Source organism: Cupriavidus sp. P-10, assembly GCF_003402535.2.
Lineage (GTDB): Bacteria > Pseudomonadota > Gammaproteobacteria > Burkholderiales > Burkholderiaceae > Cupriavidus.
On record NZ_AP025173.1, the window covers coordinates 227,027 to 284,697 of the forward strand.

The 57,671-nt window shown below is 60.5% G+C and carries 51 protein-coding genes and 2 pseudogenes (2 of these 53 running past the window's edge); 22 read left to right on the forward strand and 31 right to left on the reverse strand.

Features of this window, described 5'->3' with window-relative positions; genetic code table 11:
* The 3 genes in view from CTP10_RS38625 to CTP10_RS38635 are tightly spaced (at most 27 nt apart) and all read right to left on the reverse strand, a layout consistent with a single transcriptional unit that may run on beyond the window.
* Positions 1-1,344 carry the 5' portion of a xanthine dehydrogenase family protein molybdopterin-binding subunit gene (locus CTP10_RS38625; protein WP_058697588.1) on the reverse strand. 1,137 nt of this gene lie to the left of the window's left edge, so the window shows 1,344 of its 2,481 coding nt (coding positions 1-1,344); it begins with the start codon at positions 1,342-1,344; the stop codon falls past the left edge of the window.
* Complete coding sequence (locus tag CTP10_RS38630; protein ID WP_058697587.1) at positions 1,341-1,838, reverse strand: (2Fe-2S)-binding protein; 498 nt, start codon at positions 1,836-1,838, stop codon at positions 1,341-1,343. The genes CTP10_RS38625 and CTP10_RS38630 overlap by 4 nt, the downstream gene beginning before the upstream one ends.
* Positions 1,839-1,865: 27 nt before the next feature.
* Complete coding sequence (locus tag CTP10_RS38635; protein ID WP_058697586.1) at positions 1,866-2,738, reverse strand: FAD binding domain-containing protein; 873 nt, start codon at positions 2,736-2,738, stop codon at positions 1,866-1,868.
* Between the two features lie 776 nt (positions 2,739-3,514).
* Here CTP10_RS38635 and CTP10_RS38640 point away from each other — a divergent pair.
* Positions 3,515-4,711, forward strand: a complete 1,197-nt coding sequence (locus tag CTP10_RS38640) for a porin (protein WP_058697585.1) — start codon at positions 3,515-3,517, stop codon at positions 4,709-4,711.
* Positions 4,712-4,727: 16 nt separating this feature from the next.
* Here the strand turns inward: CTP10_RS38640 and CTP10_RS38645 are convergent.
* Together CTP10_RS38645 and CTP10_RS38650 are read right to left on the reverse strand one after the other, a co-directional pair.
* Positions 4,728-4,823 (reverse strand): annotated as a pseudogene (locus tag CTP10_RS38645) (IS5/IS1182 family transposase); the annotation flags it as partial.
* A 359-nt stretch (positions 4,824-5,182) separates the two neighbouring features.
* A pseudogene (locus CTP10_RS38650) lies at positions 5,183-5,511 on the reverse strand (adenylate/guanylate cyclase domain-containing protein); the annotation flags it as partial.
* A gap of 86 nt (positions 5,512-5,597) precedes the next feature.
* Here CTP10_RS38650 and CTP10_RS38655 point away from each other — a divergent pair.
* Positions 5,598-6,689 carry an IS630 family transposase gene (locus CTP10_RS38655; RefSeq protein ID WP_058697583.1) on the forward strand — a complete coding sequence of 364 codons (1,092 nt, stop codon included), beginning with the start codon at positions 5,598-5,600 and terminating at the stop codon, positions 6,687-6,689.
* A 264-nt stretch (positions 6,690-6,953) separates the two neighbouring features.
* Here CTP10_RS38655 and CTP10_RS38660 read toward each other — a convergent pair whose 3' ends face one another.
* A complete protein-coding gene (locus CTP10_RS38660; RefSeq protein ID WP_058697582.1) occupies positions 6,954-7,853 on the reverse strand; it encodes a LysR family transcriptional regulator in 900 nt (299 codons plus the stop codon).
* A gap of 96 nt (positions 7,854-7,949) precedes the next feature.
* Here CTP10_RS38660 and glaH point away from each other — a divergent pair, with 96 nt between their 5' ends.
* Both glaH and CTP10_RS38670 read left to right on the forward strand, forming a co-directional pair.
* The gene (glaH, locus tag CTP10_RS38665; RefSeq protein WP_058697581.1) at positions 7,950-8,882 is read left to right on the forward strand and encodes a glutarate dioxygenase GlaH; all 933 of its coding nucleotides are present in this window, start codon (positions 7,950-7,952) and stop codon (positions 8,880-8,882) included.
* Between the two features lie 85 nt (positions 8,883-8,967).
* Complete coding sequence (locus CTP10_RS38670) at positions 8,968-10,203, forward strand: alpha-hydroxy acid oxidase (protein WP_058697580.1); 1,236 nt, start codon at positions 8,968-8,970, stop codon at positions 10,201-10,203.
* 97 nt (positions 10,204-10,300) lie between these two features.
* Here CTP10_RS38670 and CTP10_RS38675 read toward each other — a convergent pair whose 3' ends face one another.
* The 4 genes from CTP10_RS38675 to CTP10_RS38690 all read right to left on the reverse strand — a co-directional run bounded on the left by CTP10_RS38675 (position 10,301) and on the right by CTP10_RS38690 (position 15,792).
* Entirely contained in the window at positions 10,301-11,746 is a 1,446-nt protein-coding gene (locus CTP10_RS38675; RefSeq protein ID WP_058697579.1) for an aldehyde dehydrogenase family protein, read from the reverse strand.
* A gap of 9 nt (positions 11,747-11,755) precedes the next feature.
* Positions 11,756-12,910, reverse strand: coding sequence for an iron-containing alcohol dehydrogenase (locus CTP10_RS38680; RefSeq protein WP_116318645.1), 1,155 nt, complete (start codon positions 12,908-12,910; stop codon positions 11,756-11,758).
* 260 nt (positions 12,911-13,170) lie between these two features.
* The gene (locus CTP10_RS38685; protein ID WP_081050244.1) at positions 13,171-14,823 is read right to left on the reverse strand and encodes a flavin-containing monooxygenase; all 1,653 of its coding nucleotides are present in this window, start codon (positions 14,821-14,823) and stop codon (positions 13,171-13,173) included.
* Positions 14,824-14,877: 54 nt separating this feature from the next.
* On the reverse strand, positions 14,878-15,792 hold the full coding sequence (locus tag CTP10_RS38690; protein WP_058697577.1) for an alpha/beta hydrolase: 915 nt from the start codon (positions 15,790-15,792) through the stop codon (positions 14,878-14,880).
* 741 nt (positions 15,793-16,533) lie between these two features.
* Here CTP10_RS38690 and CTP10_RS38695 point away from each other — a divergent pair.
* A complete protein-coding gene (locus CTP10_RS38695; protein WP_058697576.1) occupies positions 16,534-18,495 on the forward strand; it encodes a sigma-54-dependent Fis family transcriptional regulator in 1,962 nt (653 codons plus the stop codon).
* A 568-nt stretch (positions 18,496-19,063) separates the two neighbouring features.
* Here the strand turns inward: CTP10_RS38695 and CTP10_RS38700 are convergent.
* The 6 genes from CTP10_RS38700 to CTP10_RS38725 form a co-directional block, all read right to left on the reverse strand.
* A complete protein-coding gene (locus CTP10_RS38700; RefSeq protein ID WP_058697575.1) occupies positions 19,064-19,750 on the reverse strand; it encodes a gamma-glutamylcyclotransferase in 687 nt (228 codons plus the stop codon).
* Positions 19,751-19,821: 71 nt separating this feature from the next.
* Entirely contained in the window at positions 19,822-20,049 is a 228-nt protein-coding gene (locus tag CTP10_RS38705) for a hypothetical protein (RefSeq protein ID WP_143010701.1), read from the reverse strand.
* 77 nt (positions 20,050-20,126) lie between these two features.
* Positions 20,127-21,224, reverse strand: coding sequence for an alkene reductase (locus CTP10_RS38710; RefSeq protein ID WP_058697574.1), 1,098 nt, complete (start codon positions 21,222-21,224; stop codon positions 20,127-20,129).
* A 596-nt stretch (positions 21,225-21,820) separates the two neighbouring features.
* Complete coding sequence (locus CTP10_RS38715) at positions 21,821-22,765, reverse strand: TIGR03571 family LLM class oxidoreductase (protein WP_058697573.1); 945 nt, start codon at positions 22,763-22,765, stop codon at positions 21,821-21,823.
* Positions 22,766-22,912: 147 nt separating this feature from the next.
* Complete coding sequence (locus CTP10_RS38720; RefSeq protein WP_081050243.1) at positions 22,913-23,845, reverse strand: nuclear transport factor 2 family protein; 933 nt, start codon at positions 23,843-23,845, stop codon at positions 22,913-22,915.
* A 12-nt stretch (positions 23,846-23,857) separates the two neighbouring features.
* On the reverse strand, positions 23,858-24,835 hold the full coding sequence (locus CTP10_RS38725) for an LLM class oxidoreductase (RefSeq protein ID WP_058697571.1): 978 nt from the start codon (positions 24,833-24,835) through the stop codon (positions 23,858-23,860).
* A 200-nt stretch (positions 24,836-25,035) separates the two neighbouring features.
* On the opposite strand from CTP10_RS38725, the gene CTP10_RS38730 reads away from it, so the two are divergent.
* The 4 genes from CTP10_RS38730 (at position 25,036) to CTP10_RS38745 (ending at position 29,408) form a co-directional block, all read left to right on the forward strand.
* Positions 25,036-25,965 (forward strand): LysR family transcriptional regulator, encoded by a 930-nt coding sequence (locus tag CTP10_RS38730; RefSeq protein WP_058697570.1) that lies wholly within the window; start codon positions 25,036-25,038, stop codon positions 25,963-25,965.
* A 153-nt stretch (positions 25,966-26,118) separates the two neighbouring features.
* Positions 26,119-27,141 carry an LLM class oxidoreductase gene (locus tag CTP10_RS38735; RefSeq protein WP_058697569.1) on the forward strand — a complete coding sequence of 341 codons (1,023 nt, stop codon included), beginning with the start codon at positions 26,119-26,121 and terminating at the stop codon, positions 27,139-27,141.
* A gap of 50 nt (positions 27,142-27,191) precedes the next feature.
* Positions 27,192-28,325 carry an alkene reductase gene (locus CTP10_RS38740; protein ID WP_058697568.1) on the forward strand — a complete coding sequence of 378 codons (1,134 nt, stop codon included), beginning with the start codon at positions 27,192-27,194 and terminating at the stop codon, positions 28,323-28,325.
* Between the two features lie 96 nt (positions 28,326-28,421).
* Positions 28,422-29,408 carry an LLM class flavin-dependent oxidoreductase gene (locus CTP10_RS38745; protein WP_058697567.1) on the forward strand — a complete coding sequence of 329 codons (987 nt, stop codon included), beginning with the start codon at positions 28,422-28,424 and terminating at the stop codon, positions 29,406-29,408.
* 367 nt (positions 29,409-29,775) lie between these two features.
* Here the strand turns inward: CTP10_RS38745 and CTP10_RS38750 are convergent, their stop codons facing one another.
* Together CTP10_RS38750 and CTP10_RS38755 are read right to left on the reverse strand one after the other, a co-directional pair.
* Positions 29,776-30,282, reverse strand: coding sequence for an ankyrin repeat domain-containing protein (locus CTP10_RS38750; RefSeq protein WP_058697674.1), 507 nt, complete (start codon positions 30,280-30,282; stop codon positions 29,776-29,778).
* A 74-nt stretch (positions 30,283-30,356) separates the two neighbouring features.
* The gene (locus CTP10_RS38755; protein ID WP_058697566.1) at positions 30,357-31,805 is read right to left on the reverse strand and encodes a catalase; all 1,449 of its coding nucleotides are present in this window, start codon (positions 31,803-31,805) and stop codon (positions 30,357-30,359) included.
* A 799-nt stretch (positions 31,806-32,604) separates the two neighbouring features.
* Between CTP10_RS38755 and CTP10_RS38760 the strand changes: the two genes are divergently transcribed.
* Positions 32,605-33,678, forward strand: a complete 1,074-nt coding sequence (locus CTP10_RS38760) for a zinc-binding dehydrogenase (protein ID WP_058697565.1) — start codon at positions 32,605-32,607, stop codon at positions 33,676-33,678.
* Positions 33,679-33,770: 92 nt separating this feature from the next.
* Here CTP10_RS38760 and CTP10_RS38765 read toward each other — a convergent pair whose 3' ends face one another.
* From CTP10_RS38765 to CTP10_RS38790, 6 genes are all read right to left on the reverse strand, one after another.
* Positions 33,771-34,148: a cupin domain-containing protein gene (locus tag CTP10_RS38765; RefSeq protein WP_058697564.1), complete on the reverse strand. Its 378-nt coding sequence runs from the start codon at positions 34,146-34,148 to the stop codon at positions 33,771-33,773.
* A 44-nt stretch (positions 34,149-34,192) separates the two neighbouring features.
* Positions 34,193-35,320 carry an alkene reductase gene (locus CTP10_RS38770; RefSeq protein ID WP_058697563.1) on the reverse strand — a complete coding sequence of 376 codons (1,128 nt, stop codon included), beginning with the start codon at positions 35,318-35,320 and terminating at the stop codon, positions 34,193-34,195.
* Between the two features lie 385 nt (positions 35,321-35,705).
* A complete protein-coding gene (locus tag CTP10_RS38775) occupies positions 35,706-37,160 on the reverse strand; it encodes an MFS transporter (RefSeq protein WP_070940824.1) in 1,455 nt (484 codons plus the stop codon).
* Positions 37,161-37,314: 154 nt separating this feature from the next.
* Positions 37,315-38,109 carry a class II aldolase/adducin family protein gene (locus CTP10_RS38780; protein WP_256333795.1) on the reverse strand — a complete coding sequence of 265 codons (795 nt, stop codon included), beginning with the start codon at positions 38,107-38,109 and terminating at the stop codon, positions 37,315-37,317.
* 411 nt (positions 38,110-38,520) lie between these two features.
* Positions 38,521-39,444: a LysR family transcriptional regulator gene (locus tag CTP10_RS38785; protein ID WP_058697561.1), complete on the reverse strand. Its 924-nt coding sequence runs from the start codon at positions 39,442-39,444 to the stop codon at positions 38,521-38,523.
* Positions 39,445-39,471: 27 nt separating this feature from the next.
* Positions 39,472-40,053, reverse strand: a complete 582-nt coding sequence (locus CTP10_RS38790; RefSeq protein WP_058697560.1) for a TetR/AcrR family transcriptional regulator — start codon at positions 40,051-40,053, stop codon at positions 39,472-39,474.
* Positions 40,054-40,498: 445 nt separating this feature from the next.
* Here CTP10_RS38790 and CTP10_RS38795 point away from each other — a divergent pair, with 445 nt between their 5' ends.
* On the forward strand, positions 40,499-41,266 hold the full coding sequence (locus tag CTP10_RS38795) for an AzlC family ABC transporter permease (RefSeq protein ID WP_058697559.1): 768 nt from the start codon (positions 40,499-40,501) through the stop codon (positions 41,264-41,266).
* Entirely contained in the window at positions 41,263-41,559 is a 297-nt protein-coding gene (locus CTP10_RS38800) for an AzlD family protein (RefSeq protein ID WP_256333794.1), read from the forward strand. The genes CTP10_RS38795 and CTP10_RS38800 overlap by 4 nt, the downstream gene beginning before the upstream one ends.
* Before the next feature lie 27 nt (positions 41,560-41,586).
* Here CTP10_RS38800 and CTP10_RS38805 read toward each other — a convergent pair whose 3' ends face one another.
* From CTP10_RS38805 to CTP10_RS38830, 6 genes are all read right to left on the reverse strand, one after another.
* The gene (locus CTP10_RS38805) at positions 41,587-42,858 is read right to left on the reverse strand and encodes an NAD(P)/FAD-dependent oxidoreductase (RefSeq protein ID WP_058697558.1); all 1,272 of its coding nucleotides are present in this window, start codon (positions 42,856-42,858) and stop codon (positions 41,587-41,589) included.
* 28 nt (positions 42,859-42,886) lie between these two features.
* Entirely contained in the window at positions 42,887-43,591 is a 705-nt protein-coding gene (locus tag CTP10_RS38810) for an ABC transporter ATP-binding protein (protein ID WP_058697557.1), read from the reverse strand.
* Positions 43,592-43,600: 9 nt separating this feature from the next.
* Positions 43,601-44,353, reverse strand: coding sequence for an ABC transporter ATP-binding protein (locus tag CTP10_RS38815; protein WP_058697556.1), 753 nt, complete (start codon positions 44,351-44,353; stop codon positions 43,601-43,603).
* Positions 44,343-45,281 (reverse strand): branched-chain amino acid ABC transporter permease, encoded by a 939-nt coding sequence (locus CTP10_RS38820; RefSeq protein WP_241754817.1) that lies wholly within the window; start codon positions 45,279-45,281, stop codon positions 44,343-44,345. The genes CTP10_RS38815 and CTP10_RS38820 overlap by 11 nt, the downstream gene beginning before the upstream one ends.
* Before the next feature lie 62 nt (positions 45,282-45,343).
* Positions 45,344-46,225, reverse strand: coding sequence for a branched-chain amino acid ABC transporter permease (locus CTP10_RS38825; protein WP_058697554.1), 882 nt, complete (start codon positions 46,223-46,225; stop codon positions 45,344-45,346).
* A 156-nt stretch (positions 46,226-46,381) separates the two neighbouring features.
* Positions 46,382-47,587 carry an ABC transporter substrate-binding protein gene (locus CTP10_RS38830; protein WP_058697553.1) on the reverse strand — a complete coding sequence of 402 codons (1,206 nt, stop codon included), beginning with the start codon at positions 47,585-47,587 and terminating at the stop codon, positions 46,382-46,384.
* Positions 47,588-48,009: 422 nt separating this feature from the next.
* On the opposite strand from CTP10_RS38830, the gene CTP10_RS38835 reads away from it, so the two are divergent.
* The 5 genes from CTP10_RS38835 to CTP10_RS38855 all read left to right on the forward strand — a co-directional run bounded on the left by CTP10_RS38835 (position 48,010) and on the right by CTP10_RS38855 (position 52,530).
* The gene (locus CTP10_RS38835) at positions 48,010-48,489 is read left to right on the forward strand and encodes a VOC family protein (protein ID WP_058697552.1); all 480 of its coding nucleotides are present in this window, start codon (positions 48,010-48,012) and stop codon (positions 48,487-48,489) included.
* Positions 48,486-49,709 (forward strand): FAD binding domain-containing protein, encoded by a 1,224-nt coding sequence (locus CTP10_RS38840; protein ID WP_058697551.1) that lies wholly within the window; start codon positions 48,486-48,488, stop codon positions 49,707-49,709. The genes CTP10_RS38835 and CTP10_RS38840 overlap by 4 nt, the downstream gene beginning before the upstream one ends.
* A gap of 36 nt (positions 49,710-49,745) precedes the next feature.
* Positions 49,746-50,105, forward strand: coding sequence for a DUF485 domain-containing protein (locus tag CTP10_RS38845; RefSeq protein ID WP_058697550.1), 360 nt, complete (start codon positions 49,746-49,748; stop codon positions 50,103-50,105).
* The gene (locus tag CTP10_RS38850) at positions 50,102-51,745 is read left to right on the forward strand and encodes a cation acetate symporter (RefSeq protein WP_058697549.1); all 1,644 of its coding nucleotides are present in this window, start codon (positions 50,102-50,104) and stop codon (positions 51,743-51,745) included. Before CTP10_RS38845 ends, CTP10_RS38850 begins: the two co-directional genes overlap by 4 nt.
* A 110-nt stretch (positions 51,746-51,855) precedes the next feature.
* Complete coding sequence (locus tag CTP10_RS38855) at positions 51,856-52,530, forward strand: TetR/AcrR family transcriptional regulator (protein ID WP_081050226.1); 675 nt, start codon at positions 51,856-51,858, stop codon at positions 52,528-52,530.
* Between the two features lie 118 nt (positions 52,531-52,648).
* On the opposite strand, the gene CTP10_RS38860 is transcribed toward CTP10_RS38855, so the two are convergent.
* Positions 52,649-53,107 (reverse strand): Lrp/AsnC family transcriptional regulator, encoded by a 459-nt coding sequence (locus CTP10_RS38860; protein WP_058697548.1) that lies wholly within the window; start codon positions 53,105-53,107, stop codon positions 52,649-52,651.
* Between the two features lie 337 nt (positions 53,108-53,444).
* On the opposite strand from CTP10_RS38860, the gene CTP10_RS38865 reads away from it, so the two are divergent.
* From CTP10_RS38865 to CTP10_RS38885, 5 genes are all read left to right on the forward strand, one after another.
* Positions 53,445-54,467, forward strand: a complete 1,023-nt coding sequence (locus tag CTP10_RS38865; protein ID WP_058697547.1) for an aldo/keto reductase — start codon at positions 53,445-53,447, stop codon at positions 54,465-54,467.
* 298 nt (positions 54,468-54,765) lie between these two features.
* Positions 54,766-56,124, forward strand: coding sequence for an MFS transporter (locus CTP10_RS38870; RefSeq protein ID WP_081050225.1), 1,359 nt, complete (start codon positions 54,766-54,768; stop codon positions 56,122-56,124).
* Complete coding sequence (locus CTP10_RS38875; protein WP_058697545.1) at positions 56,121-56,753, forward strand: DUF4286 family protein; 633 nt, start codon at positions 56,121-56,123, stop codon at positions 56,751-56,753. The genes CTP10_RS38870 and CTP10_RS38875 overlap by 4 nt, the downstream gene beginning before the upstream one ends.
* Entirely contained in the window at positions 56,753-57,196 is a 444-nt protein-coding gene (locus CTP10_RS38880; protein ID WP_058697544.1) for a type II 3-dehydroquinate dehydratase, read from the forward strand. The genes CTP10_RS38875 and CTP10_RS38880 overlap by 1 nt, the downstream gene beginning before the upstream one ends.
* Positions 57,189-57,671, forward strand: the 5' portion of a protein-coding gene (locus CTP10_RS38885) for an SDR family NAD(P)-dependent oxidoreductase (RefSeq protein WP_058697543.1). 234 nt of this gene lie beyond the right edge of the window; 483 of the gene's 717 nt are visible here — the first part of the coding sequence; it begins with the start codon at positions 57,189-57,191; its stop codon lies beyond the right edge, outside the window. The genes CTP10_RS38880 and CTP10_RS38885 overlap by 8 nt, the downstream gene beginning before the upstream one ends.

Sequence of the window (57,671 nt, forward strand, 5' to 3'; positions counted from 1 at the left end):
GTCGAACATCCTGAGCATCTCTTGCATGACCGCCTGGTAGTTGCCGCTGTCATACACATTGCCCGTGGGAATCACGAAGGGAAATTCCTCCGGGCGGATCAGGTTGCGCCGGCGGATCTCGACCGGGTCCAGATTTAGCTCTCGCGCGGCAGCATCCACCATCCGCTCTATCACGAAGTTGGATACTTCCGAACCAAAGCCACGATACGCGCCCTGCTGGCACTTGTTGGTCAGCACTGCGATGATTCTCGCCTGCACACTATTGATACGATAGGGCCCAACGATCTGAGAGAATGCATTGCCGTGTGTCCCATACCCATACTGCAGGTAAGCGCCATAATCATCCATGACTTCATAGCGAAGGGACAGGATAGTGCCATCGCGTTTGACCGCAAGCTCGGCTTCGTAGACACGGTCGGAGCCGTGTCCGTCAGCGTTGGTCATATTGTCGAGGCGGTCCTCGATGAACTTTACCGGCTGACCTGCAATGCGTGCCAGCCCCGCCGTCAGAACAATAACCTTGTGCAGGAACAGCTTCGAGCCGAAGCTGCCACCGGCAAGCGTCGGCACGATATTGAGCTGCGTCGAAGGGACGCCGAGAGAAGCTGCGCAGAGCCACCCGACATAGGTATACATCGACGTGTTGCAGTGGACCGTAAACTTCCCGGTGCCGGGATCGTACTCCGCAACCGCGCCGACAGTCTCCAGTGGCTGCGGCCCCGACCGGTTCCACCGCAGGCGACGCTTGATAACTAGATCGGAGCGAGCGAAGTCGTCGTCAACGGGACCGAACGCAAAGGTACGGTCCATCGCGACATTACTGTCACCCAGGTCCGGGTGGAGAACGGCTTCACCCTTGGCATGCAACGCCGCCTCGAAATCTGCAACGACCGGCAGCTCCTCGAAATCCACATCAATCAGTTCGAGTGCATCCTCCGCGATGTACCGGTCCACCGCAACGACAGCGGCAACCGCTTCGCCGACATGGCGCACCCGGTCGATGGCGATCGCGTGCTGAACGACAGGCGGGCTCGAGAATGTCACCGTCGGTCCAGTCGTTTCCGCAAACTCCTTGCCGGTGACGACGGCGATCACCCCGGGCAACTCGCGCGCACGACTGACGTCGATCGATTTGATACGGGCGTGAGCGAACGGGCTTCGCAGCAACGCAACATGAGCCATGTTCGGCAGCACGATATCGTCGACGTACTTACCGCGACCAGTGAGCAGTCGCGGATCCTCGACTCGCTTCATGCTCTTGCCGATCCAGCGCAAATTCTGACGAGGCGCTTCCGATTGCCGCGACGCCGGGATTTTTACGTCCGGGATATATCGCTCGGTCATGGCTGCACTCCTTGTTGTTGGCGCATGGTTTCGGCTGCCGACATGATGGCATCGACGATCGTCTGATAACCCGTGCATCGGCAGAGGTTGCCCGAGATGGCTTCTGCGACTTCTTCACGCGTGGGATTGGGATTGACACTCAGCAGCTCCTTGGCGGTCATGAGCATCCCCGGCGTGCAAAAGCCACATTGCAGGCCGTGCTTTTCCCAGAACGCCTGTTGCAACGGATGCAACTTCTCGATCGTGCCGAGGCTTTCGACTGTTTCTACAGCCGCCCCTTGCACCTGTACGGCGAACGTCAGGCACGAGCGTACCGTCTTGCCATCAAGCATGACGTTACAGGCGCCGCAGACCCCATGCTCACAGGCGACGTGTGTTCCGGTCAGATGGCATTCATTACGAAGAAAATCGGAAAGCAGCATACGGGTCGGTATGCTCCGCTCATAAGTTTTGCCGTTAACGTTGACGGCAACATCGATCTTGTGGACTGTCATGGCTTCAACTCCAGTGGTGCGTTGCAGTCAGGCATGCCCTTGGGCGCGCTCCGCCGCCCTGGCGAGCGCTCGGGCGGTCAGCGTACGAATCAGGTCGTGGCGGTACTGCCTGTCCGCATGGATGTCTTCGATAAGGTCGAACCCTTCACTAGCAAGCGCAGCGACGCGGTCGAACAACTCCGTTGACGGCGACTGGCCTGTCAGAGCTTGCTCGACCGCAGGCAGACGCCGCGCCCGGTCTGACACACCCGCGTAGGCGACCGACGCTTCCTCGATACGTCCACCGCGAATATCGAGCAGCGCGGCGACTAAAGTCATGGCGAAGTCGCCCTGGCGCGCCGACACTTCCTCAAACGCGTAACCGCGGCGGCTCGCCGGCACCGGGATTTGCACCTCGACCAATATTTCATTCGGTTCAAGTGCCGTGGCATAGATGCCCTGGAAAAAGTCCTCGGCCGCAATGCGGCGTTCGCCGCCAATGCCTCGAACCACCATAGTGGCCCCTACAGAGAGCATGACTGCCGGCATCTCCGAAGCCGGATCGGCGTGGCACAGATTTCCACAAAGGGTGCCGCGGTTCCGAACGGTTCCGTGCGCGACGTAGTGATAGGCTTCGCTCATCAAAGGACAGCATTCCTGGACTAGCGCTGAATCCTTCAGATCGGCGTGCCGCATTAACGCGCCGATACGGAGGATATCGCCGTCGCGACGGTGATAATCCAGTTCGCTCACGCCATTGATGTCAATCAGCACATCGGGCCGGGCCATCCGAAAGTTCATCATCGGCACAAGGCTTTGCCCGCCAGCAATTACCTTGGCGTCCGGGCCGGACTGTGCCAGCAGCCGCAGGGCGTCATCCAGCGTGCCGGGCCGGCGGTATTCAAAGGATGTGGGTTTCATATGTATTTCCAGGTCGTCGACTAGAGGCCAGTTGCAGATGTGGCCCGACGAATACATGAGGTTCCTGCTCTCGCGCCGATGACAGACGGTCACCGTTGCTGCTGCGACGCATGAGCCAACTGAAGGGGCGACCTAGGGACGCCTGACGAAATTAGAGGTGGAAGCGAGCGGCATCGAGGACGGAATGCCGTTCCACGGATGCAAAGGGCGGATGGGCAACATGTTGTCTCCTTTTGTCTTTATCGTTCGATAATTCTTGGTCGAAGCGCACACATTGTCAAGTGATAAATTACGAGAAGAAAGAAAGACAATATTTGATGCAGCTAGGTCCATGCTGGGGCGTGAAGTAAATCGGTTTCCGCCTTCCTGACAGCCCCCTCGCTCTTGCTGCGCTTCCCTAGCAGAGACATCCCTCTTCCATAATTCGAAGCGTGGGACATTTCTGTCTCCCAACCGGACACTTATGTCCGCCGGCTGTCTTCTGGGATTTGCTTAGGCTCACTTCAGAGCTGAGTTCGACAGCATTAATTACGGGATTACCCTCGAAAATTGCACCTAATCCTCCTTGGCACAGAACTTGATCATGCATCACCGCAATCGCAGCGCCGAACACACCAGCTGCGCATTGCTTGCGGCATGGCTCGCACCCCAAAGCCTGGCTCTGGGCGGCTGTGCAACAGAAATATTTACGCCCCTTCGACAAGGTCATCGCGACCGAACCGAACACATCAAAGAACTGGCGTCGCTCTGTCGCACGCCAACACAGGAGACGAAGTATGAGTCGTTGCGCAAAGCATTCTGCCGCCACGGTGTCAGCCCTGCTGGCCCTGGGCGCCACATTCAACGCCAACGCGCAATCTACTGTCACGCTGTATGGCGTGGCAGATATCAACGTCGAGTTTGCCAACCACGTCGGCAGCGTACCGTCGGCATCCAATCAATTCACTTCCGGCACCGGGGATAATGTCTACCGCATGAACTCTGGCGGCGTCGCCGGGTCGCGATGGGGCCTGCGAGGTGTTGAAGCACTGTCTGGTAGCTTGAACTCAGTCTTCGTGCTCGAAAGTGGCTTTGCCATCGATACTGGAGTCGGTGAACAAAGTGGACGGCTTTTCGGACGGCAGGCATACGTCGGACTGCAGGACCAACGCTATGGCCAGCTATCTTTTGGCCGGCAGTACACCTCTGCCTTTGATGCGCTGGCAAACTTCTCACCAATGGCATTTGCTACGCAGTATGATCCGGTTGTTGCACTCACCGGCCCAAACTTCCGGGAAGACAATTTGCTCAAGTATTCCGGCACATTCGGTCCGGTTACGGCGGTTGCGCATTGGTCCTTTGGTTCGGGCGTTGCCTTGCCACAAGTCGTAGCGCCCGGTGTCGCACTAGGCGGCAATGGCGAAGCGCCTGGGCACTTTCGGCGTGATACGGCGTATGGCGCCGGGCTGAACTATTTCGCCGGGCCGCTTGGCCTGGCGATCAGCTACGATCAGCTCAATCCGTCGATGGGTATCACTGGCGGCTCCATTAGCAGCGGTTCCTTCAAGAAAGCAGCTACTGCCGTCAGCTATAGCTTTGGCGCGGCGAAACTCATGGGGGGTTATCGCTGGGGACAAAACAAGGCACCCAATGGGGACACGCTTCAGCGCGACGATCTATACTGGATCGGTGGAACCTTTCAAGTCACACCCGCATTGAGCATTGCGCTCTCATACAACTACCAGAATCTGAAGAGACTCCTGGACAGCACGTCTTCACCGAATCCTTGGCAAGTAGGCTTTCTTTCCAGCTACTCGCTTTCCAAACGGACTGACCTCTATCTCACCAGCGCATTCTCGAAACATGCCGGGCTAATGCTTGACTCGGCCGCGACAGTGTTCGCAAACAGCCTCGCGCTCGGCAACAGCTACGCGCTTGCCACAGGGAAGGACAACATGTTCGGTGCTGCCGTGGGAGTCCGTCACACCTTCTGAGAGCCAGTTTGAAAGTTCAAGGATGGGCGGCTCTGCGCAGTAGAAGTCCGCCCATTGCAATATAGACCATGGCCTCGAATACGCCGGGACGCCGCTCATAGTCCCTGACCAGTGCATGTAGCGCAATGCGATGTTCCGTAAGCAGGGAACTGCCAGCGACCTCCTGCGCCAGGCCGTGCTTGAACGAATACTCTATCTCGGGAAAGGGGGGCAGGTCGTAGATGAACTCGCCCTCCAGGCAGGAGGGCGAGTTCATCTTCCGGCTGCCCGACAACCTGCCGGATCAGGCTCAGAGGGAACCGCTTGCCGATCACCGCAAGCGTCTGCAACAGTGCCCTCTCCGCGATGGAAAGCCGGTCGATGCGGGCGGCAAGCACCCCTTCTTTGTCGGAATATGCAAGCTGGGGAGCGTCTCCTCGATCTGGTAACTTTCGGGCACGCCCACCAGCGCGTTCTCCTCGGGACCAGAGTCCCGAACAGTGCGAGGATCCCGTCGCCCAGGGACTTGGCGACGTAGCCTTCGTAGTGATGCACGGTCTCCATCATGAGGCCACCACGGTCAATGAGATGGCGTGCTTCTTCGGGATCCAAGTCGTGGATCAACGCCGTCGATCCGGCCATGTCGGCAAATAGTGCCGTGATCGTTTTGCATTCGCCCGCGCGCTCCCCCTCGCTTCCAGCGTTGCCTGTTCGGGCAAGGTGCGCTCGGCCAGGTGGGGTGGCGTGTAATGAACCGGGGCAAACTCCGCAAGTGGAGTTGCACTTGGAGGCGCGCCACACTCACTGCAATACTTGGTTATTGGGCTCGACTCTAGTGTCCTGTCCCGTAAATAACTGGCATTAGTCTTGCATACCGTTTCGGCATTCTGGGAACGGAGATATCGAGATGATTACGGGCAGACCGAAGGCCGAATTGGTGTTGAGCGAAGACGAACGCGCGCAGTTGCAGGCGTTCGCGCGCAGCCGGTCGTTGCCTGCTGCGTTGAGCAATCGGGCGCGCATCATCCTCTGCAGCGCCGACGGTGAGCTCAATAGCGCGATCGCCGAGCGGCTGAAGATGGGCAACGCCACGGTCGGCAAATGGCGTGCGCGCTTCATTGCACGCCGAATCGCCTGTCTGTATGACGACGTTCGCCCGGGGGCCCCTCGCACGGTCGACGACGAACGGGTGGCGCAATTGATTCAGACCACCCTGCATACGAAGCCGGCCACTGGCTCGACACACTGGAGCGTGCGTGCTGTCGCGGCCGAGACCGGCATCTCCAAGAGCAGCGTGCAGCGCTACTTCCAACTCTTCGGGCTGCAACCTCATCGTACCGAAGGCTTCAAGCTGTCTACCGACCCGTTCTTTGTCGAGAAGCTGCGCGACGTGGTGGGCTTGTACCTGAGCCCACGTGACAACGCGCTGGTGCTGTGCGTGGATGAGAAAAGCCAGTGCCAGGCACTGGAGCGCACGCAGCCGATGCTGCCCATGGGATTCGGCTACGTCGAGGGCGTCACGCACGACTACAAACGTCATGGCACCACCACGCTGTTTGCGGCGCTGAACATCCTGAATGGAGCCGTGCTGGCGCGATGCAAACCGCGCCATCGCCATCAGGAGTTCCTGTCGTTCCTCCGAGAGATCGACCAGGCCGTGCCCGCCGAGCTGGACATTCACTGCATCGCCGATAACTACGCTACGCACAGCCACCCGAAGATCAAGACCTGGCTGGCAGCGCGTCCGCGTTGGCACATGCATTTCATCCCGACCTACAGTTCCTGGCTCAATCAGGTCGAACGTTTCTTCTCCCTCATTACCGATAAGGCTATCCGCCGCGGCTCGTTCACTAGCGTCAAGCAGTTGGTCCAACGCATCGATCATTTCGTGACCGCTTACAACGCGGACTGCCAGCCGTTTCGCTGGACTGCCACTGCCGACTCGATTCTCGAAAAGTTGCACCGACTTTGCTCACGTATTAGTGGGACAGGACACTAGTTGCCACAGCGTGGACAGACGCATGTCAGCTTGGCGCGGCACTCTTGAATTTTGCCGCAATTGGATTCTCGAACCGACATTTTGTGAAGCACATATCACTCTCCACCACTTCGGCCCGCCTTATAGGCCACTAGACGCCCAATTGATTCCGGTTTCAATCAGTGCTTGGGTGCCCGATCTGCTGCGGCCCGCTGACCTGCTCAAAGAACCGCCCCGCCCTGCGAGAGACAAGCCGAAAAAGCCCGTCACTTGAATACGGCAACGCTATGGCCGAGTTTCACAAGACAATGACTCCTCAACAAAGGCGCGAACTGCAGGGGAAAGCTCTCGCTTCCGGCTAGCGATTGCCAAATCAACAGCATACTCAAAGTCCTGGATGGCTCTGTAACAAACCTCCGGCTGTAGAAAATTCCGCATGGACTCGGGTACGACAGCCACGCCGTACCCAGCCGAAGCCAGGCTAATCGCAGAGATGAAATCCTGAACGCGATAGTCGAGAATCGCCGAAAATCCTCCGGCGGATCCCAACGCCGACAGTACCTCTCCGAAGCCCTCCTCCTCGTCGAACTGCGGCGAAACAAAGGACTGATCTTTCAGGTCACTGGCAACCAATCTTGGCTTCCTCGCCAGCGGATGGCTCTCCGCCATGGCAACGACCACACGTTCACTCTGTATGAGCGTTGCCGTCAAGCCCGCCGGATACTGGCGCCGCAGCCGCACAATGCCGACATCAATCTCGCCGCTATCCAGCGCTTCAAACTGCCGTGGCGTATCCATGGCCACGACCTCAACGCGCACATTTCCATGGGAAACGCGGAAATGGCGCATTAATCGCGTCAGCACACCGCTGCTCACGCCAGAAGCTACATATGCGATTCGGACAATGCCCGCAAGGCCTCGTGCCGCCAGCCGGCCGACCTGATCGGCTCGTTCCAGATGTCGCAACGCCCCCACGGCTTCCGCATGGAACAGACGCCCCGCATCCGTGAGCGTCACCGGTTGCCGTTTGTTCCGATTCAGCAGGCGAACTCCCATGTCCTGCTCCAACCGCTGAATCTGCGCACTCAGGGCGGATTGCGCCACATCGAGGCGATCTGCCGCCTTGGCGAAGTGCAGCTCCTCGACCACGGCAGTGAAGTATCGCAATTGCCGGGCATCGATCATTTGATCTCCATCTCCGAATAAAGATTATGTTCGGGCCGCTGGATGCCGACCAGGAAGCAGGCTGAAATGGAGTCCCGAACTTAGAAGGAGACCCCAATGAACGCACCGCTCGCAGACGCGATTCTCTCCACCCCCGAGCAACCCCTCTTCCATCTGTTGCCCCACGCCGATCACCATCGCCTCATGCATGTCACGGCCGACGAGGCCGCACTTTCCGGCTTTCTTGACGACGCCCGACATGTCGATGTCCAGAATCTCGAGTACGTCCCGTTCATGCGCTACCACCTCGCCAACCTGCTGGTCCAGCGCCTTGGCAACGGCTTCGCGCAAACCTTGATTGACTTGGTCAAGAACCGCCGCCACGGTGGATTCACGATGGGTCTCCAGGGCCTTTCGGATGACTCTGCAGACTTCGTCCGGCTCGGTACGGCCGTGTGCCATATCCTCGGCCCCAGCAATCACGATGCAATGTCCGGGACATACTACGCCCGCTTCATCGTGAAACACACGGACGACAGCGACTCCTACCTGCGCCAGGCCTATCGCCTGTTCACGATGCACACTGACGGGACGTTTGTCAGTGAGGCGACAGACTGGCTGCTGATGATGAAATTTTCCGAAGAAAATGCCATCGGTGGGGAATCGCGTTTCTTGCATCTTGATGATTGGGACGAGATCGAGCAATTCGTCAATCACAAACTTGGGACCAGGCCCTTCCAGTACAAGGCGCCAGGCTCCAAGAATGTCTCCGATAGAGTCGAGCGCCCCATTTTCTTCCAGAGCCAGTTCGGACTGTCGATGTCGTTCATTGATCAGTTCGTCCAGCCCGCCGACCGCGACGAAGCGGCCTTTCTCCATGCGTTGTCGGCCTCCATGGAGGCGTCCGCCGGCACGAAGGAAGTCTCCCTTCCGGTCGGCGACCTCGTCGTGCTGAACAACTATTTCTACCTCCACGGTCGGGCGCCTTTCAAGAAGAATGAGTCGCTGTTCCGTGAACTGATGCGACAACGCGGCACCCTCGCATCATGAGATGGGCTGGCGCTGTTAATCCCGTATTGCGATCGTGTCGATGCGGATGCCGCGCCACTCGAACGAGCAGAATGCAGGAAGACAAATGAAACTCCACGAAGGCACAAGAATTCCGGAGGGGCTGCCTGCCACGCAGCGCCATCTCGCCGCCTATGCGGCGAAGAAACATCTCCCTCCCAAGCTGCAGAAGATCCTTTCCCTGGCCGACTTCGAAGCCGCCGCGCGCAGCCATCTGCCACGGCCGTTGTTCGGCTACATTTCCGGCGCCGCCGAGGACGGCATATCCCTCAATGCCAATCGAAACGCATTCGAGCAGCTTAGATTTCTCCCCAAGGTCTTGATCGACGTATCCCATCGATCGCAAGACACCGCCATATTTGGCAAGACCTACGCATCTCCATTCGGCATTGCACCGGTGGGCATCAGCGCCATCTCGGCATATCGGGGCGACATCGCGCTGGCGCAGGCGGCGCAGGAGGAGAACATTCCGGCGATCATGAGTGGCTCGTCCCTGATTCCGATGGAAGCCGTCCATGCCGCTGCCCCCGGCACATGGTTTCAGGCCTATCTTCCCGGTGATACCTCGCGCATCGACGCGTTGATAGACAGAGTCGGCGCAGCAGGCTTCTCGACGCTCGTCATTACCGTCGACATCCCGGTATGGGCGAACCGCGAGAACAACGTACGGACGGGGTTCTCGTTGCCGTTGCGCCCCTCCCTCCGACTCGCAATGGACGGACTGGCCCACCCCCGCTGGCTCGCTGGAACCTTCTTGCGAACCCTCATCGCTCATGGCATGCCCCATTTCGAGAACTCCTTCGCGACCCGCGGCGCGCCCATGCTCTCGGCTTCGGCAATACGTGACACGACTGGCCGGGACCACCTGTCCTGGGCGGACATTGCGCGGATCCGCCAGCGCTGGACCGGAAACCTGGTCATCAAAGGCATTCTTCATGCTGACGATGCCAGGCACGCCGTTTCGCTTGGTGCGGATGGCATCATCGTCTCGAACCACGGTGGACGCCAACTGGATGGCGCAGTCGAACCCCTGCACGTACTGCCGCATATCTGCGATGCGGTCGGAGACCAGACGGTCGTGATGATGGACAGTGGCATCCGGCGAGGTGGCGATGTCCTCAAGGCGCTGGCGCTGGGCGCTCGCTTCGTCTTCCTGGGTCGACCATTCATGTATGCAGCGGTTGTCGGTGGCATACATGGTGTAAGACATGCTATCAGCCTGCTCAGGGAGGAAGTCGATAGGAACATGGCTATGCTCGGCACGCCAACGATTGCGCAGGTTCATCGCGACGTGCTTGCCTGAGCCTAACATGGGGTCGCGCAGACCGCGTGGCCCTTCGTACGCTACTCGATGCGTAGTGAGGCGGCCGGCTTGAACCGCCGACCGCCCCGCGCCACCATCACGACAGCGTGTAGGCCGTCTTGACCGCAGTGTAGAACTCGCGCGCATAAGTACCCTGCTCGCGTGCCCCGTAGCTGGATCCTTTGCGACCCCCGAAAGGCGAGTGGTAGTCGACCCCGGCAGTCGGAACGTTGACCATCACCATTCCTGCGACCGAGCGCCGTTTGAAGTCAGTCGCATACTTCAGGGAGTTTGTGCAGATGCCGGACGACAGCCCAAAGTCGGTGTCATTGGCCACGGCCAAAGCTTCCTCATAGTCTTTGACTCGAATCACCGTCGCAACAGGGCCAAAGATTTCCTCGCGATTGACACGCATATCATTGCGTGTCTCCGTGATCAGTGCCGGAGAAAGATAGAAGCCTGGGGTGTCGCGCTCAAGACGTTCGCCACCAGAAACCAGGCGCCCGCCCTCCGAAACTCCCAGGTCGATGTATTGGCAGTCCTGTTCAAGCTGATCCTGCGACGCCACCGGCCCGATATCGGTCCCGTCTTTCAACGCATGGCCGATGCGAAGTTCGGACATGCGCCTTGTCATCGCCGCCACGAAGGCATCGTGGATACCCTCCTGCACCACGAGGCGGCTGGACCCTGTGCAGCGCTGCCCGGTCGAGTAGAACGACCCCTGAATGGCGACGGAGACCGCAACGTCCAGGTTGGCATCATCGAGAATCACCAGCGGGTTCTTGCCGCCCATTTCCATTTGCACCTTTGCGCCACGCTGAACACACGTGACTCCGAGGTGCCGGCCCGTATCGACCGAGCCCGTGAAGCTGACGGCCCTGACCTTTCGCGAAGCTGCGATGGCCTGACCAACACTGGAACCAGGTCCCATGACCAGATTGAAAACGCCCGCGGGCAGTTTTCCTGCGCGGACGATAATTTCCGCCAACGCCCAGGCGCTTCCGGGCACCAGATCGGCGGGCTTGAATACGACGGTGTTGCCGTAGGCCAGCGCGGGAGCAATTTTCCAGGCCGGAATAGCAAGCGGGAAGTTCCAGGGTGTAATGATCCCCACAACGCCCTCGGGTTCGCGCGTCACTTCGACGTCGACACACGGGCGAATGACCGGCAGTTTTTCTCCGCTGACGCGCAACGCTTCGCCTGCAAAGAACTTGAAGATGCGACCAGCACGCACTGCTTCGGCAACGCCTTCGCCACGGGTCTTTCCCTCCTCGCGCGACAATAGTTCCCCCAACGCTTCGCACCGAGCCAGGAGCTCCGTGCCAACTCGATCGAGCGCATCGGCTCTTTGCTCTGCCGTCCACCTTTCCCAAACGCCTCGGACGTCAAAGGCGGCGTCAATGGCTTGCTCGGCTTGCTTGGCGTCGGCGCGGGTGTAGGCACCAATTACGTCGTCGGTATCAGAGGGGTTGATGTTCTGGCCGGTTCTCGGGCCTTCGACCCACTCGCCGCCGATGTAGTTTCTGTGAATGGATGTCGTCATATCAGTGATTCAGTAGGCTGCCTCGTACAGGGCCAGCGCCTGGTCGTATTCGATCTCGCGGGGATTGTGGACCAGTAGGCGCCGAATATTCATCACGTCCCGGGCCAGCATCGGGATGTCCTCCCCCCTTACCTTCACCTCGCGCAGGCTGTGCGCATACGGCATGTCGGAGACCAGTTTGCAGATGGCGTCGACAAAGTTTCTCGCAGCGTAGGTGTCGGTGGTCGATTCGAGTTCCGGCAGCAATGCGCGTCCCATCCGCGCGTAGATGGCGCTTGCCGATTCGAGATTGAATCGCAGCACATGGGGCAGCATTAGCGAGTTGGAGAGCCCGTGCGGCACGTGGTAGTGAACCCCGAGCGGATAAGCTAGTGCATGGACGGCACCGACGGAGGAATTGGCGAAGGCCATGCCGGCAAAAAGGGAGCCGAGCAACATTTGTTCCCGAACATCGAGGTTCTTGCCGTCGTGGATCGCCAGCGGAAGATTGCGGTAGAGCATCTTCAACGCCTCTATCGCCAGCGCATCCGACAACGGGTTCTTCTTCAGATGCGTGGTGAGGGTCTCGATGGCATGAACCATGGCATCCACGCCGGTCATGGCCGTCACCGCCGGTGGCAAGCCGACGGTCAATTCGCAATCGAGCAGCGCGAGATCCGGCAGGAGCAGCCCTGCGACAATCGGCTTCTTCTCATGCGTGGGTGTAGTCACCACGGAAATCGGCGTAACTTCGGAACCAGTGCCCGCCGTGGTCGGGATCTGGATCAGCGGCAGCCGGGGCCCGCGCGCCAGACCCACACCGTAGATCTCGTCCATCGCCTGAGGGGTACGGGCGAGCAAGGCCACCAGCTTGGCCGTATCGAGCGAACTGCCCCCACCGAAGCCGATCACGCCATCGGCGCCGGCCTGCCTCGCGCTGTCGGCGGCATTAATGATGGTGGCCTCTGGCGGATCGGCCAGCACATCAGCGTATACCGTGACCTCCACTGACGCGTCTCGTAGTGCCTCGATAGCCGATGTCGTCAGACCGGCCTTATGTAGTCCGCCGTCCGTGACCAGGAAGGCGTGCCGCATTCCGTGTTCGCGGGCCAATGTGCCAAGATGACGGATTGCGCCGCGCTGACACGTAATCTTTGGGGTGGTGTGGAAATCAAATTGACTCATGTTTGGGTTTCTCCTCGGCATCTCAGTGGACCCTCAACGGCTTCGGTAAGCCAACATGCGCCCGCCATGTTCTGCGTCAAGCGCCGCATGCGAAGGCGGCATTCCGACTGGCGCAATGCATGGTGAGATGCGACCGCAGGGTGATGTGCCACGTGAATGCGGTGCCGTCTGATCAAGACCAGACAGCACCGCCCGCGGGGCAAAGCGGATTGACCTGGCGCTGCTCACGCCAGGCAGACTTGCCGACTTACCTGGCCGGCTCAGCTCGACAGCACAAAGCCTTCATAGCCGTTCCGGGCGTTCTCTTCGCACTTCTCCAGATACAAAGGCAGGCCACCCGGGTAGTTGAGCATCTCGCGCTTCTTGCCAGGAATGTTGGCGCCCATGTACCACGAGTCGGTCTGGACGAACAGCGACTTGGATGCCACGTCATTCACGTGCTCGGCCCAGGATTCGTCGGCTTCCGTCGTCGACTCGATGCGCTGGTATCCGTTGTCCCGCAGGTGCTCGAGACACTGAATGACCACATCGCCCTGTATTTCGGCAGCGGTCGGCCCGTTCAGGAAGCCTGTGGGAGCATGGGGGCCATACACGAAAAGCAGGTTCGGGAAACCAGCGGTTGCCAGGCCCAGGTTAGCGCGAATGCCGTCTTTCCAGCGATCATTGAGCGTCGAACCATCGGTGCCGCGAATATCGATGCTCAGGATGCCGCCGGTGACCGCATCGAAGCCGGTGCCGAGGACAAGAATATCGAGCTCGTGCTCCGCCCCGTCGTTCATGACCACCGCCGTCGGTGTGACGTGGTGGATGGGGTTCTCGCGAATGTCCACCAGTGTGACGTTAGTCTGGTTGAAGACCTCGTAGTAGCCGTTTTCCAGGCACGGCCGCTTGGTGCCAAATGGATAGGGTGCGGTGTCGGGAGCCATCTTACTGGCGATTTCCGGGTCGTTGATGCGCGCACGCGTCTTGTCCCGCCAGAAGGCGTACGCCGTGTCGTTGGCCTCCTTGTTTGACAGCACGTCGTTGAACGTCGCCAACCATGGGTGGAATCCCGCTTTCGCCCAGACCGCCTCATAGGTTGCCTGACGCTCCTCCGGCGACACTTCCATGGCGCCTACAGGCAGGAAGTCCATATCGAATCCGGCGAATGTCCGTCGACGCAAGGCATATCGTTCGGGATAGGCTTCCTTCATCCTCGCTTGCATCTCGGAATTGGTTTGGCGAGGCCCCATCGGCAATGCCATGTTCATGGTGCGCTGGAAGACGGTCAGGTGGGATGCTGTCTTGGCCGCCTCCTGAATAACCTGCACCGCACTAGCACCGGTACCGATGACACCCACGCGCTTGCCCTTGAAGTCCAGCCCCTCCTGCGGCCAGACGCCGGTATGCGGCTTCGGACCGGAAAAGGACTCCAGACCATCGATCTTCGGAATATACGGCTTCGCGGCAAAGCCCGTGCACAGGATCACATAGCGGCCCTGGAACTGCTCGCCGCCGGTCGTCTCCAGCGTCCACTGCTTCTTTGCCTCATCAAAGTTTGCAGATGCCACGCGCGCGTTGAATTGCATGTCCTTGCGCACATGCCATTTGGAATCGACATAGTGGAAGTACTCGCGCAGCTCTTCCCAACCCGGGAAGAGTTCCTTCCAGGTCCAGTCCTTCCACAGGGTCTCATCGGAAAATTCGTAGATCGGGACCTGAGTGTCCACCCGGGCGCCCGGGTAGCAGTTCCAGTACCAGATCCCACCGATGTCCGGCGCGGCTTCAAGCAGGCGCACCTTGAAGCCGCGCTTGCGAAGGTTGTAGAGCTGGTAGACGCCCGAGAAGCCTGCGCCCACGATCAGGACGTCATAGTGGTCGCCCGCTGCATGACTGGCGGAAGGAGTCGTTGCTGAGGAAATAGCGCTGTTCATGATGAAATCTTCGTATAAGGCGATTGTCGAAAGTTCGTGGTTGGCGTTATCCATTCATGCCAATCCGATGCGGGGGCGCACCCACTGCGCCATCCTCTGGATGACGTCATCCGCTTCGGGCGCCACGCCGGCCAGGAACTGGAAGACGTGCTGCATATCGTCGTAGCAATCGAACTTCACCTCGACACCGGCCTGCTTTGCCTTCTCGACGATGCGAATGCTGTCATCGAGCAGCGTCTCCGCATTACCCACCGTCAGGTAGATCGGGGGATATCCGCTGTAGTCGGTGTAGAGCGGGTTCGCCAACGGGTCGTAGCGGTCTCCCTCCGGACCGATGAACAGCGGCCCCAGAAACTCCGTGGTGTCCTTCGACACAAAGGCATCCCGATGTGCGTTGGTCTCGTAGGTTTTCCCGGAGATATCCCAGCCCGCCCACGGCGAAATCGGCATGGTGGCCGCCGGCAGCGGAAGATCGCGCGCACGTGCTGACGCAATGGTTGTCAACGCAAGTGCGCCGCCTGCCGAATCCCCCACCAATGCAATATGCCGGGGCTTCAGGCCCTGATCCTTCAGGAGCCATTCATAAGCTGTCGTCATGTCATTGACCGGACCCGGGTGCGGATTCTCCGGAGCCCGGCCATAGTCGACAATCAGCGCCCGGCAGCCTACGGCCTTGGCAATGTGGGCGAACATCTTCCTGTGCGTGTACATCGATCCGACGACATAGCCACCTCCGTGCGAGCAGAGCAGTGCGCGGTCCGGATCGCACCCTTTGGGAATGGCCCACATTGCCGGCACGCCTGCGGCATTGACTTCGATGTAGTCGACACCACCAGGTTCGGCGGTGACATCGCCCCAATGGGAGAACAGTTGTCGCACTTCTTCCAGCGACATGTCGGGCTTCTCGCTCATTGTCTTGACCCAACCTGCATACAAGGTCTTGAGCGCTTCAGATTCAACGCTAGCCATACGTCTCCTTTCAGTCTTGTGAGTAGTAGTCAGTTCCCTTTGCATCGGGTCGGCGCGTCGCGAACCGCCGCCCCCAGATGCATTGGTGTTACCTGTAGATGCGACATCACGGGCAAACCTCATAGATCAAGTTCTGTGCCACCCGGTTTTGGCACAGAAAGCAAGGGTTTTCCCTGTGAAAATGCGCTGATTTCAAGTGGACGTGCCGCATCTGTCCGAGGCCGGTCGGACAAAAATGTCTCGCGAGTCTTGGGACAGGACACGCCGGCTTTGGAGCGAGTGGACTTGCTAGCGGCATGGCTGGCGCACGACCGCAGGTTGCAGGCCTCATCGCAGTGGATCGTGTGGACGCCCGCCTGGAAACGAGAAGTCGATGGGTGCCGATTTCGTGCTGGATCCGACGAAACGCAATGTGGTGCGCGACGTCATGGAGCCGAAGCAAGGCGCTGGCCCGGTCGTCGTGCCCGGGCGGCTAGGAGCGCATGTGCCGAATGCGCAATGTCGTTTTCAGCCAGCGCATCTGGCTTCCTTGCCTCGTCACGCACAAGTACTCGCTGGACGATGTGGTGGTGCACACGAGTTTGCCCGCAGCTTCACCCGGCTGCGACAAAGCCTGGCGAATCGTCCCCCTTTCTTCCCAAACGGAGTTGTGTAATGATCTAAAGATAAAGAAAAGGCTGCCTGGAAAGGCCCGGTAACTGGTCTCGCACTTCAGACTGTGCAGCCAGAAGGAGACAAGCGGTGACTTCAAACCAAAGCCCCTACTTCGGCTTCGACAAAGATGCCCGTGGCGTGCGAAGCCTGTGGGAACGCTTCAATGCAGGGCTGATCGATATCAGCGACCGGCGGCCGCCCTACCAGCAGTTTCTGCTCAACGAATGGCAACGCTGCACCACGCTCGGCGTCGACGTTGCGTTAACGGTAGCCCAGCGACTCAACGAGGAAGAGTTCCGGCAGCGTCTCCAGTCGGGCCAGCGCCTGCTGAACGCCTCTGTGCCAGTCATCCAGGATGTAGGGCATTTTCTCGATGAGATTCCCGGCCTGATCATCCTTACTGAAGCCACGGGATGTGTCCTGCATATCACGGGCGCTCCCAGGATCCGCGAACAGGCTGCCACTCGCTCGGGCATTGTGGAGGGCTCCAAATGGAACGAGGCTTCCGCAGGCACGAACGGAATGGGCACCGCGCTTGCCACGGGGCAGCCAGTCCATGTCTTTGCCACGGAACATTTTTGCGAAGGCTGGCATTCGTGGTCGTGCGCCGCGGCGCCGATATTCGACATTGACGGGCGCACCGTCCTTGGTGTCGTTGACTTCACTATTGAAGAATCCGCCTTCCGCGACCAGGCATTGGCATTGACTGTGTCGATGGCCAACTCGATTCAAGCGCGCATGGTCATGTACAGGGAACTGGAGCGTAGCCGGCTGATCTCAGCGTTCGGCGAAACGGCGCGCCGCTACCCTCACGACGAAATGTTAGCGCTGGATCACGTCGGACGCGTGGTTGCTCACTCGCCAACCGATCGCTGCAGCAAGATCGTCGCAGCCTGGGGGGCGGGATCGCTGCAGGTCACGCCGGTCAGGCAAACGATCGACGTTTCTTCGCCTGAATCCGGCGAGAGAATTGGCGCGATTATCCTGCTGGCCAGCGAGCCGCAAATCCGCTTGCCTACTTCCGAACGCGCGCCCTTTCCGCAAAGCGATGCGGATCCCGTCAGGCGGTTCGGCCAGTTCCTGACCCGCGACCCGGAAACCCGGCGCATGCTGGACGAACTCCAGCGCGTGGCAACGACGGACGTCAATGTGCTGATCATTGGCGAAACCGGCACCGGCAAGGAATTGCTGGCGAGACATCTGCACGCGTGCAGTCACCGCTCCAATGAGCCCTATCTGCCAGTCAATTGCGGCGCCATCAGCGCGGAGTTGATGGAAAGTACGTTTTTTGGCTACGTGAGAGGCGCGTTTTCCGGCGCCGATCCACGCGGCCGCGCCGGATACTTCGAATCAGCGAGGGGTGGCACCCTGTTTCTTGATGAGGTCGGCGAACTGCCGCTGGCAATGCAGGCCGGCCTGCTTCGGGTATTGGAAGATGGCTCGTACCAACGGGTCGGTTCGTGCGAATCGCAGCGCGCACAGTGTCGGATCATCGCGGCTACCCACCGGAATCTGGAGCAGTTGGTCGCCGAGGGACAATTCCGCCAGGACCTCTACTTTCGCCTGAAGATCGTGCAGAAGACCGTCAAGCCACTGAGGGCGCGCCCTTGCGATATCCCCCCTTTGATCGAACAGTTTGTCGGCGCCATGCGCGAGAAGCACAGGATCGCTGCCGTCGACATCACGCCAGAAGCCCGCGCGGCACTCGAACGCTACACTTGGCCAGGCAACGCCCGCGAGGTGCGCAATGTCATCGAGGCGGCGCTGCTGTGTTCTGAAGGGCCCATCGATATTTCCTGCCTGCCGCCTGAAGTCACGCAACCACCTCAGCAAACCGAGAGGCTAGAAGCCGGCCCGAAACCGCCACCAACGGACAACCTGTCTTCCATGCAGGATTATGAGCGTCAACTGATCATCGGGATGCTGCGCAAGTACCGGAAGGCCAACTACGCTGCCAAGGCGCTCGGCATCGCACGTTCCACGCTCTACCGAAAATTCGCCGAGCTCAATATCGATCCGGGTCAGTACACGTCGGGCCAGGACGATTAATTCGTACTGCATGCGTCCATATCACCCCAAGGTCAGGCTTGCAGACCGTTGAGACGCATCTTCCTTTCCCCTCGCCAAGCCAACTCGCGCGGCACATCTTCGCGTGATTGCGGCGTGCACCCCTTTCCCTTAAAGCTGTTCGGCTCTCTCACGCAGGCTCGCCTGTCACGGAAGACATTCGAAGGACAGCGGGGTCTCATCGATCGGTCGGATTTGTCCGGCGCATCTCGCCCGGACAGGGTGCAAGCCTGCTTCAACACAGCAATTAGACCCAATTTCCCCGGGAATACCTGCAAGCACCGTCTCAAGCGACGACGGCACGGAACTTGATCATGAATGCCGGCAATCAAGGCGCTGGTGCATCACCACCATGGATTGCACAGGGCTCGATCTGAAACACCAGCCTCACGTTCGGATCCGCTGACCACCATGTCAAGCCGCTTGCAACCCGGGAGGCGTCCACATACGCACTTCCGTAATGCGTGCGTATGACAAACTGGCTTAATCGGCAGACTATCGCACGGATGTCCTCTGGCTTGCCAAGCCAATGCCGGTGACCATGCCCTGGTTAGCTTTTCGGTGAAGAGGAACCGCCCGAAGTCCGGTGTACACGAACCGCCTCGGCAAGACTTTTAACGTAGTCGTCGGAAATGTCGTGCTCAACTAGGGATTCGTCGAGCTGCAGCAAATAGTCGCGATTGCTTCCAAGATGCCCATTTGCGGTCGCAATCATCGGAGCGGTTGTCGCGATCGACGAATCATCCTCGTACAAGGCGTGCGCCGTATCGGCGACAAACGTGATAGCGCTCACGGTCTTGCCATCGGCCAGCTTGACCTCCCCCCACGTCGGCTGATAAACACCGCCCACCATTTCTCGCACCCACACCATCATGAGTTCGTGAACCAATTCATCCTCTCTCAGCCTGAACGCCACACCAACCGACTCTCCGGCCAGCTCGAGCCCCAGCATGCGACCAGGGTGCGTGCTGGTTCCGCGTGCCGTGACGAGGCGAATGCAGAAGCTACGGTGCCAGCCATGCAGCGTCGCCCGTTGCTTCTCGGCAAAGTGGAATAGTGGATTCCAGATCAGCGAGCCGTATGCGAACACCCAGACCGGTTCCTCAGGTTGCGGACGTCGCGCCAGGGTTTCGCGCATTGAGGTTTCGATGCGCTCCCGGGACCAGCGGAATTGCTCCGGCAGATCCTGAAACGATTCCAGGTAAGCACCTGTGCTAATCAGCTCTCTTGTCAGCATGATTGGATTCCTGCCCAAGTCTGCACTGAATCACGCCATTCAATGCAGACGAAGGAGGCAAGTATTAACCGTTACGCCACTCGATTGCGCTCGTGTTCGCCTGTTCTCTTTGGCGGCTCCGAAGGCCCTGTTCGGTCCATTCCGGCAATCATTGTCGTTGAATTCATGGATGGCAGACTGCCGACGGCGGCCACTTCAATGCGCTCTAAAACCACAACACTAAAATTGGCAATTGCGAGTGCGCCAACTACAGCGAGAACAGCGGTCTTTGAAAATTTCTTCAGGTTGCTAAAATTCATGATCATTAATCTCGATTGCTCCCGGTACCAGGTCGATGAGGTGTTCCTCCTTTCCTGTTGAACGGAGGATCATTGCATCAGGCAGCATGCGCCGGGTAGTCGGTGTAGCCTTTGGCGGAACCGCCATACCAGTCTTCCGGGCTGGATTGTGCAAGCGGAATGTCGTGCTTCAGTCGCGACACCAGGTCCGGGTTGGCGATGAACGCACGGCCGAATGCAACCAGGTCTGTCGTGCCTTCGCTCACCAGTTGCTTTGCCTTTTCCGGACTGATACCGCCGTTGACAATCAGCGAGCCGGAGTACGCTGGCCGCACGATCTCGAGGATATTGGGCAAGTCTGGACGGTCGAACCAGCCATTGGTATCCGCGATGTGAACGTAAGCCACGCCAAGATCCTGAAGCATGGCTGCGACATATTGGTACGTGCCCACTGGATCGAGGTCACGCACATTGTTGTATGCCGCGAATGGGGAGATTCTCACCCCGATCCGATCTATCGGCATCACTCGCGAAACCTGCTCGATAATCTCGCGCAAGAAGCGGGCACGATTTTCGACGGAGCCTCCGTATTCGTCGTCCCGTTGGTTGGTCGTTGCGGACAAGAACTGATGTGGCAGATAGCCGTTGGCCGCATGGACTTCGACACCATCGAAGCCGGCAGTGCGCGCATTGGCGGCAGCATACCGATATTCCTGAATGGCGGCCTTCACCTCCTGCGTACTCATTGCGCGCGATGGGGTGGCATGGATCCTGGTGTATACGCCGTTCTGCAGTTTTCCCCAGACATGAAGCTGGTGCAGGTCATCGTTGACAGCCGAGGGAGAAACCGGCGCATTCCCGTTCAGGATCGCGAAAGAGCTCGCTCGACCGGTGTGCCAAAGTTGCGCTACGATGCGCCCGCCCGCCAGATGCAGGCTTTCCACGATGCGCCGCCACGCTTCGGTCTGCTCCGGGCTGTACAGGCCAGGCGATCCCTCGAAGGACTGGGAGTTGCGGGTCACATTGATCGCTTCGGAGATCAACAGCCCTGCACCGGCGCGCTGAACGTAGTACTGCTCCATCAATGCGGAAGGGACATCGTTTGCATCCGCTCTGGAGCGGGTCAGCGGCGCCATCACGACACGGTTGGCGAGCGGGATCGCGCCGAGTTGGTAGGAATCAAATAGGTTTGGCATGTGCGCTTTCTCCTGAAAAGACACGGGGTGTTCGGCGCGAAAGGAATACCCTGTTCGCTGCCTGAAAACGAAACGCCTCGATAAAGGCGAGCGTGGTGCAACGGGTAGCCATACTCGGCTGGCTTCCGCTCCTTATGCCGCCTTGCCTGGGCCGGACGACATCTCGGTGCGTCGGTTGATGGTGCGGTAGTCAGCTATTCAATGCTGCCCACCAACCCCGCTGTTGAATGACTGCAGTGTCAGGGATCTGATGTTGGTGATATAGAGGGATGGTGTCCCGGAATACGGGACAATGGATCCCTAATCGGCAGCTGGTTTGCGTTCCGGAACTATGACCCTTCCACACCGTTTAGCGCGCACCAGGTTCCACTTGGCAGGCGCGTCCAAGCATTCGTGTTTGAACTTGGTGGGGTGTTTAGACCTGATCGAGGCGCCGCTGTGAATCGTTGCCGATACGCTGAAGCGAAGAGCGAAACCGCAAGGCTGCCTGACGAAAGGCACGCACATGACCGACTGGGGAATCCTCATCGGCAATCGAGTGATGAGGATCGCCTGGTGTGAAGAAGGCCTGGTAAAGTCGGACCGGCAGAAACAATTCACTGGCGCAAAGCCGGAAGAACAGCCATACCAAGTTCTTCCACAACGCCCAAAAGAGGCCGCGGACCGGGGGCGAGATGCAGCATGGCGTGGGCGACACCATTGGCCTCCAGTCGCTTCAGATAATCGATCAATGCCCAGCGGCCAGTTCGCAGGCCCAGTTCGATAGGTACTGCCTCGGTCGAAGGGTCGTCGACCAGGTCCAGGTGTATGGACTGAACGAACGGCTTTGGCATACCAGGGGACCGTTCTCGTAGCGCGGATTGCCAGAGGCCAATGCGCCCCTGCTGGCGAACTTCCTCTCTGTGGTACGTGGCCCATGCGTCTGCATGGGCTGCGATCCATTGCAAGGTTTGCCGGGCTGAACCCACCGCCATCATCGGCACGCGAGCAGCCGGCGGCACAGCAAGATCGTAGCCATCGGTGGCGCTCAGCAAGGCGGCACGATCGGCCTGCGAAGGCGACAGCGCCGCCCTGACGATCGCCCATCGCGTCCGGAACGCTTCTGCCCTTTGTTCAGGGTCGAGGCCAAACGCCGCAAATTCGGCCTCCCTGTCACCGGAGCCTAAGCCCAGGATAAAGCGGCCCTGCGACAGCCGGTCCAGCGACAGGGCGGACTTCGCCAGGTGGATCGGGTGTCGCAGTGGAAGCACCGCTGCGGCCGTACCGAGTGCAATCGAACGGGTTACCCCGGCAAGGAATGACAACCACACGAACGGGTCATCCAGCGCCGCGGCTTCCATGGTGGATCCTTGCGGGATCATCAGAGGTACGTCGCGGGCCCAAAGCGCAGCGAACTGGAGGGCGTCGGCGCGTGCGGCCAGGCGCAGCTCAGACTCGATGTCGGCCATCTCACCGGGCTTGCGCCCGAGCGGGGTCATCAAGCCTACGGTCAATTGCCCGGCGGCAAGGGTGCGCTCATAAGCGTGATTGAGTAGGTCCATGGCTCGTTCCCGATCGTGACGTGGCTTTCGGTGCCCCCGATTTTGGCGCTACGCTCGACAACCGGAGACTCGGTGAAGCATAGGTGTGATTCGCGCACCTGGACAATATCTGTACGCGAGGCGCTCCCGCCGTTGCACGTGTCCAAATCAGACGCTGAACCAGCCCGGCACGTATGCCATCTGGCCAATCCGCCATGTCTCGCCATCGTCCTTGATCAGCTGTATGCGATAGTGCGCGCCGTAGAGCGGTTTGTTCTCCGGCGTTGTCGTCCGCCCGGGCATAACGCGTCCCAACAGGAGCGCCGCGCTGCTCCCGTCGGACTGGATCTCGACCTGCAGCGGCTCACCATAATGCTGCATCCACGGCCACGGCAGGCGGAACGCCTTGAGCGTTGCCATCAACTCGCGGCGCCCTTTCAGATGTCCCATGGGCGTCAGTTCAGCCTCGGCATCCTCGCTGAAGCATTGACCGAACAACACGAAATCGGCTTGATCCAGGGCCCAGGCATAGCGGAACCAAGCCTCGGCGGCCGCCTCCTCGTTGCTGGTGGCCAATTCCGACACCGGGATTCGATGCCACGGTGCATCCAGCTCGCTGACGACGACGGCAGGCGGATCGCCGGGCTGCCATGCCCTGTCGGTCGGCGGCAGCTGCCAGCCCGTCAGCCTGGCCGACTCGCCATGGACCCAATGGAGCTGGATCCTGATTTCGCGTATGCGCGCACGGCTTCCCTGGCTCTCGAAAGACAGGATCACCACGCCGCCGAACGCTACCGCTTCAGCGTTGCCGGCAGATTGCCGCGCCTCGCCATGAAAATAGGCGCTGACCATGCTCTCGCTCCCATATGCCCGAGGAACACGATTGGTCGCGGCGATATGCACGGCCTCCAGGCCTGGGAAGTCGCTGGCCAGCGCCCCAAGGACATCATGGGCTCCCCGGAAATGGCCACGGTGGCTGCTGAACAGCTCGACTGCATCGGCCAGCAGATCTTCCGCAGGCATCGACGGTCTTCCGGCCCACGTATCGCAGAAGGCAGCAAGCAGATCCAGAAGTTGATGACGTGTAACAGTGGACGACATTGATTTCTCCATTCAGTCGGCCCGGAAGTGGGGCAGGACAAATTCCGCCAGTTCCTCCAGCACCTCTGCCGCGGGCCGGCGCAAGGGCTTGAGGTTAAGCGCGACGTGGCTGACGCCCTGAGCCTGCTGCCTTCGCCACAGGGCGATCAAAGCGTTGCGGCCGGCGCGGATGCCGTTGCCGACGTACTGCAACGGGGCGTTGGGGTTCTCGGACAGGTCGAAGAACGCGGCATAGCCGTATGGCCGCAGCCACCCCTCCTCATGGCTGGCCCGCCAGCTTTCCAATAGCTGCGGCATCCGGTCGAGGTCGCTCAGGTGCCAGATCCAGCCATCGCTGTGCCTGGCGATCCAGCCGAGATCCTGGCGGGCCCGGCCGATCACCAGCATGGGCATGCGCCCACCCACCGGCTTCGGAATCAGATCGATCTCGCCGCGGAAGGTGCCGTAGTAGCTAGTGGCCGCGCGCGGAAAGGACTGCTCCGTAACCGTCTTGATCAGACCGAAGGCTTCGCGGAAGCGGTCCCCGCGGCTCTCGTAGTCCGCCCCGAACGCCGGATATTCGATGGCGCGGTCACCAGTTGAAAGCCCCAGCAGCAAGCGGCCTTGCAGCAGCTGATCAGCGGATGCGGCTTGTTTGGCGACGATGAGCGGGTCGCGCAGCGTCAGGATGATGCCGGCTGTGCCCAGCGCGATCTTTTTGGTGTGAGCAGCGAGAAAGCCCAGATACACCATCGGGTCCAGCATCTGCCCGGTATCCCCGAAGTTGGGGTCGTAGAAGGGAACATCGCGCATCCATAGCGCAGAAAATCCCGCCTCGTCAGCCATCGTGGCCAGGCGCTGATGGTCTTGCAGAGTGGGGAACGGCGACGATGGATAGCCCTCCAGGGGCATGATGAAGCCAAACGTCAGCCGGCCAGGCTGGAAGACCCGGCGGTATCCGGGGTGGGCCTGCAATTCCGCAGGCACTGGACCGATTGAAGGGTTATTCATAGTGATGACTCCGCTAAACGGCGAGCGGCACGCTCCGAGGTCTGCGTTGACCCAATGCCTTGGTAGCAACTCGGCCCGCCGCATTAGCCCGCATTGCTCTGCCTTGTGGACAGGTAGCAAGGATAAGGCGATGATTGGGGATTTGGATTCCCGTGTCAGGGAACGCTGATGCCCCGCTGTGGGTGTGAGGACACAACACCATGGAGCCCAACCGATTCGGCGACATCGCCGCGTTCGTGGCGGCAGTAAAGGCTGGCAGCTTTACCGCCGCCGCCGATTCGCTCAGCCTCACCCGTTCAGCCATTGGCAAGAGCATCGTGCGCCTGGAGGGGCGACTGGGCGTGCGCCTGCTCAACCGCACCACGCGCAAGCTGAGCCTGACTGACGAGGGCCTGGTGGTATATGAACGCTGGCGCCAGATCCTGGAAGACCTCGAGGAGGTGGATGCCACCATGGCACTGCGCCGCGGCAGGCCAACCGGCACCCTCAAGCTGACGGCACCCTTGTCCTTCGGACAGCGCCACATCCTGCCGGTCCTTGATGCCTACCTGAAGCAGTGGCCCGAGCTGCGTGCGGATATCTCGTTCACCGACCGCTTCGTGGACCTCATCGAAGAAGGCTTCGACATTGCCATCCGTATCGGCATCCCGAAGGATGACTCGCAGATCCTCACTCGCACGATTGCCGAGCAGCAGTTCCTCACGTGCGCCTCACCGGAGTATCTAGCCCGGCGTGGGGTGCCACAAGTTCCGCAGGACCTGGCCGGTCACGACACCATTGTCTTCCAGAGCGCGGAGCGGCCACGTCCGTGGCGCTTTGACACGCCTGAAGGCCACTATCTGTTTGATGGCCCGGGACGCCTGAGCATCGACAGTTCGGAGGCGATGCGCGAAGCGGCGCTGGCTGGCTTCGGCCTGGTCTGCCTGCCGTCCTATCTCACGGGCGCCGACGTTCGCGCGGGCACGCTGGTGGAAGTGCTTGGCGCGTATCGCACAACGCCTGACCCCATCCGGGTCGTTTATCCCAGCAAGCGCCACCTGTCGCCGCGCATCCGGGCGTTCATCGACCTGCTGGTGGCACGGTGGGAAGCTGGTGTGCCATGGGAGCCTGGTACACAGGCCAATACCTGACTCGCGCCACTTTGCTGAACAGCGGGCTGCAGGAGAGTGTTGGGGGGTGGGATTGGGGCCCATGAGGACCGAGTGCCGGTCTCGCAAAGCGGTTTATCTCCACACGGGATTCAATGAGACTTACGACATCCCAATCCCCAGTGGTCCTCTGCCATGACTGTCCCAGCCTCTGCCACCCCAAAGGCGTTGCCTGCCGAGCTGCCGAGCCCGCACCCGGCCCTGCAACAGCATCCGGGCTTCCAGCGCCTGTTCCAGCCAGGTGCCCTGACCATCGGGCTGATCCTCCCGCTCGAAACCCATCCGGGACGGCCCGCGCCGACCATGCGCGGCCACGTGCAGATGGCCCAGCGCGCCGAGCAGCTGGGTTTCGGCGCACTTTGGATGCGCGACGTACCCTTCTTCGATCCGAATTACGGCGATGTGGCACAGATTTTCGAGCCAATGGTCTACATCTCGTACCTGGCTGCTGCGACCGAACGAATTGCCCTGGGTACCACTGGCATCGTGCTTCCAACGCGCGAGCCGATGAACCTGGCCAAGCAGGCGACGTCGCTGGACCAACTCAGTGGTGGCAGGCTGGTGCTCGGGCTGTCCTCAGGCGACCGCTATAGCGATTACCCGATGTTCGGCATCGACTACGAGAGCCGCGGCGAGCGCTATCGCGACGCCTATGGCGTCTTCCGGACGCTGTCTGAAGAAAGCTTTCCGAGCTTTCAGTCTGCACGCTTCGGAGGATCGCCTGGCGCCCTCGACCTGGTTCCCAAGGCGCCGTTCGGGCGAGTTCCCGCCATCGCCGTGGGCCAGGCACAGCAAAGCATGGAATGGCTGGCGCATAACCTGGACGGATTCCTGGGAGGAGCGCCCGCTCCGTACGGGCTGGCACAGCTCGGCGAAGAGTGGCGCAAGCACGTGCACGCTGCGGCGGGTGAGCAAGCCTTCAAGCCTTTGGGGCTGGGAGGCTACCTCGACCTGGCCGAAGACCCGGATGTGCCGTTCCAGCGCTTCCCTGGCGGTTTCCGCGCCGGACGCAACGGGCTGCGTGACTATCTGGAACTGGCTCAGGCAGCCGGCATTTCCCACGTTGCCCTCAATCCGAAGGTCAGCCGCCAGCCCTATGGCGAGATCCTGGACGAACTGGCGGAGTACGTGTTGCCACACTTCCCTTCGCATCCGTGAACCGGCAGCACGCACGCCAATACTCGCACCTGCTACCCGGAGCCCTTGCCATGACATCCCTCTTCGATCCTTATGACCTTGCCGGCCTGCAGTTGCCAAATCGCGTCGTCATGGCGCCGATGACACGCGCCCGGGCAGTCGACACCGTCCCGCCGACGGATATGGCCACGTATTACGCCCAGCGTGCCAGCGCCGGCCTGATCATCACCGAAAGCGCCCAGGTCTCGGCTCAGGGCCGCGGCTACCTGTACACGCCAGGGATCCACACGCCCCAGCAAATCGCAGGATGGCAGCGCACCACCGACGCAGTGCATCGCGCCGGCGGCCGGATCTTCATCCAGCTCTGGCATGTCGGGCGGGTCTCGCATGTTTCGCTACAAGCGGACGGCAATGCACCGGTCTCTTCGGTGGCGGTAACGGCAGCCGATACCCAGGTACTCGCCTACGACACCAACGGTCAGCCGGCCCAGGTGCAGGTCAGCGCGCCGGCGGCCCTGGACCTGGCCGGCATCCGCGGCGTGATCGAGGACTTTCGCAACGCCGCACGCAACGCCATGGCCGCTGGCTTTGACGGCGTCGAAATCCATGCGGGTAACGGGTTCCTGTTCGAGCAGTTCATCAATGCCGGCCTGAACACCCGCACCGACCAATATGGGGGCGCGTCCATCGACAACCGGCTGCGCCTCCTGCTGGAGACCGTCGATGCGGTCGCCGGTGAGATTGGCAATGCGCGCGTGGGCGTGCGCGTGTCGCCGCAGGCCCGGCTTAACGACCTGCATGCGTTCGAAGAAGAGGAAGCGACCTGGCTCGCTTTGGCCGAGGCATTGTCCCGCCGCAGCCTGGCTTACATGCACGCGAGTCACCTCGAATCGCCCGCATTCCAGCAGGCTTTCCGCAAGGCCTACCAGGGCACGCTAATGCTGGCAGGCGGTTTCAATTCGGAAAGCGCCCGAGAGGCCCTGGACGCAGGGCAGGCCGATGTGATTGTGTTCGGCCGGCCGTTTATCTCGAATCCGGACCTGGTGGAGCGCTTGCGCAACGATTGGCCATTGGCGGAAGCCGGGCGTGAGGCCTTCTATGGTGGCGGCGCCCGTGGGTACATCGACTACCCGGCTTACGATCCGGCCAGAGCACCGGCAAACGAGCCGACCCATGAAAGACAGGCCAGCCACCGCCAGGCATGACAGGCGGACAAGGCATAGCGCCGCCTCAGACTTGCTCACCAAAACCAGGGGCGTGGGCCGCTGCCCTGCCCCTTGCAACCTCTCAATGGAGTTCCTATGACCGCCCTGTCCGTCCTGGATCTGGTAATGATCGGACAAGACAAGAGTCTTGCCGAGGCCGTGGATGAGTCGCGCCAGCTGGCCCGGCATGTCGAGCAGCATGGCTTCCGTCGCTACTGGGTCGCGGAGCATCACAATATGCCAGGCATTGGCTCGGCCGCCACCTCGCTGATCATCAGCGATATCGCCTCGGCCACGTCGTCCATCCGTGTCGGGTCCGGTGGCGTCATGCTGCCCAACCATGCACCGCTGGTTGTCGCCGAGCAGTTCGGCACCCTGGAAGCGCTATATCCAGGTCGAATCGATCTTGGCCTCGGACGCGCGCCAGGCAGCGGCGGCCCGACGGTTCAGGCGTTGCGACGCGGCGCCAGGGAACGCGACTTTGCGCAGGATGTCGTCGAGTTGATGGACTATCTGGCCGACAACGGCAAGCAGCCGGTGCGCGCGGTTCCGGAACGGCATGACGTACCGCTCTGGATTCTCGGCTCCAGCATGTACGGTGCCGATCTTGCGGCAAAGCTCGGCCTGCCCTATGCATTTGCTTCGCACTTCGCGCCGCGTTACCTGCACCAGGCGATCACCCACTACCGCAACAACTTCCGGCCCTCGCAGCAACTCGCCACGCCGTACGTCATGGTCGGCGTGAATATATTCGCGGCTGAGACAAACGAGGAAGCGGAGTACCTGGCGAGTTCGCACCAACAATGGATGCTGAACCTGCACATGGGGCGCCTTGGCCTGTTGCCCAAGCCCGTGGAGGACTACGTGCGGCGCTTGCCCGATCACGAGCGCGAAGTCCTGGACCAGGTCATGGCCTGCACCGTGGCCGGCGACAAGCCGACCGTCGGCGCGTGGATTGAGAAGATCGTTGACCAGACCGGTGCCGACGAGCTGATGATCGACTGCCGCATCTACGACCCGCAGGCGCGGATGCGCTCGCACCAGTATGCCGCGGAGTCCATGGGCGACCTCCTCAGCCGCTAGTCCATGGGCGACCTCCTCAGCCGCGTAGGACCTGACGCTTTGCAACTTGCCAAGCTGCAAAGAGCGGATGCCAGTAGCGGAGAGGGAACAGCGCAAACCCATCGGATTGGATCGTCCCGCACTTCCTTCGCAGAGACTGCACAATGCACACAAGGCGTCAGAGGGTGACTTGTAAAGGGAACCTGTAGCGTGGCTACCCGCCATTGTCCCCCTGTAGACCTCGGTGGGTGGCATGACGGTAAATTTTCCGATCTCCTGAATCAGAGACTGCTCGAACTCTCGAATCGTCAATACCACTTTAGCGTCGGTATTGGGGTAAATTGGCTCACGTTCAGCGGCATCGCTAAGAGGCGACGCGGCCAGCGTATCAATGACCGCGGTGCCGGCCTCCCATGAAGGCGGCTGCATCGGCGGCGGTCATGCCCCAATTGTCGCGCGCGCCGAGGTTGGCGCCGCTTGAGACTAGTAGATCTACGATTTCAGTCCTGTCGAACATCGCGGCGACCATTAGCGCAGTGCGGCCGTCTGGCGACGCGCCTTCGACGTCGGCGCCATACGCCAGCAGTACTTCAATTACGTCCTTGAAGCCCTTGTAGGCCGCTCCGGCAATTGGTGTCTGGCCAGCCGCGTTACACATGTCAGGCGAGGCTCCGGCATCAAGCAAAGTGCGCAGGGTGTCCACCTGTCCGTGGTAGGCGGCCAGCATCACAAGGCTGTCGCCCTTCTCGTTGCGCAGGTCCGGCGACAAGCCGCGCGCAATCAGGGCAGCAAGCGAACCCGCATCCCCTTGGCGCACCAGGTTGAAAACCTCGGCCAGCGCGGCGACCACGCGAGCCTCTTCCTCAGGCGTCATGTTCCGTTTCCAGTCTGATATAGCTTGGGTCATTATCCTTGTTCTCTCCCCCGCAAGGCGGGAGAGAGCTGTACAGGTCAGACGCAGGGCCGTTCTTACCTTTGGCTTTCGATACGTTCAATCGCCGCAGCTACGCCGGCACCGTAGGCCGGGTCGGCGGCCGTGCAGTGGTCGATGTGGCGTTGCTGAATGTGCTTCGATACACCCTTGATCGAACGAGACGTGTTGTCGAACAGTGACTGCTGCTGCGCTGGCGACATCAGGCGGAACAGCGCCCCCGGCTGAGAGAAGTAGTCGTCGTCCGCGCGATGGTTCCAGTGGTCGGCCGCGCCTTCCAGCGTCAGCGGCGGCTCGAGGAAGTCGGGCTGGTCAGCCCACTCGCCCTTCGTATTTGGCTCATACGCGATGGTGCCACCCTGGTTGTTGTCCGTGCGCATCCGGCCATCCCGGTGATAGCTGTTGACATACTTCGCGGCCTTCGGCGAATTCACCGGGATCAGATGGTGGTTGACACCCAGACGATAGCGCGCGGCGTCGCCATACGAGAACAGACGGCCCTGCAGCATCTTGTCCGGAGAGAAGCCGATGCCAGGAACAATTGTCGACGGTGCAAACGATGCTTGCTCGACTTCGGCGAAGTGGTTGTCCGGATTGCGATTGAGCTCCAGCATGCCAACTTCGATCAGCGGATAGTCCTTCTTCGGCCAGATCTTGGTCAAGTCGAATGGGTTGTACGGCACCTTGCTGGCATCGGCCTCGGGCATGATCTGCACGCAGAGCTTCCAGCGCGGGAAATCGCCACGGTCGATGGCTTCGTACAGGTCACGCTGGTGATACTCGCGATCCTGCCCCGTGACTTCGGCAGCCTCGGCGTCGGTCAGGTTCTGGATGCCCTGCTGGGTCACGAAGTGAAACTTTACCCAGTAGCGCTGCATGTCCTGACTAATGAAGCTGTACGTGTGGCTGCCGAAGACGTGCATATGACGCCAACTGCGCGGGATGCCGCGGTCGCTCATGACAATGGTGATCTGGTGCAGCGCTTCGGGCAGGCTGGTCCAGAAGTCCCAGTTGTTCTCGGCGCTTCGCAAGCCGGTACGCGGGTCGCGCTTCACGGCGTGGTTCAGATCGGGGAACTTGAGCGGATCGCGGAGGAAGAACACTGGCGTGTTGTTGCCCACCAGGTCCCAGTTGCCTTCTTCCGTGTAGAACTTGATCGCAAAGCCGCGGATGTCCCGCTCGGCATCGGCCGCACCACGCTCGCCGGCCACTGACGAGAAGCGCACAAACACTTCCGTCTTCTTGCCGATTTCCGAGAACAGGTCGGCACGCGTGTACTTGGCGATGTCTTTCGTAACCGTGAATGTGCCGTAGGCGCCGGAGCCTTTTGCGTGCATGCGGCGCTCGGGGATGACCTCGCGGTCGAAGTGCGCCAGTTTCTCCAAGAGCCAGACATCCTGTAGCAGTGCAGGTCCGCGCGCACCGGCAGTCTGGATATTTTGATTGTCGGCGACAGGAGCGCCAAATGCGGTCGTGAGCTTCTTCATGTTGGGGTTCCTTTGGTGCATGGCGCGACCTCATTGGCTCGCGCCGGATGTTTGTGGGCGTGCTGAATGCGGGCAGAGTGCTCCCTATTTAGTCGAACCGCAGCCACAAGAACTCCTCCGCCTGAAAATCAGTACGTTAGACGCTAACGGTACAGTGATACCGCCCGAAGCGCTGATAGCAATGTATGAGCGGCCGTGACTAGAATAGTCCAACTCCATCGAGCGCGGTATCAATGTTGATGGCACGAGATAAAAGATGCGATACGGACGAGGAGCGTCCGCGCATAGCTTTTGAGCTCTCCGTGTTGTCACGATCTCGGTGTATTCGTTGTGGACAAACTGTAGTAGCCGACGACATGTATTGCACGGCTCCAGTTTTCAATCCTGGAGTGCATCCGCATGATCGGTGGCACGGTGCAGCCCCCTAAGATCGTCGAAGTACTGTAGGTACCAACGCCATGATTACGCCGACCCAAAGGGGTAAACCACTAGCCCACAGAGCTACCCTGCCTCGAAAGCGCATTCTACAATTTATCCATCGATCACCATCTTGCATTGGCGAGAGCCGCTGAACGGGACCTGCCCGGACAGCACCATGATCATTCCCCACCTGAAACCATTGCTGGCAAGAACGAACCAGGAACCAGGATGGTTGGCGCTCGCTCGATAAGTGGTCGATCGATAACTATCAAGCGTCATTGACTCAGAGGCATGCTGATTGCCGCTGGAGACGCCGATCGTACGACGGGCTGCCCTGGCCCGTAGTGCGATCAGAATGCCCCGCCAACAGGAGACCCGCATGGCAACCATGAAAGCAACTGTGTTCGTAGAGCCTGGCCGTATCGCACTGGAGGACAAACCCATTCCCGACGTCGGTCCGACCGATGCGCTGATCCGCATTACCACTACAACCATTTGTGGTACCGACATCCATATCCTGAAAGGCGAGTATCCCGTCGAGAAGGGCCTGACGCTGGGGCACGAGCCGATCGGAATCATCGAGAAACTCGGCTCGCAAGTGAAGGGCTATCATGAGGGCCAGCGCGTGCTGTGCGCGGCGGTCACCCCGTGTGGCCAGTGCTCGTCATGCCTGATGGGGTTCCATTCCCAGTGCGGCAGCAATTCCGCCAGCGGCTGGAAAGTCGCGGGGGGCTGGAAGATCGGCAACTACCTCGATGGCTGCCAGGCGGAATACTTTGTTGTACCGGACGCGCAAGCCAACCTGACCGTGATCCCCGACAACCTCACCGACGAGGACGTGCTACTGGTGCCGGATATCGTCAGTACCGGCTTTTCCGCTGCCGAATCTGCCGGTGTCAAGATCGGCGACGTTGTGGTCGTGGTGGCGCAAGGGCCTATCGGACTGTGCGCGACAAGCGGTGCGCGGCTGATGGGCGCCGGCCTGATCATCGCAGTCGATCCGGTCGAGGACCGCCTGCAGAAGGCCAAGACAATGGGTGCAGATGTCCTGCTCAATCCAACGAAGTGCGATGTCGTCGAGGAAGTGATGAAGCTTACGCAAGGCGTGGGCGCGGATGTCGCGCTCGAATGCCTGGGCAGGGATGAGACGATCGCTACCTGCGTCAACGTGACACGCCCGGGCGGAACGATCTCAAGCGTCGGCATCTATTCCAAGAGCATCCCCATCCCGCTCGACGGGTTCGGGGCCGGCCTTGCGAACAAACGCATTGTGACTTCCACCTGCCCAGGCGGCAAGGAACGCATGCGGCGGCTGCTGAATGTGGTATCGAGTCAGCGTATCAAGCTCGATCATCTCGTCACGCACACCTACTCGCTCGATGACGTCGTTGCGGCATACGAACTATTCGGTCATCAGCGCGATGGAGTCGTGAAACTAGCACTGAAGCCCTGACGGGCAAGGCCCCTTCCAGCAAGTGCCACGCAAGAATGAGAAACCCGCCGGCTGGCGGGTTTCTCATTGGCGAGAAGCACTACTATGCTGAACTACCCGGCTCTGGCGCCTTCGATATGTTCGTAGTGGATATCGAAAGCCTTGTTGGTAATGAACAGGAACGTCACGTCATTGTCCTCGGTCGCTCCATGGAACATGGTGGTGCCCTCCTGGAACCACACAAAGCTCCCCGGGCCGAACTCTCCGGCATGCGTCTTCAGGATCCCGTCCAGAACGTAGATACCATGAGAGCAATTGTGCCAGTGAGACCGATTAATGAAGCCTGCCTTGTAGCAGATCTTGGAAATGGAGACGCCGGTTTCATCGTCGACATGGCAGGTCTTGACCGGCAGCTTTGCGCCTAACTCAGGAATTTCAAGGAACTCCCAGGGCACTCTGTTGGTGTCCACTGATTTGATTGGCATGTTCATATGTCAGCTATTTATTGGGTCGTGTACCGGAAAGGCAGGGGTATTCACGCCGCCTGACTTTGGTCCAGTTCGGGATAATCCACGTAGCCCTCCGCGCCGCCACCGAAGAAAGCGGCAGGGTCGGGCGTATTCAGCGGATGGTCGCCACGCAGCCGTTCAGGCAGGTCGGGGTTGCCGATGAACGGACGACCGAACGCAATGATGTCGGCACGGCCATCCGCGACGGCTCGTTCGGCGCTCTCACCGTCATAGCCGCCCGCCAGCATCAACACCCCCTGATAGGTCTTGCGCAACTGTCGGATGATGGCGTCCCAGCGAGGATCAACCTGCTCATCCCGCACAGTGCCGACGATGGCGGGCTCCACGAGGTGCAGGTAGGCGAGCGGCCAGTCGTTGAGGCGCCCGACGATGTAGCCGAAGGTGTCCTCCGGCGTCGCATCGCCCATGCCCATGAAGCGACCCATTGGCGTCAGGCGTACGGCCACGCGCTCGGCACCAATCTCCGCACTGACCGCGTCAACCACCTCGAGCAGGAAGCGCGCGCGGTTCTCGATGCTGCCGCCATAGTTGTCCTGCCGATGGTTACTGGCGGAATTGATGAACTGGTCGAGCAAGTAGCCGTTGCCTGCATGGATTTCCACGCCGTCCATCCCCGCAGATATGGCATTGCGTGCAGCCTGGCGGTAGTCCGCCACGATGTCTGCAATCCCCGCCGCCGTCAGGGCTTGCGGCACCGGTATTTCGGCCCAGATGCCATTGCCGTCCGCATCGGTTACGAAGGTCTTGCCAGGAACAGGCAAGGCGCTGGGGGCGACCGGCAACGCGTTGCCGGGCTGGAACATGGGGTGCGAAACCCGGCCCACGTGCCACAGCTGCAGGAACATCCTGCCCCCTTCAGCGTGAACGGCATCGGCCACGGCCCGCCAGCCATCGATCTGCGCCTCGGTATGGATACCGGGTGTCCAGGCGTAGCCCTGACCTTGCGGCGAAATCTGGGTCGCTTCCGAGATGATCAACGCCGCCGATGCACGCTGCCGGTAGTACGTCGTGTTCATGTCGGTCGGTATGTTGCCGGGCTGGCCCGCACGCGAACGGGTAAGTGGCGCCATCGCCACGCGATGCGGCAGGGACAGCGGACCGACCGAGATCGGACGGAAGAGATGAGTAGTCATGGATGGACTTCCTGATGCGTGGAGAAGTGCTTTCGATCCTGTTGCGCCGCGAGCTCCCGGTGATGGTGAGGCGGCGAACGATACGCGCGGAGCTTCGATGTCCTGCGAGCAATTGGCCCGACAGGGCTCCGGTGCCTTGAAGCGTAGGCAAGCCGCCCTTCGCTGAGAATGGGTTCGTAGCGCAAGTCTGCGTTGCGCGCGGCGCAACGTCTGGCTCAAGTCAGCCCGGGCGGCACACATGCCCCACCCTGTTCTCCCGCAAAGACGTGCCGCCAGGCTCAGAAAACCCTGTCCGCGGCACGCCTGGAGAATGGGCAGCGCGCGCAAGATGGGCTGGTGGCCGCTGCTTCCTTACGCGTAGCGCCGCGGAGCGCGCCCCGATGGATCATGAAGCAGCATGTGAATCCGCTTCCCCTCTTTCCTTTACATGCGTCGACGAACGGCCCCTGCCGAAGGAGGAGGCGGGCCCGCCATAGGCTGCGCTAGCGCGGCTTCCTGTGGTTACGAAGTCCGTATGACTCCCGCAACCTGTCGGTTGTCGCTGTGGTGTCAGGGAGAGACTGTTCCCCGGTCGGCCAGACAGCTTCCGGGTCAATACCATCAACACGATGAAGCCACAGGCACCGACCACCGAGATGAGAATCAGGCCATATGTGTAGCTTCCCGTCTTATCCCTGATGACTCCCATAAGCAGCGAGTGCGCGAAGCCGGAGATGTTGCCAAGCGAATTGATCATCGCAATGCCTCCCGCCCCGATCGAGGCGCCGAACAGCAGTGGCGGCAACGTCCAGAACACCGGCAGTGCCGCCATGACCCCGAAGGCCGAAACGCTGATGAGGACGATCTTGAGCCAGGGAGACGGCGCCATCGTGGACGCAGCAAGACCCACCACGGCAATCATCAACGGGATGAGGACATGCTGCCGGCGTTCCCCCAACCGATCGGAGCGCCTGCCCCAGACCACCATGCCAATGGCTCCGACGGCAAACGGCAACGCCGTAGCCACGCCGGTCTGCATCACGGACAGATTTGCATCTTTCAAGATCAGGGGCAGGAAGAAGGCCATGCCATAAGAAAATCCCGTGATGCCGAAGTAGACAAAGGCGAGCAACCAGACCCGTGGATTCTTCAGGATATCGACCAGCGTCTCCTTCTGCCCTCCACTCGCCTGCTGCCGTTCTGCGGCCAGTGCCTGCTGCAACCACCGCTTCTCTTCGGGATCCAGCCATTCAGCTTGGTCCGGCGTGTCACGCAACACCCTTAGCACAACGAAGGCGAGGAAGATCGCGGGCACGGCTTCGATCAGGAACATCGTCTGCCAGCTTTTCAGCCCCCAGAGTCCAGGGCTGTTGATCAGAAAGGCGGAGACCGGCGCACCGACCACGCTTGCCAGCGGAATCGCCACCATAAAGCTGCCGACGAAGGTTGCCCGCCATTTGCCCGGCACCCATAGCGTCAGAAAAATGAGGATGCCTGGGAAAAACCCGGCTTCCGCCGCACCAAGCAGCAGGCGGACCACGTAGAAGCCCGTCTCGCCCTGCACGAATGCCGTGGCACCGGACAGCAGTCCCCAGGTGAGCATGATGCGGGCAATCCAGCGTCTCGCGCCGAACCGCTCCAGGGCCAGGTTGGACGGAATCTCGAAAGCAAAGTACGTAATGAAGAACAGGCCCGCACCCAGCCCGAAGGCCGCCGTCGTCAAGCCGATATCGTGGTTCATCGTCAATGCCGCGTAGCCGACATTGACGCGATCCAGGTGCGCAACCACATAGCAGATCAGCAACAAGGGGAGGAACCGGATGAGGATCTTGCGCATACAGCGCTGATCGACTGGGGTCATGTCTCTTCCATCCTTATATAGTTATGCGTTGTACCAGGCGAGCAGGCGTGCGCGGTTGACCGCCTGCCTTGCTCGCTTTCGCAATTCGGGGCGATACACCTTTCGTACAGACTTTCGGAAGCCGGAGAGGCCCGGCGCTGCGCGACGCCAGGCGTCAGCTGTCGTATCTCGGAGCGTCGTCCTTGATCAATCTGATCGCTGCGTCAAAGCCGACCTGATGGTAGCTTTGCAGGCCACCGGTATCGATGGCGAGGTTGTCGGCAATATCGAGTTCTGCAAACTGCTGCGCGGTGTGCTGCCTCACCGCGACAGGCGGATATGTCAGCCTGGAGCCGCCGGCAAGTGCCGCCACTTGCGCCTGACATGCACGCTCCAGATAGTAGATGACAATAAACGCCTCCGCGACCGTGGTTCCCGCCGCCAGCAGTCCATGGTTGCGCAGGACCATTGCCTTGTTGTTTCCAAGGTCAGCTACCAGCCTGGCCCGCTCCGCTTCGTCTGACGCGATTCCTTCATACTCATGGTAAGAGATTCGCTCGTAGAACTTGAGCGCGTGCTGACTAATGGGCAACAACCCCTGTTCCTGTGCGGATACTGCGATACCTGCGGCGGTATGGGTATGCACGACACAGGAAATATCATGGCGGGCCATGTGGACTGCGGAATGAATCATGAAGCCCGCGGTATTCACCCGCTGCGGTCCCTTGCTTCCGCTCTCCAGGATCCGGCCATGCATATCGATCTTGACCAGACTGGAAGCCGTGATTTCATGGAACATCAGGCCATACGGATTGATCAGGAAATGATGTTCATCCGTGCCGGGCACCCGCGCGCTGATGTGCGTATAGATGTGATCCGTCATTCTGTGATGGGCTAGGATTCGATAGAGCGCTGCGAGTTCGCAGCGCGTCTTCCACTCGGCATCGCTGTAGTTCGAACGCATGGGTATCTCCTGTCTGTTGTTGTTGGCCTATCGGGCCCGAGCCAATCAGCAAGGCCTATGCCAGCAGCAGAACAACGGACCCCGATGCCACGGCGCAATTAAGCGTTTGCATAAGACCAACTGGAACAGCCGTTGGCAGCGCGCAGCGAAATGCCCGCGCGAGAGACACTTTGTCTTCGACATGTTCGTCGCGACGACACGGCATACGCCCGCAGCACCCTCGGCCTCATTCACTTATCAGAAGCGAATCGGATACGCCGTGTAGGAAATCTCGAGTTGCAGGAATGTTGTCGTAAAGCACAGCGCGGACTTGGCCACGCCTCTGGGGGACATCCTCCTGGAGGAGGAGGCATCAGGATCGCAAGCCTGGAGAATCAGCTTGAATGTAACCCGCAATGCGAGGTACACAACGGGCAATTAAGCCGCGGCCCTGTCCCTGTGAGTCGGGCCAGGTATCTCGCCCAGAAAGTCGAGGAAGGCCGCAATACGGCGGGAGCCGCGCTGGTTAGGCAGATACAGCGCTGTAATTGCCGAGCTGGCACGATTGGGATTGACCGTCCAGTCATCGAACAATGACGTCAGCTTGCCAGCCTGCACGTCCTCATCGACCATCCAATCCGGCAAAAGGCCGACGCCGCCGTCGGCGAGCGCCAGCTCGCGCAGCACCTCGGCATTGTTGCTGCGGAATCGCCCTGAGACAGGCACCTGAACCTCCTCGCCCTCGCGATGGAATGTCCAGACTTGAGGATGGGCCCCGTAGTTGAAGCGCAGACACGAATGGTTTGCCAGTTCGATCGGCGATGCCGGGATTTCACGCTCAAGCAGGTATGCCGGGCTGGCAACGACCCTTCGCCGGAATACGCCAACCTGGCGCGCCACGACATCGTCGTACGATGCCGCGCTGCCGAGCCGGATCGACACGTCGATGCGCTCGCCGATCAGATCGACGATCTCGTCGGTCATTGTCACCTCAAGTTCCAGCTGGGGATACTTGGCCATCAGGCCGCCGAGGAACGGGGCAATGCAGCGACGTCCAAATGCGACGGGCAAAGATACGCGCAACTGACCGACCGGCGTATCGCCCCGGTCAGCAATCAGTGAATCCGCCTCAGCCACGGCTTCAAGGATCTTGCGCGCCCGCTGGTAGTAGGCTGCACCGGCTTCGGAGACTGTTACCTGCCGCGTCGAACGGTTCAGGAGCACGGCGCCGAGCTCCTCCTCAAGTCCATCGATGGTGCGCGTGACCGACGAGGTGGCCAGGTTCAGCCGCCTGGCCGCTGCCGAAAATCCCTTGGCATCCACGGCCTCGACAAACATCTTCAGTGCCAGCAGCTTATCCATGCCATGCGTCTCCGAGCTTGCGCCTGCTCAGGTGCGCGCCTGCCGCAGCTTGCGCATGGCTGCCGGCGCGCCGTTAAGGAACATATCAACCTGCTGCCGCACGGCCGCATCAATATCCACCGGTACCTTCAGACCATACACCCACCTGCGCAACCCGAGATAGAAGATCGACGCATGCAGACTCCAGATCATCTCGATTTCCGCCTCCAGCTCCGCCGCATTGCGCGGCTCGCCGATGCCGAACTCGGCCCGCACCTCGGCCAGCACCGGGAGGAAGACTCGGTTGCGCAATTTGCTGAGATACTTGTTGTTGATCCCTTCCCGCGTCAGGCCGGCGAAAATAAAGATCCGGATCCACTCCTCGCGCAAGATCACCGACGCGTAGTCGACATAAAAGGCAGGCAGGCGCTCGACGAGCGGCACGGACCGATCGGCAATCTGCCGCTCCCACTCCCGGCGCCACTGGAATACCTCGTTGTAGACGCGGTCGATCAGCGCTTCCTTGTTTTCGAAGTAGCGGTACAGCAGCGGCTGGGTCACACCGATCTGCTTGGCCAGTTCACGCGTGCTGCCGGAGAAGCCATTGCGCGTGAAGTGCTCGATGGCCATGCGGACAATCTGCTCTTCCCGCTCCTCTGGTGGAAGCCGTCTACCGGTCTTCTCGGGCGCTTCCCCCCTCGCCCCTGTTTCCCCTCGCTCCATGCATCCCCCTGGCACCAGACAATGGCGTGTTACGCCTCCATTCTACCAATCAGGCGATAAATTGTAAGGCAAAGGCAGGGGCGAACCATTGGCCCTCCGATTGCGAAGAAGATCTCACGTTCCACTTCTGACGAGGCCCCGCGAAACCTATCAAGTCCCCGGCGAATGTATCACGCGGCACCAAGAAACCTACCTGGCATTGACTGCCAACGTTTCTGACATTTCTGGCATCAGACACCAAGCAACCAATCAATTTACCACAACAAAACAAGCAAATTGCTACCAAAAGCGCATACAATGCTTTCTTTGAATTGTGGCCTGACAAATCCGGCCAACGAAGGACTGTAGTGAGATGGAAGCAGTAGAGGGCCAGAACGTTGGAAGACGCCCGGCACAGGTTCAGCAACTTGCGGAGTTGAAGCGGGGAGCTAGGGACAGCGTGCCCATGCTGGTTGGCTTTGTTCCCTTTGGCCTCGTACTCGGCGCACAGGCGGCTCGCCACGGCCTGAACCCTGCGGAAGTCTCCCTGATGACCGGCCTGAACTTTGCCGGCGGCTCGGAATTTGCCGCAATCGCCTTGTGGGCGTCCCCGCCCAGCGTTCTTCTGATTGTTGCGATCACCTTGCTGGTCAATAGCCGCCATCTCCTGATGGGCGCAGTGCTCGCACCATTGCTTCACCACCTGCCTCGGCGCAAGGCACTAGCTGCGCTGTTCGTGATGTGCGACGAAAGCTGGGCGTTCGGGCTGGCAGATGCAAAACAACGCGCCCAACGCCAGCGAACGCCCGTGTTGCCCGTGTTGAGCCTGCCGTATTACTGGGGCGTCGCAGCCCCGTTCTATCTGACATGGGTCGGGTGCACTGCCATCGGCGCGGCAGTTGGACCGATACTTGGTGATGTTGAGGCCTACGGCTTCCACATGGCTTTCCCTGCCGTGTTTCTGGTGCTGATGCGTGGCATGTGGAAAGACCTTCGCACAGCCAGGCCATGGCTTGTCAGCCTGGCCGTCGCGGCGATTACACATCTTCTGGTGCCTGGCGCCTGGTATGTGTTGGCCGGTGCCTTGTCCGGCGTCACCGCCGCATACTGGATGGCTGATCGCAAGGAGGCGAAGCAGTGACATTCCTTACACTTGCCACGATCTTCGCTATGGCCTCGGTCACTTATCTGACGCGTATCGGAGGGTACCTCCTGCTGCACAACAGGAAACTGAGTCCGCGCGCTGCCGCCACGCTGGAAGTCGCACCGGGATGCGTACTGATTTCAGTCATTGCGCCATATTTTGTATCGGATCGCCCCGCCGACCTCGCAGCCCTCGCACTGACTTTAGCGGCCGCCACGCGGCTCTCGATCCTTCCTACCGTCGTGATCGGCATCGCTTCTGCGGGGACACTGCGATATTTGCTCGGCTAATTGACGCACGACGCAAGTAACGGCGCCTCACCCCTGATGGGCCAGGTGCTGATGAACGAACGACACCGCCATGGCGCCCTCGCCCACAGCCGACGCAACCCGCTTGATCGAGTTGTGCCGAACGTCGCCTGCTGCAAACGAGCCTGGCACGCTCGTCTCGAGATAAAACGGCGCTCTTTGCAGCGGCCACGACTCGGGGGCACGTCCATCCCGCAACAAATCAGGCCCCGTGACCAGATACCCGGCGGCGTCCCGCACGATGTCGGTATTGCGAGCCCATTCGGTATGTGGTGCCCCGCCGATACACACGAAGATGCGCGTGGCGGCAAGTGTTTCCGTCCCGCCGTTCACGCGATCGCGAACCGTTACCTCTCGCAAGCGATGGTCCCCGTCGACAGCAACCACTTCGCAGTTGCTGACGACACGCACGACACTCGATCGCTCGATCTTCTTCACGAGATAGTCCGAGAGCGTTGCGGCCAGCGACGGGCCTCGCACAAGCATCACAACCTCGTCGGCGTACTCGGACAGGTGCATGGCCGCCTGACCGGCGGAGTTACCTCCGCCTACCACATAAACCGTTTCACCTTTGCATATGGGTGCTTCGCTTGCGCCCGCCCCGTAGAACAACCCCGCGTGCAAAAAGCGGCTCTCGTTCGGCAGGTTCAACCTTCGCCATTCGATGCCCGTCGCGCAGATGTTGGTCTTTGCCCTGAGCTTCGAGCCATCGGCCATGTCGACGATGATTTGACCATTCTCGAACGTAGCATTGACACCCTCGCGCATCTGGAGAATCTCGGCACCAAATCGAACGGCTTGCTGGCGGGCGCGTTCCGCCAGCTCGGCACCACTGATGCCTTGCGGAAAACCCATGTAGTTCTCGATCAGCGATGAGCAGCCCGCCTGTCCACCTACCGCGTGACGTTCGATAAGAACGGTCTTGAGCCCCTCGCTTGCAGCGTAAACGGCCGCACTCAATCCGGCTGGGCCCGCACCGTAGATGGAAACGTCGTATTCTCGCAGCCGCGGTACCTGCACCCATCCCAGTCGCGCGGCGACCTCCTTGACGCTCGGATCAAACAAGCGCGTTCCGTCCGGAAACTCACAAACGGGCAAACGTGTATCGTCCAATCCACGGATGCCGGGTATCGTCCTGGCGTCCTCATCCGACTGCAAAGGCCTCCAGTCGAACGCGACAACACTACGGTTCAGGAAGTCCCTCAACTCGAAGGCCTTCTTGCTGTCCGTCGCGCCGGTAAGGACAACTCTCGCACGCCGTTCGGTGTCATCAGTCTTCATGGCTTCTGGCCCTCCGTCACTCGTCTGATCAGACCGAGCAATACCGCTCCTGGATTTCCTCGTCGCCCAGCATTGCTTGCGCCGTACCGCTGTAGACTACCTCGCCCTGATCCAGAATATAGGCGCGGTCGGCAATTCTCAAGGCCAGGCCCACGTTCTGTTCGATGAGGAGAATCGTGACTCCGGCGCGCTTCAATGCCGCGAAATACTCGAACATTTCATCCACGAGAACTGGCATGATCCCTTCGGACGGCTCGTCGAGCAGCACCATCTTCGGCTTCGATGCCACTGCCCGCGCAATGGCAAGCATTTGCTGCTCACCGCCAGACATTGTCACTGCCTGCTGGTCGAGCCGCTCCTTCAGTCGAGGAAAAGTCTCGGCAATTTCATCAATGACATCCGACTCTCGTGTACGGTGCGGCGACGCGAGCAGTCCGAGTCGAATGTTTTCCCGAACAGTGAGACCAGGTACGATGCGACGCTCCTCCGGGACGTAGGCGAGTTGCCGCAAGTATCTCTTATGCGCAGGCTGCCCCAGGAGTTCAACGCCTTCAAACTTTACCGACCCGGTGACCTTGGACATGAGACCAGCGATGGACTTCACGGTAGTGGTCTTACCTGCCCCATTGCGGCCGATAAGACAGACCAGCTCGCCCTCACCAACCTTGAGGTCGACACCTTGCAATACGTGACTCGACCCGTACCAGGCGTTGAGATTCGCAACTTCCAGCATGATGTGCCCTCAATGGTTGCCTTGTCCAAGGTACACGCGCTTCACCAAATCATTGGCCCGGATATCATCCGGCGTACCTTCCGCGATCAGTTCACCGTGATGCAGGACTACGACACGCTCGCTGATCCCCATGACAAGCTTCATCTTGTGCTCGACAAGCACGACCGTCCGCTGTTCCACGAGTCGGCGGATAAGTCCCATCATCACCTTTGTTTCCTCCGGGCTCATTCCCGCGGTCGGCTCATCCATCAGTAGCAACTTCGGTTGAGCAGCAAGAGCGACGGCGATCTCGAGGCACCGTTGCTGCCCATGCGCGAGTTCCCTGGCGAAGCTCTTTGCGCGGCCAGAAAGTCCCACTGTCTCCAGCAGGACGCTGGCTTGCTCCGTCAGCCCCGACAAGGCTGAGCGTCGGCGCCACATACCGTAGCGCGAAACGTGCGCTTGCAAAGCAATCCGTACGTTTTCGAGCACGGTGAAGTTCGGAAAAAGGCTGGTGATCTGAAACGACTTGGCGATCCCGATATGCGCGAACTCGTGTTGCCGCATGCCGGTGATATCCCTGCCCATGAACAGAATCCGACCTTCACTAGGCGCGAACGCACCGGACAGCAGGTTGAAGTAGGTACTCTTTCCAGCGCCGTTAGGGCCGATGATAGACGTCAGCATTCCGGGGCGAATGCTCACGCTCACATCAGTGAGCGCCTTGAAGTCACCGAAGCGCTTGCTGACCCCTCTGGTTTCAATAATGGCGTCAGCGCTCATGGTGCACCTTCTCCAGAAACGTGCCCCAGACGCCCTTTGGGAAGAAGAGCACGAAGACCACGAAGACCGCCCCGACAATCAGCTGCCAGTGCTCAGTCCAGCCTGAAGCAAAATCCTGAATAAGCAGGAACAGCGCCGCGCCGACGAACGGACCGAAATAAGTGCCCATGCCTCCGAGCAGGCACAACATTACAACCATCCCGGACGTCGAGTAATGGAGTGTTTCAATGGGAACACTTCCGAGATGGATAGCGTTGAGCGCTCCGGCAAGGGCGCAGAAGGCGGCGGAAAGGACGAATGCCAACAGCTTCGTGCGTTCAATATCGAAACCACAGGCACGGGCGCGAGCTTCGTTCTCGCGGACGGCTTCGATAACGCCACCCAGAGGAGATGCGAGGATGCGAGAGAGCACCCAAAGAGAGACCGAGACGAGCGCGAAGATGAAGTAGTACTTCTGCAACGGATCGAGCAGGTCCAGACGGAATCCAAAGAGATCCAGCTCGGCAATGTTCACGCCTCGCAATCCGTTCTCCCCCCCGGAGCTTGGCATCTGATAAACCAGGAAGTAAACACATTGGGACAGCGCCAGCGTCACCATCGCAAAGTAGATGCCCCTGGTCCGAATGGCCAGGAGTCCCATCACGAGGGCTACCATGCAGCCAGCGACCATGGCCGCGGGAATCGCCGCCCACCATGCCAATTGGTACTGTGCGATAAGAATGCCCGCCGAATATGCACCGACCCCGAGGAATGCGGCATGGCCAAACGAAAGGAGACCGGTGTATCCGAACAGCAGGTTGAAGCCGACTGCAAACAGTCCATAGATCAGAACGTTGATGGCCAATGAGTGGTAGGGCACCAGCCATGGAAATGCCGCGAAGAAGACGACAGTCGCCAGGACGCGGTGCATCGCGACAACCCTGCACATCTGGCTTGCAAGTCCGGTAGCTTCATTCCTTAGGCGAATGGCGCCATGAACATGGAAGTTCTTCATGTCATCAATCCTGTTCGGCCGAAGAGTCCTTGCGGCCGGATGAGAAGCACTGCGGCCATGATCACGAACATGGACACCTTCGCTGCCTCAGGGAAGAAGAGTACGGCCATGCTCTCCACAACGCCGACAAGCAAGCCCGCCACGACGGCACCCATCAAGGACCCCATCCCGCCCACAACGGTAACAACGAAAGCTACAGTGAGAACGGACGTCCCCATTTCCGGCGATACGCCTTGCAACGGCGCCGACAGGACGCCAGCCAGCGCCGCAATGCCAGTACCCATCCCGAACACGATCAGCCAGACACGTGAGACGTCGATGCCAAGTACGCGAACAATGACCGGGTCACGGGCTCCTGCCCGGACAATCAGGCCGAATGGCGTCCGCTCGATCAGCAACCACAAGGCGAGCAGCAGAAGCGAAACGACGCCGATCACAAACAATCGGTAGGTAGGAAAATCGGCAAAGCCAAGATTAGTAGCCCCTTGCAGGACTTCCGGGGTGTCGAACGGCAGCCCGGCCTTTCCGAACCAGATACGTATGGCCTCGACCATGATGTATGACAAGCCGAAGGTGAGCAGAAGCGGGTAGTCGATACCGCGACCATACAAGGGGCGAATCAGCCATCGCTCGCATAGCATGCCAATGGCCGCAACGGTCAACGGAGCAACTACGAGCGCAGCCCAGAAGCTTCCTGTCTTTTCGACAGCCAGCAGCCCAACATAGGCGCCTATCATGTAGAAGGCGCCGTGCGCAAAATTGACAACTGTCAGCATCCCGAAGATAAGGGACAGGCCGACCGCCAGCAGCACGTAAATTGCACCTAGCGCCAGCCCTGTAAAGAGCTGCAGTGCCAGTAGATCTAATGAGATTTCCATCGCTTTCCCGCCTCTCGCCGTGCGCCCGCTACGACAGCCCTAAAACTTCCTCTGGCGACGCTGCAGGTGCAAGGCGCTAGCCACGATCAGTGACATCATGCTCCGTAGGGACGACCAGCGTTGTAACGGATCGCCCCATACCGACCTGCCGATAGCTCAGCCCTTGAAGCCGAGTTCGGTGCACGGACGCAACAGCTTCTCGCTGGCTGGTTCGACGTGCAAAACCTTGAACACGTCGTCGGGATTGGCCGCTTCCTTGGAGTTCGACTGGATCACAAGTACCGACTGAACGGATTGCTGGTCACAGGGTCTGTAGTACTGCTGCCCCTTGTAGGTGTCATATTTCAGGTTGCGCAGCGCCGTCGCGACCTTTTCCGTCTCGCTGCTACCGGCGGACTTGACCGCCAGGAGCAATGACTTGACGGCCGAGTATGCCATCGCGCCATAGTCAGACGGGTAGCGTCCCTCGTTCTTGGCCCGGAAAGCCGCATTGAAGGCTTTCGCGGATGACGTTGTCGCTTCCATCTCCCAGAAGTACTGCGTCCCGCCAATGACACCTTCATATGTGTTAGCCCCGCCTGCGACGCGAGAGGTGTAAGTCATCACGGGGGTGACGAACTTTATGGACTTCTTCATGCCGTAGTCCGAGGCCTGCTTGATGGAGATCTGGTTATCGCGGCCGAAGTTGTTGAATATCAGCACATCCGGCTTGAGTGCCATCAGCCGTGGCAGAAAGGTGGAGTAGTCCTGTTGCCCAAGCGGATGCCGCACTTCGCCAACCACCTCGGCGCCAAGGTCTTTGGCCACTCGCGTGAAGCCGCGCGTCATCTCGTGGCCATAGGCGTAGTCAGCGGTCAGGAAGGCAATACGCATCCCCTTCTTGAAGACATAGCGGCCCACGGCCTGCGTCGTCATGTGGGGATTCATTGCCTCATGAAACGTGTAAGGGCTCGCATCGGTCGCCTCATTAATGACGTCGGACTGACTGATCGAGATATAGATGACCTTGCGCTGCTTGGTAACGTTGTTGATGGATAGCTGCGTCGCGGCAGAAAGACCACCTACGATGAACTGCGCACCGTCCTTCTCGAGCAATTCCAGGGTCCGCGTGGCTGCCTCACCGGGATTGAGCTTGTCGTCACGCACCAGCAACTCGGCCTTGCGGCCGTTCAGACCGCCGGCATCATTGAATTCCTTGACGGCCAGCTCGGCATTTCGCACCTGGTCCTTTGCCTCCGCGCCGTAGGGACCGGTAAGCGGTACAGGAAGCCCAATCTTGATCGTCTGTGCTTGCGCACCCACGGCGAGCAAGCCAGCGAACACCCCAATACAGAAGCGACGAGCGGTGCGCTGCGCACCCATGACTGCATGTCCCATGAAGGTCTCCTGTTAGGCCGCAGCTATTCGATGCAGCCCGGTTCTTTGTTTAGCTATCGATAACTTTGATATACGTCAAATTGCTTGTCAAATGATAAATACGAAGGGAAAACCCGGAGAAGTACACCTGGTCTGAGGACGCCTTGGGCAAGGCTGCCGCTGTGATTGTGACCTCCCGTCTACCCTGCCAACGGATCGCTTTTCAGTTTGCGCAGCAGCAATCAGACTGACGAACTCGCCGGCTTCCACGCTTCGGCGTCTAAAGGTGCACCCCAGGTCATTTATCGGCCGAAAATAATCAGGAAGTTAGGGTATGTCCCACCCTAGAGGTTCTTGGCCTCCAACAGCTTCCGCCCTACTATTTATCCATCGATCACTGATCGGTTGATAATTTACAGGAGGCTTCGATGGCACTGGCCAAACTAGCACACTATTCGATACGCACCACGGACCTGGAGCGGTCCTGCGCGTTCTACGAACGCGTCCTGGGGTTCCGGCGCGGCTATCGACCACCCTTCGACTTTCCCGGCGCATGGCTCTATATGGGTGACGACGAGAGCGACTACGGGACGGTTCACATCATTGGCGTGGATCCGGACAACCCTTCCGGCCTGTCCGCCTATCTGGGCGACAAATCCCTGCCCGCGTCTGGCACCGGCACGCTGGACCACATCGCCTTCCTGGCCACGGGCGTCGAGCAGATGTGGGCGACCCTGCGTGCTGAAGGCATCTCCTGGCGTGATCGCACGGTACCAAGCCTCGGCCTGCATCAGGTTTTCCTCGAGGATCCTTCCGGCGTCACGATCGAACTCAACTACCCCGCTGCCGAAGTGGCAGGACTGGCACTGCCCGACAGTGCACAAGCAAAGACTGGAGCACTGGCATGAATACCGTATTGCACAACAAGCCGAAGGCGATTGTCGTAGGTGGATCGCTGGGCGGGCTGTTTGCGGCCAACATGCTCAGCCGCAATGGCTGGAATGTAGAGATCTTCGAGCGCACGCCCGAAGCGCTGACTGGGCGCGGCGCCGGCATCGTCACGCACCCGGAATTGTTCGACGCGCTGGCATCGGCGGGCGTGGTGGTCGATGAAAGCATTGGCGTGCACGTCAATACCCGAATCACGCTCTCCCGGGAGGGTGTGTCGCTTGCCGATCGGGACATGCCTCAGACGCTGACCGCCTGGGGCAAGATGTATGACGTGCTCGGCAAGGCTTTCACGGGCACCTATCGGACGGGCGCGTTCGTGACGTCCGTCGATACGTACCGGGACCACGCTACGGTGACGCTGCAGGACGGTTCGACCCACCGGGCCGATCTGGTTATCGCCGCCGACGGCTTCCGTTCCAGCGTGCGCGAACAGCTCTTGCCTTCGGCCGGCCTGGAATACGCCGGATACATTGCGTGGCGCGGCCTGGTCGACGAGTCACAGCTTTCGCCCGACACTCACGCGGCGATCTTTGACAAGTTCGCCTTCTGCCTGCCTCCGCGCGAGCAAATCCTCGGGTATCCGGTGGCGGGTGAAGCCAACAGCACCGAACCTGGGCAGCGTCGCTACAACTTCGTCTGGTATCGCGCGACGCGCGAGGACGACGAATTGCCCGATCTGCTGACTGACGCCAGCGGCAAGCGCTGGCCCAACGGCATCCCGCCGGGCCTGATTCGCCCCGACGTGATCGCCGACATGGAAGATGCGGCGACATCCTTGCTCGCCCCGCAGTTTGCCGAGGTCGTCACCAAGACAGCCCAACCACTGTTCCAGCCGATCTTCGATCTGACGGTGCCGCGCATGGCTTTCGGCAGGATTGCCTTGCTCGGTGACGCCGCTTTTGTCGCCCGCCCTCACTGCGGCATGGGCGTCACCAAGGCTGCGGGAGATGCGATGGCAATCGTGCGCGCCCTCAGCGAACATTCGACCGTCGAGACGGCCCTCGACGCGTACAGTACCGAGCGCGTCCAGTTCGGACATGCGATTGTCGAGCACGCGCGCCACCTCGGCGCCTACATGCAGGCCCAGCTCAAGAGCGATCAGGACCGCGAAATGGCCGAACGTTATCGCACACCGGAGGCGGTCATGCGCGAGACAGCAGTATCCCGTCAGTTCTGACGCAGATCCAGACAACAGGCATATGGAGACAATGTCATGACCCACACCGCCCCCTTTCCTTCGGCGCCAGGACTAGCCCGCATCGACGGCTCGGTGGACCCGCACCCGATGCTGAGGCAACCGCGCTTCGAGCGCTTGCACCGCGCGCGTCGCGCCTTCTCCTGGACGCTCACCGCTGTCATGCTGCTGGTCTACTTCGGTTTCATTCTCACGCTGGCCTTCCGCCCGGACTTGCTTGCCGTGCCGCTGACGCCGGGACAGCCGATGACGGTGGGCATTCCCATCGGCTTTGGCATGTTTGCCTTCACGTTCGCGATGGTGGCAGTCTACGTGTACCGCAGCAACACCGTCTACGACAAGATGATCGACGAGATCCGCCAGGGAGAGCCGTCATGAAACGCGTACTGACTGCAGCCGCTGCCCTCACGGCTGCCACTCCCGTGCTGGCAGCCACCCCGCCGGTTGGCCAGGGCCTGAACCTGATCGCCATTGCCATGTTCCTGGTGTTCGTAGCCGCGACGCTTGTCGTGACGCGGTGGGCGGCAAAGCGCAATAACAGCGTCGCCGACCACTACGCCGCGGGCGGCAAGATCACCGCCATGCAGAACGGCTGGGCCATTGCCGGCGACTATATGTCCGCCGCATCGCTCCTCGGCATTTCGGCGCTCGTCTTCACCAGCGGCTATGACGGCCTGATCTATTCGATCGGCTTCCTGGCAAGCTGGCCGATCATCCTGTTCCTGATCGCGGAGCCGTTGCGCAACCTGGGCCGCTATACGCTCGCCGATGTGCTCTCGTACCGGCTCAAGCAGCGACCCATCCGGGCGTTCTCGGCGTCGAGCTCGATCGTGATCGTCCTGCTCTATCTGGTGTCGCAGATGGTGGGCGCGGGCAAGCTGGTGGAGTTGCTGTTTGGTTTCAGCTACACCTCGGCCGTGGTGCTGGTCGGCGTGCTGATGGTCGTGTACGTGTTCTTTGGCGGCATGCTGGCCACCACCTGGATCCAGATCATCAAGGCCGTCCTGCTGCTTGCCGGTTGCGCCTTCATGGCCTTCATGGTGATGAGCCGCTTTGGCTTCAACCTGAACAGCCTGTTCGAGCATGCCGTCACCACGCATGGCAAGCATGACGCCATCATGCGTCCAGGCGGTCTGGTGTCCGACCCGGTGTCGGCCGTGTCGCTCGGCCTGGCGCTGATCTTCGGCACCGCAGGCCTGCCGCACATCCTGATGCGCTTCTTCACCGTCAGCAATGTCAAGGCCGCGCGCAAGAGCGTGCTCTATGCCACCGGCATCGTCGGCACTGGCTACGCCATGATCATCGTGATCGGCTTCGGCACGATCGCACTGGTCGCCGGCGATCCGCTGTACCACAATGGCACAGGTGCCGTGATCGGTGGCGTCAACATGGTGGCCGTGCACCTGGCCCATGCGGTCGGCGGCAACGTGTTCCTCGGCTTCATCTGCGCCGTGGCGTTCTCGACTATCCTTGCCGTCGTTGCCGGGCTCGCCCTGGCTGGCTCTTCCGCCATCTCGCATGACCTCTATGCAACGGTCATTCGCCAAGGCAAGGCATCTGAGAAGGATGAGATGCGGGTCTCGCGTACCACTACGCTGGTGCTGGGTGTGCTGTCGATCCTGCTCGGCATCCTGTTCGAGAAGCAGACCATCGCCTTCATCGTCAGCCTGACGTTCTCGATTGCCGCCAGCTCCAACTTCCCGGTGCTGCTGCTGTCGATCTACTGGCGGGGACTGACTACGCGTGGCGCCGTAATCGGCGGGACGCTGGGACTCGTCACGGCTGTGGTTCTCACGATCCTGAGCCCAACGGTCTGGGTGCAGGTACTGGGCCATGCCTCGGCAATCTACCCGTACGAGTATCCGGCACTGTTCTCCATGCTGGTCGCGTTCGCCGGCATCTACGCCTTCTCGGTGACGGACCGTTCGGCAAGAGGCGCGTGGGAGCGTGCGGCGTATCAGAATCAGCGCGTGGCTTGTGAATTGGGGATGGGGACCAAGGGGACGGCCGAGGCGTAAGGGCATGACTTCTACCCTCTCCCACCTGGGAGAGGGGCCCTTAACCGGAGCATCCGCGGCATGGTCGGGTTCCCACGGGCGCGATCCGCGGCAAAGTCGGGCCATACATCATGGAAACAAGCAAAGTAGCGGATTGGGATAGCGCCTCCGACAAAGTTGCCCGTCGGCTCCTGCCCGCGGAACGGCAACAGCAGATTGTCGAAAAGGCGATCGAACACTTTACCCGGAGCGGCTTCGGAGGCAGTACGCGCGATCTCGCCAGGCAGATCGGGATCACCCAGCCGCTGCTCTATCGGTACTTCGAGAACAAGGAGGCCCTCATCGAGCGCGTGTACAACGAGGTCTTCCAGTGGCGTCCCGAATGGGAACAGCAGATCGCCGACTGTTCGCTCCCACTGATCGAGCGGCTCTATGCCTTCTATATCGACTACTCGTCAGTGATCCTGCGCGAAGAATGGATCCGGCTGTTCATCTTTTCCGGCCTGACCCACGAGGGCATCAACGACAGGTACATGGACATGCTGCGCAGCAAGGTCTTCCTGCCGGTCCTGGCTGAGATACGCGAAGCGTTCGGCATTGCCGCGCCGCGCAATGCCGCGGAAAACGATGCCGCGATCGAGATGGTCTGGAGCCTGCACGCGGCAATCTTCTATCTGGGCGTGCGCAAGTGGGTGTATGGACTCAGTGTGCCGGACGACATGGAAGCGGTCATCCGACAAAAGGTCGACATATTCTTGTGCGGTGCCCCGGCTACCTTGCGCAAAATCCAAGGCGCCACGATTTAGCGCAACGCTGGAACTTCCCTGCCGCGGGCTGACTCGAGCATGTGGCCACCTCGGCGGTCACATGCAGCCTCGACGGCTTTGATACGGCGAGATCTGCATCGCGCCACGCAATGCAGCTTCAAAGGAGGATCGTGGACGTCTGCTTGATCCGCTGCATCGGGATTTCGCTCTTGACGTTCTGGACGGCCTTCAACCGGGCAAGATGGGTCATCTGAAACTGCCGGTACGCGTCCAGATCCTGGCTCACGACGCGCAAGAGAAAGTCGCAGTCGCCCGCCATCAGGTGACACTCCGTCACCTCGGGCATGTCCTTGATGGCTGCCACGAAGCTGTTGACCGTCTCCTCGTCCTGCCCCTTGAGCCAAACTCGCACGAAGACCGTCAGGCCCACGCCCACCTTCGCCGGGTTCACAACCGCAACGTAGCGCTCGATAACTCCCGCCTCCTCCAGCAATCTGACGCGCCGCAAACAGGGCGAAGGAGACAGCCCCACCCGCTTGGCCAGATCCACGTTCTGCAAACGTCCATCCTCCTGCAAGGCGTTCAGAATCCGGCGATCGATGTTGTCGAGCTTCATGTTCTCACGGCGGGCAGGATGGGCCTGCTTGAGTGTTCGTGTGGCACGCCATGCTAGCACATCGATTCGTTGCACTTAGTCGCCGTGAATGACTGGTCTCGCAGGCTAAGGCGCCCAACTGTCTTCCGCGTGCACAACCGCGGACAGTCATTGTCCTCTGCGCGTACATGCCAACGCCACAAAAGCGCCTCTGCACACGCCGCCTGAACGTAGAGAGGACGATCCCAGGCTGGCATGCATAGTGCTCAGCCAATCGCTCGACCCGACAGACGGTGCGGAAGCAATGCCTTCCGCTCCGATCCTCGGAGCGTCATGCATACAACCTGGAGACATACGCATGGAATACGTCCGCCTCGGCACGACCGGCCTGAAGGTTTCGCGAATCTGCCTCGGCATGCTGACATTCGGGAGCCCTGAGTGGCGTCCCTGGGTCATGGATGAAGACGCATCCCGGCCGCTGGTCAAACGCGCGGTCGACCTTGGCATCAATTTCTTCGACACCGGCGACACCTATTCGGGCGGCATGTCGGAGGTCCTGACCGGCAAGTTCCTCAAAGAGATGTTTCCGGGGAGCCGACGCGAAGAAGCCGTGGTCGCTACCAAGGTCTACGAGCCGGTCGATATTGCCTACGAGGGCGTCAAGATGGCCTCGTTCGTGCGCCGGCCGAACAGGGATGGCTTGAGCCGTAAACGCATTTTCCATGCGGTCGACGCTTCGTTGCAGCGCCTGGGTACCGACTACATAGACCTGTACCAGATCCACCGTTACGACACGCAGACGCCGATCGAGGAAACGATGGAGGCCTTGCATGATGTGGTCAAGGCCGGCAAGGTCCGCTATCTCGGCGCCAGCAGCATGTGGGCGTGGCAATTTGCGAAGGCCCAGCAGGTGGCGAAGGAAAATGGCTGGACCCGGTTCGTCAGCATGCAGAACCACTACAACCTCTTGTACCGGGAAGAAGAGCGCGAAATGAATCCCTTGTGCAAGGACTCCGGTGTAGCCCTGCTGCCGTGGAGCCCGCTCGCCCGCGGCTTCCTCGCGGGCAACCGCAAGCGTGAGGGGTTCGGAGACACCGAGCGCGCAAAGACCGATCATCTGGCCAAGAAATTCTATTTTCGGGAATCGGATTTCAATGTCGTCGACAACCTCACCCGGATGGCCGGCCAGAAGGGCATCAGCAACGCGGAACTGGCCTATGCCTGGCTACTGCACAAGGGCGTGACGGCTCCCGTCATCGGCATCAGCAAGGCGGCCCAACTGGACCAGGCGGTGGCCGCGCTGGAAGTGAGGCTCACACCCGAAGAAGTTCGGCACCTCGAGGAAGGATATGAACCGCATCCGGTGCTGGGACACGTTTAGGACCTGGCACTGACAGCCCGACGCCGCCGCGACCGGCCGGCCTGATGCCGGCCGTTCTTTCCAGCCTTTTTTGAGTGGCGCGCGCCGCGCGCCAGGACCGATGTCCTCGCGGCAAACATGTACGTGGACACAATTGTCATCCTGACAACGCTCCGACCCCAGAAGGCACGCCTGTTTGCCCTTCAGTTGCGTCGTCGCGGACATGGCATCGATGTTGCGAGGCTTCCCCGGCGGAGGGATTTCCGGTGAGCTTCTTCCGTCCTAACTATCCAACATCCACTCCAACAATGGAGGAGACATGACGACATCGCTTCAGTCCATTCCCGGGGCACTTAGTCCCGATGCGGTTGATGAGAGCATCGCAGAACAGCAGCGCATCGTATCGAAAGTCATCCGAAAGATCATGCCTCTGGCATTGATCGGGATCTTCGTGTCCTATGTCGACCGCACCAACCTCTCCGTTGCCGGCCCCGACATGCAAGCCGCGCTCGGCCTGACGCCGGCAATGTTCGGTCTGGCCTCGGGACTCTTCTTTATCGGTTATGTGCTGTTCGAGATCCCATCGAACATTGCTCTGCAACGTTACGGCGCCAAGCTTTGGATCGCCCGGATCATGGTCACGTGGGGCCTGATCTGCATGGGCACATCCCTGGTCACCGGTGCCACGTCGCTCTATATCTTCCGCCTGTTGCTTGGGGTCGGCGAAGCCGGCTTTTACCCCGGCATTCTCTTCTATCTCAGTCTGTTCGTGCCGATCCGCTATCTGACCAGGGCATTTGCGGTATTCCAGATCGGCATTCCCATTTCACTGGCGCTGGGCAGCGCCATGACCGCCGCCCTATTGACCATGGACGGGATCCTTGGCGTTTCCGGCTGGCAGTGGGTCCTGATCATCGAGGGCGCCCTGGCCGTGGTGGTGGGCATCATCACCTGTTTCGCCATGGCCAGCACCCCTGAGAAGGCGCGATGGCTGACGGCCCGCGAGAAGCAGACGCTCATCGCGGCGATCCGCAGCGACCGGAACAGCGGGGCCGATGACAGTCACGGCCTGAGCGCCATCGCCTCGGTCATGAAGACCCGCGCGGCGTGGTACTACTGCTTCCAGTACACGTCCATGCTCATCGGCTTCTACGCCGTCACCTACTGGCTGCCGCAGATCATCAAGCTGCGCTTCTCGGTCAGCGCGGTCCAGGCCGGACTGCTCTCGGCGGTGCCCTGGGTGTTCTGCGCCATGGCGCTCTTCACGCTGTCGCGCATTCCGCCGCGCGAAAAGAATCGCGCCGGCGTGCTCAGCGCCATCCTGATGCTGGCGGCGATCGGATTGACCATGTCCGCATTCGCGCAGAGCGCTATCCTGGCGTTCGCCGGGCTATGCATGGCTGCCTGCATGCAGGCAGCCGTGCCCCTGTTCTACAGCTTTCCGTCACAGCACTTTGCCGGCGCACGGGCGGCCGTTGCTCTGGCGCTCGTGAATTCCGTCGGCAATATCGGCGGCTTCTTCGGCCCATACATCCTCGGCGTGTTCCGCCAGACCTTCCACACCGACACCGTTGGCCTGGTGTTCCTGGCAGGAACGTTCGTGATCGCCGCGTGCATGGCATTGGGGCTGCCCCGGCAACTCAGGTCGGCCGAAGCGCAAGCCGGAGCACGCGCATGAGCGGGATCCTGGCTATCTGGAATGACTGCAATGCGTCGCGCGCAGCAGCCTACGAATCCTGGTATCAGGAGGAACACCTGCCGGAGCGGCTTGGCATCGCCGGCTTCCTGACGGGTCGCCGGTTCGAAGCCATCTGCGCTTCGCGGCAGTTCCTGACCACCTACGAGGTGGTCCATCCCGAGGTGCTGAGGTCGGCGGCATATCGCGAACGGCTCGCCCACCCCACCGCGCGCACCATCTCCATGATGCAGGACGGCTTCACCAACATGTCCCGCACGGTCTGCGAGCGGCGCGATCTCCGCGGGGCGAGTCGCGGCAGCGTGGTGCTGACCGTTGCGCTGAATGCAGCCGATGCCTACCCGCGGCTGCGCGACGCCGTTGGCATGCTGGAGGTCGACGCGGCGCACACGCATTCCGAGATGTGGATCTCGGCGGAGCCCGACACGAAGGAGATCTCCGCAGAAGAAGCACTGCGCGGCGGTGACGTGAAGATCAACGCCTGCCTGGTGTTGGAATACCTGCGGCCCGAAGTGGCAAATCGCGTGGCGAACACGCTGCGCCGGCAGTTCCCGGACGCCTACGTCGGCACCTATCGTCTGCTGTGCTCACTGAACCAGGAGGACTTGTAATGCGAATTCTGCTGATCCAGGGTGCCAACATGGAGTATCTGGGTTTTCGCCAGCCGGAAATCTATGGCACCACCACCGCCGCCGAACTGGACGACATCCTGCGCGCGGACGCCGTGGGGCTCGGCATGCAACTCGACATCCTCTACACCAACGTCGAAGGTGAAGCCATCAGCGCCATTTATCGCGCCACACGCGAGCAAGTAGACGGTCTTGTCATGAATCCCGCGGGCTTTCTCTATGCGGGTCATGCCTTGCGCGATTGCCTGAAAGCGGTGCCGCTGCCCTACATCGAAGTGCATATGAGCAATATCGACGCCCGCGGCATGCATTCTGTTACCGCTTCCGAGAGCGCAGGCATGGTGACAGGGCTTGGTGTCGACTCCTACCGGCTTGCGCTGGTTGCCATCCAGAAGGTCATTCACAAGAGGAACAAACATGCCTGAAGCGAAACCAAGAACGGCGCTGGTTACCGGGGCGGCCGTTGGCATTGGCCTTGCCATTGCCGAACGCTTCGAACGGGACGGCTGGACCGTATACCGATTTGACCGCATGCCGCAGGATCGCGAGCGCGCCGTAAGCGGTGATGTCCGCTCCGAAGCGGACTGGCAAAGGCTGGCAGATCGTATCGGTACCGAAGTCGGGCAACTCGACGTGCTGGTGAACAATGCCGGCATCCTGCGCGAGGCGCCATTGGAGGACACCAGCCTGGCGGACTGGAACGAAGTCATCGGCGTCAACCTGACCGGCGCCTTCCTTGGCTGCCGGACCATGCTGACGCTGCTGAAGCGCAGCGACTCGCCGTGCATCCTCAATGTGGCCTCCATCGACGCGCTGCGCGGCAGCCTGCGTCACAGCGCTTACGCCGCCAGCAAGGGCGGCGTGGATTCCCTGACCCGCGCCCTGGCACTGGAACTGGCC

Bases quoted from the DNA above. Each gene is read 5' to 3' on its own strand.
- CTP10_RS38720 (WP_081050243.1), bottom strand. From the start codon at position 23,845: ATGTCGTCCACTGTTACACGTCATCAACTTCTGGATCTGCTTGCTGCC.
- CTP10_RS38855 (WP_081050226.1), top strand. From the start codon at position 51,856: ATGGAAACAAGCAAAGTAGCGGATTGGGATAGCGCCTCCGACAAAGTT.
- CTP10_RS38805 (WP_058697558.1), bottom strand. From the start codon at position 42,858: ATGAAGACTGATGACACCGAACGGCGTGCGAGAGTTGTCCTTACCGGC.
- CTP10_RS38760 (WP_058697565.1), top strand. From the start codon at position 32,605: ATGGCAACCATGAAAGCAACTGTGTTCGTAGAGCCTGGCCGTATCGCA.
- CTP10_RS38850 (WP_058697549.1), top strand. From the start codon at position 50,102: ATGAAACGCGTACTGACTGCAGCCGCTGCCCTCACGGCTGCCACTCCC.
- glaH (WP_058697581.1), top strand. From the start codon at position 7,950: ATGAACGCACCGCTCGCAGACGCGATTCTCTCCACCCCCGAGCAACCC.
- CTP10_RS38640 (WP_058697585.1), top strand. From the start codon at position 3,515: ATGAGTCGTTGCGCAAAGCATTCTGCCGCCACGGTGTCAGCCCTGCTG.
- CTP10_RS38740 (WP_058697568.1), top strand. From the start codon at position 27,192: ATGACATCCCTCTTCGATCCTTATGACCTTGCCGGCCTGCAGTTGCCA.
- CTP10_RS38690 (WP_058697577.1), bottom strand. From the start codon at position 15,792: ATGGCTAGCGTTGAATCTGAAGCGCTCAAGACCTTGTATGCAGGTTGG.
- CTP10_RS38685 (WP_081050244.1), bottom strand. From the start codon at position 14,823: ATGAACAGCGCTATTTCCTCAGCAACGACTCCTTCCGCCAGTCATGCA.
- CTP10_RS38875 (WP_058697545.1), top strand. From the start codon at position 56,121: ATGAGCGGGATCCTGGCTATCTGGAATGACTGCAATGCGTCGCGCGCA.
- CTP10_RS38825 (WP_058697554.1), bottom strand. From the start codon at position 46,225: ATGGAAATCTCATTAGATCTACTGGCACTGCAGCTCTTTACAGGGCTG.
- CTP10_RS38820 (WP_241754817.1), bottom strand. From the start codon at position 45,281: ATGTGCAGGGTTGTCGCGATGCACCGCGTCCTGGCGACTGTCGTCTTC.
- CTP10_RS38755 (WP_058697566.1), bottom strand. From the start codon at position 31,805: ATGAAGAAGCTCACGACCGCATTTGGCGCTCCTGTCGCCGACAATCAA.
- CTP10_RS38710 (WP_058697574.1), bottom strand. From the start codon at position 21,224: ATGCCAAACCTATTTGATTCCTACCAACTCGGCGCGATCCCGCTCGCC.
- CTP10_RS38830 (WP_058697553.1), bottom strand. From the start codon at position 47,587: ATGGGTGCGCAGCGCACCGCTCGTCGCTTCTGTATTGGGGTGTTCGCT.
- CTP10_RS38835 (WP_058697552.1), top strand. From the start codon at position 48,010: ATGGCACTGGCCAAACTAGCACACTATTCGATACGCACCACGGACCTG.
- CTP10_RS38635 (WP_058697586.1), bottom strand. From the start codon at position 2,738: ATGAAACCCACATCCTTTGAATACCGCCGGCCCGGCACGCTGGATGAC.
- CTP10_RS38845 (WP_058697550.1), top strand. From the start codon at position 49,746: ATGACCCACACCGCCCCCTTTCCTTCGGCGCCAGGACTAGCCCGCATC.
- CTP10_RS38810 (WP_058697557.1), bottom strand. From the start codon at position 43,591: ATGCTGGAAGTTGCGAATCTCAACGCCTGGTACGGGTCGAGTCACGTA.
- CTP10_RS38655 (WP_058697583.1), top strand. From the start codon at position 5,598: ATGATTACGGGCAGACCGAAGGCCGAATTGGTGTTGAGCGAAGACGAA.
- CTP10_RS38795 (WP_058697559.1), top strand. From the start codon at position 40,499: ATGGAAGCAGTAGAGGGCCAGAACGTTGGAAGACGCCCGGCACAGGTT.
- CTP10_RS38860 (WP_058697548.1), bottom strand. From the start codon at position 53,107: ATGAAGCTCGACAACATCGATCGCCGGATTCTGAACGCCTTGCAGGAG.
- CTP10_RS38815 (WP_058697556.1), bottom strand. From the start codon at position 44,353: ATGAGCGCTGACGCCATTATTGAAACCAGAGGGGTCAGCAAGCGCTTC.
- CTP10_RS38865 (WP_058697547.1), top strand. From the start codon at position 53,445: ATGGAATACGTCCGCCTCGGCACGACCGGCCTGAAGGTTTCGCGAATC.
- CTP10_RS38680 (WP_116318645.1), bottom strand. From the start codon at position 12,910: ATGAGTCAATTTGATTTCCACACCACCCCAAAGATTACGTGTCAGCGC.
- CTP10_RS38880 (WP_058697544.1), top strand. From the start codon at position 56,753: ATGCGAATTCTGCTGATCCAGGGTGCCAACATGGAGTATCTGGGTTTT.
- CTP10_RS38870 (WP_081050225.1), top strand. From the start codon at position 54,766: ATGACGACATCGCTTCAGTCCATTCCCGGGGCACTTAGTCCCGATGCG.
- CTP10_RS38785 (WP_058697561.1), bottom strand. From the start codon at position 39,444: ATGGATAAGCTGCTGGCACTGAAGATGTTTGTCGAGGCCGTGGATGCC.
- CTP10_RS38630 (WP_058697587.1), bottom strand. From the start codon at position 1,838: ATGACAGTCCACAAGATCGATGTTGCCGTCAACGTTAACGGCAAAACT.
- CTP10_RS38735 (WP_058697569.1), top strand. From the start codon at position 26,119: ATGACTGTCCCAGCCTCTGCCACCCCAAAGGCGTTGCCTGCCGAGCTG.
- CTP10_RS38790 (WP_058697560.1), bottom strand. From the start codon at position 40,053: ATGGCCATCGAGCACTTCACGCGCAATGGCTTCTCCGGCAGCACGCGT.
- CTP10_RS38765 (WP_058697564.1), bottom strand. From the start codon at position 34,148: ATGAACATGCCAATCAAATCAGTGGACACCAACAGAGTGCCCTGGGAG.
- CTP10_RS38660 (WP_058697582.1), bottom strand. From the start codon at position 7,853: ATGATCGATGCCCGGCAATTGCGATACTTCACTGCCGTGGTCGAGGAG.
- CTP10_RS38770 (WP_058697563.1), bottom strand. From the start codon at position 35,320: ATGACTACTCATCTCTTCCGTCCGATCTCGGTCGGTCCGCTGTCCCTG.
- CTP10_RS38730 (WP_058697570.1), top strand. From the start codon at position 25,036: ATGGAGCCCAACCGATTCGGCGACATCGCCGCGTTCGTGGCGGCAGTA.
- CTP10_RS38745 (WP_058697567.1), top strand. From the start codon at position 28,422: ATGACCGCCCTGTCCGTCCTGGATCTGGTAATGATCGGACAAGACAAG.
- CTP10_RS38675 (WP_058697579.1), bottom strand. From the start codon at position 11,746: ATGACGACATCCATTCACAGAAACTACATCGGCGGCGAGTGGGTCGAA.
- CTP10_RS38840 (WP_058697551.1), top strand. From the start codon at position 48,486: ATGAATACCGTATTGCACAACAAGCCGAAGGCGATTGTCGTAGGTGGA.
- CTP10_RS38705 (WP_143010701.1), bottom strand. From the start codon at position 20,049: ATGAATTTTAGCAACCTGAAGAAATTTTCAAAGACCGCTGTTCTCGCT.
- CTP10_RS38700 (WP_058697575.1), bottom strand. From the start codon at position 19,750: ATGCTGACAAGAGAGCTGATTAGCACAGGTGCTTACCTGGAATCGTTT.
- CTP10_RS38670 (WP_058697580.1), top strand. From the start codon at position 8,968: ATGAAACTCCACGAAGGCACAAGAATTCCGGAGGGGCTGCCTGCCACG.
- CTP10_RS38775 (WP_070940824.1), bottom strand. From the start codon at position 37,160: ATGACCCCAGTCGATCAGCGCTGTATGCGCAAGATCCTCATCCGGTTC.
- CTP10_RS38725 (WP_058697571.1), bottom strand. From the start codon at position 24,835: ATGAATAACCCTTCAATCGGTCCAGTGCCTGCGGAATTGCAGGCCCAC.
- CTP10_RS38715 (WP_058697573.1), bottom strand. From the start codon at position 22,765: ATGGACCTACTCAATCACGCTTATGAGCGCACCCTTGCCGCCGGGCAA.